Genomic DNA, 57,671 nt, shown 5'->3' with positions numbered 1-57,671 from the left:
ACCGGCAGTGACGTCAGCGGAAAGCATTTCTGAATTCATAAAGCACCGACGCAAGGCCATTTCAGGTTTTTTCACTGCCATCAGATCGATTATCTCGGCTACTGCGTTCTCGAAGAAACGAGAATGCATGCCCGTATTGCCGACACTGCCAATTTCTTCCTTATCTGCCAGAATCACACAAAGGGTGCGCTCCGGTGCCTCTTCCCGGTCAAGAATAGCGCGCAGCGCGGTATAGGCACAGATACGGTCATCCTGACCATATCCGCCAATCAGACTTTCATCAAAACCAACGTTTCGGGCTGCTCCTGCCGGTACCACTTCCAGTTCGGCGGTAGCAAAATCTTCTTCCAGCATCCCGTATTTTGTGTAAAGGTGATTGAGAATATTTAGTTTAACTCCGTCTTTGAGATCTTTTTCGGGATAAGGCTGGCTGCCAACAATAATATTCAGCCCTTCCCCGGTGATCCCTTCTGTCATTTTTTTGGTATTTTGTTCCTGCGATAAATGAGGTAATAGGTCAGTGATACAAAAAACCGGATCCTCTGGCGCTTCCCCGATGGAAATATTAATCGTCTCCCCATCTTTTTTCACCACCGTGCCATGCATAGCCAGGGGTATGGTCACCCAGTGGTATTTTTTTATTCCGCCGTAATAGTGGGTTTTGAAAAAGGCCATATCGTCACTTTCATACAGTGGCGATGGCTTTAAATCAAGCCGGGGCGAGTCAATATGAGCCCCGATAATGGCCATCCCTTTCTCGATCGAGTCTCGGCCGGCCACAAAGAAAACCACAGTTTTATCTTTGTGAACCATGTAAACTTTATCCCCGGGATTTATTTTTCCGACTTTCTGATAGGCTTCCAGTGGTTTGAATCCGGCTTTTTCGGCCAGATCAACACTCAGCGTCACGCATTGTCGTTCGGTTTTTCCAGCGGTCAGAAATTGGATATAGTCTTCACCGATTGCTTTGACCTTTACCATTTCCTCATCGCTGAGGTCTTTCCAAGCCAGTTCCCATTTTTTACCCAGCTGCTCCTGAAGCAGAGCCCCAGGACTCTTTTCATTGTCTTTATTTTTCATCACAATATCCTCCTTAATTTCAAGCTGATTATGATCCATATTTACTTGTCGACGATTTCGATATTATCCAGTTGTGCTCTTAAATTTGTTCTCACAGCCGATAGATACTCAGCGCGCAGTGTCATTTGCTCATCCGATTCATCTTCAGTCAGCCCGCATTCTTTTTTCTTGCGGGCCAATTCGTTGATCCGATCAATTTTTTCTTTAGTTATCATTTTTTCTCCTCTATTTCTTCATCTCAATTTTTATATTTTTACAAGTTGTTTATCCAACAGGCGTTGGAGGCTGAGCAGGACACCCAGCTTACCATGAAAATGAGTCAAGCCGCCCTGAAAATACACATAATAAGGTTCCCGCATCGGGGCATCAGCTGAGAGCTCAATCGAAGAGCCCTGAATAAAAGCACCGGCTGCCATAATAATGGGATCCGAATACCCTGGCATATCCCAGGGTTCTGGAGTGGCCTGACTGTCCACCGGGGCTGCTTCCTGAATCGCCCGACAAAATGTTTTCACCGCTTCGGCGGTTTTTAAACAGACACTCTGAATGATATCACTACGATAGTCGATCACTTCAGGACAAACGGCAAAGCCCAGCTTTTTATAGCAAGCTGCCAAAAGCACCGCCGACTTAATTGCCTGGGCTACCACCGTCGGAGCCAAAAACAGACCTTGTAGCAAGGTTCGGTTAATGCCCAGAGTCGCACCCGTTTCTCTGGCTACGCCGGGAGCAGCCAGACGGCAGGCAGCCAGGTGAACCAGATCCGCTCGGCCAGCTACATAACCGCCGGTCGGAGCTAAGCCGCCGCCGGGGTTTTTGATCAGCGAACCGGCCATCAGATCGGCACCAATAGACACCGGCTCGACCCGGTCCATAAATTCGCCATAGCAATTGTCGACAAAAACAATCACATCTGCTTTAATCGCGCGAATTTTTTTTATCATCGCCGCCATGTCATCAATGCTAAGCGCCGCCCGCCAGCTATAACCGGTGGATCGCTGCAGATAGATCATTTTCGTATTTGCGGTAATGGCGGCAAGAATGGCTGCTTCGTCAAAACTCCCGTCAGACAGCAATTCAATCTGATCATAGCTGACCCCAAATTCTTTAATGGTTCCCTGGCCCATACAGGCCTCTTCCAGTCCAATAACGCTGCGAATGGTATCATAAGGCGAACCGGTAATCGCCAGCAAGTGGTCGCCGGGGCGCAATACCCCATATAGTGCCAACGAAATCGCGTGGGTTCCCGATGAAATATGCGGTCGCACCAAGGCGTCTTCGGCACCAAAAACATCGGCATAGATGGTTTCGACAACTTCCCGTCCGACGTCGTCATAGCCATAGCCGGTAGACACAGTGAAGTGTCGGTCTCCCAGTCCCGCCTTCTGCATCGCTTTGATAACCCGATACTGATGAAGTTCGGAAAGATCATCCCGTTTTTTCAGTTGGGAATGGACTTCATTTTCAGCTTTTTTTACGAAATCGATGACTTTTGCTGAAATTTCAAATTCCTGCTCAAGATAGGTTTTAATGTCTTTTTGTATGTTCAAACAATTACTCACTTTCATTTATTGGTTCGAATTGAGGCAGAATCAGATTAAGGCATTCCTCAACCTGGGTCGCCAAATCTTTGGTTTCATTCATTTTCAGCCATTGAATCCGTTCATCTTTCCGAAACCAGGTCATTTGACGTTTGGCATAGTGCCGCGAATCCCGTTTTAAAATAGTGACCGCTTCGGCCAGAGTAGACGTTCCTTCCAGATAAGGTTTCAACTCCTTATAGCCAATCGCCTTCAATGCCGTCAGGTTCCAGTCATATCCCCTTTCAACCAGCATTTTGGTCTCATCGATAAGACCTTCCTCGACCATCAGGTCAACCCGGCGGTTAATCCGATCATAAAGAGTCTCCCGGTCCCAGTCCAAACCCAGAATCACATAATCATAGGGAACATCATGTTTTTTTGTCTCTTCATCAAAATGAGATTTTGGTTTGCCAGTGAGCTCATAAATTTCCAGCGCCCGGATGATCCGGTTCAGATTATTGGGGTGAACGATTTCTGCCGTAATCGGATCTACTGATTTAAGTCGCTCATACAAGGCTTCCTTCCCCAGAACTTCCGCTTCGGCCGTTAGTCGCCACCGTATTATTTCATCGCTGTCCTTTTTTTGAAAATCCCAGGGCAAGGTGAGACTGTTGATGTATAATCCGGTCCCCCCTATTATAATAGGAAGCTTTCCTTTTACAAGAATGGCTTCAATGGCTGCCAGTGCTGCTGCTTTATACTTTGCCACACTGAAATCTTCATCCGGGGAGACACAGTCAACCAGGTGATGGGGTACCCCCTGCATTTCGTCTAAAGTAACCTTGGCTGTGCCAATGTTCATATATTTATAGATTTGCATGGAGTCAGCAGAAATGATTTCCCCACCCAGTTTTTTAGCAAGCGCCACGCCCAAGGCGGTTTTTCCGCTGGCCGTTGGCCCTACTAATACTAATACTTTGGGTTTTTTTGCTTCCATCTTATATCACCCGTTTGAATAATTTCATTAATTCGTATTCCTTTAATCTCATTATGATCGGGCGGCCATGGGGACAGGTATAGGGATTACTGAGTTTCATCAGATTTTCAAGAAGTTTTCTGATTTCAACTGGAGTCAAAGATTGCCCCCCCTTGATGGCTGCTTTACAAGCCATAGTAATGATTCTATTTTTTGCTTTTTCGGAAAAAACTGAATTGGCATTAATATTATCGTCACTTTCAAAAATATTTTCTTCAATCATCGCTTTTAATAAGTCCGGGCTTTGAGGATCCCCCAACAATACCGGAACACTGCGCACCAGCAGGGTATCTTCGCCAAAAATATCACAGTCATAGCCCAATCTTTTATACTCGGCCAGTCCATTCTCAATCCCCACTAAATCTTTGGGCCGGATTTTTAAAGGTACCGGAGTCATCAGTCCCTGACTGGGAAGGCCCTCCTTGCGATCAAAAATTTCCATCAGTTCCTGAGTTAAGAACGCTTCGTGGGCGGCATGTTGATCGAGAAGATAGATTTCTTTGTCGCCCTCCAGAAGAATATAAACATTAAATAGCTGTCCTACAATTTTCATTTTTGCCAGATCTCTAACATCTTTTTTTTGAACCTGTAAAGGATTCGTTTCCAAAATGCTTTTTTCTGGATTTGCCTTGTCAAACTCAAATATCCCTGAGGCTTCTACAACACGATTGTGAAGATCCGATGCGCCTCTTCCATCTTTCCTGATTTGTGTTGATGGCGGCTCTTTTGATTTAACCTCTGATATCGCTGAAATAACAGGAGTTAGCCGAGAATCTTCGGGCCTTTTGGGGATCGGCTCTTTTGTTTCACTGATACTCTGCTGCTGATCAAAACCGTCTGTCAATCGGTTTATGTTCATCGGTCTTACCAAATTGAGATCCTCCCTTAAAGCCGCTGCAGGGGTTTTCCGCAACATGGTCTCAATGCTAGCTTGATCTTCGATCTGGGTTATTAGCATCGATGACACCGGCGCCTCGGTTTCGCCGTTTTGATTATCTAATTCATCATCCTCTAACTCACAGTTGTCAGCTATCTTGGTATCAAAACTATTTTTTTTCTCATTATTTTTAAGGTAATCATTATCCGCTGTCCCCAGCTCAACAATCAGATTGGTGTTTTTGAGGGTTTCCCGGATCCCCTGCTTAAAGAGCAGACAGACCAGACTTTCATTTAAAATTTTTACTTCGGTTTTAGCCGGATGGATGTTTACGTCCAGCATCCGGCCGGGTAGTTCAATAAAGATAATACCAAGGGGATGCTGATGTTTCATGCTATAGCCCTCATAGGCTTCATCCAGTGCCTGAGCCAGCCGATTGTTTTTGATATAACGTCCATTAATAAAAAACACCTGATCTTCGCGATGGTTTCGCATGGTTTTAAGGTTTCCCACAAATCCTTCCAGCTTCATGGGTTTGTTTTCATAACTCAGAGCAATCAGATTATCTGCCGTATCAACCCCATATAATCCCTTGACCACATCCATCACCTTCCCAGTACCTGGCGTATCAAGAACAATTCGCCCATTTGTGCTAAACTGAAAGCGAATCTCCGGATGGGAAGTGGCAATTTTCTCCAACAGATCCCGGACAATTGTTTCTTCTTTTTTGTCCTTTTCCATATGTTTTCGACGGGCCGGGGTATTGTAGAACAAATCTCTCACCGTGATTTCGGTGCCGCGATTATAGGCGCAAACCCGCTGATTGATCAGCTTTCCCCCTTCAAACAGGGTTAAGCTTCCAACCTCTTCGTGCTCGAACCGGGTGGTGATCTGCACCTTGGACACCGCTGACACACTGGACAAGGCCTCGCCTCTAAATCCCAGTGATTCGATGGATTCCAAGTCATCGATGGTTGATAATTTGCTGGTGGCATGGCGTTTAAAAGCCAACGGAATCTCGTTATAGGCAATCCCACAGCCATTGTCCCGGACTGTAATCCGATTTTTTCCGCCGGCTTCAACGATCACGGTAATCTGGTCAGCACCGGCATCAATGGCATTTTCCACCAATTCTTTCACTACCGATACCGGACGGATAATCACCTCACCGGCCGCTATTTTATTAATTGTCTCATTGTTTAACATCTTAATTATCATGGAAAATATTATATCATAAGAAAATAAGACCGTCGACAAAACCTGGTAGAAAAAAAGGGAGCTGTCATTTGACAGCTCCCTTAATAATGGAGTGGTCTCCAGTTATACTTCACCTTTCAAACTAGGCATCCATGCTCAGTTGTACATTAGAATCACTTTTTGGTCTGTTTAATATCGGTTTGCATTCTGGCAACTCAATTCCCAATGCTTCTCTCAGCACTTCTTCAATAGTTGAAACATGAATGATGGTTAAGGCATTTCGTACTTCCTCAGGAATATCACTAACATCTTTTTCATTGTCTTTTGGCAACAAAATTTTTGTGATGCCACTGCGTTGAGCTGCGATAACCTTTTCCTTGATGCCGCCAACTGGCAACACCTGACCGCTTAAGGTAATTTCCCCAGTCATAGAAAGCTTTGAATCCACTGGCTTGCCCAAAATTAGTGAAGCCAATGCCGTGGTTAGAGTAACTCCCGCCGATGGTCCATCTTTTGGTGTTGAACCAGATGGTACATGAATATGGGTGTCATTTTTAAAATAGTCAAAGCCGTTAGCCAAATCACCCAAACGGGATCTGATCAGGCTCATCGCAATGGTGGCACTTTCTTTCATAACATCACCCAGTTGACCAGTTAAGGTCAGCTTGCCACTACCTGGCATCAGGCTTGCTTCGGTAAAGAGAATTTCTCCGCCGACAGCTGTCCATGCCATACCGGTTACGACACCCGGTTTGTTATTCTCGCCAGCTTTTTCGTGACGTCTGGTTTTGTTCCCCAATACTTCGCTGATGTTTTGGGTTGTCACAACAAATGGAAGTTCAACTTTTTTCGAGACAATTTTTTCCGAAACAACTCGGGCAATCTTTGCCAGTTGTTTAGTCAAGCCACGGACGCCGGCTTCAGCGGTGTAATTTTCAACGATCGCTTCAACAGCTGTTTCTTCAATCTGAAGCATTTCAGTGGTCAACCCATGATCTTTTAATACTATGGGCAGTAAGTGATCGATGGCAATCCGTTTCTTTTCACCGTTGGTATAACTCGACAGCTGAATAATTTCGGCACGATCCAAGAGTGGTGCTGGGATAGTGCTAAGGTCATTGGCTGTTGCAATAAAGAACACCTCGGATAAATCGTAGGGAATTTCCAGATAGTTATCTGAGAAAGTACAGTTTTGCTCAGGATCTAAAACTTCCAGTAACGCTGAACCGGGATCACCCTGAAGAGACACGCCCATTTTGTCAATTTCATCTAAAATGAAAACCGGATTCTTTGCTTCGCCATTGGCAATTCCTTTAATGATACGTCCTGGCATAGCTCCCAGATAAGTTTTACGATGTCCCCGAATTTCGGCTTCATCCCGAACGCCACCCAGGCTAGCTCGCACGTATTTACGATCTAACGCTTCGGCAATACTCTTTCCTAAACTGGTTTTACCGGTACCCGGAGGTCCCACAAGTAAAAGGATTGAGCCTTGTTTATCTTCTTTTAATTTCATCACGGCCAAATGTTCAATGATTCGTTTTTTTACATCATCAATACCAAAGTGGTGAGACTCCAGTACCTGTCTGGCGTGTTCAATATCGATTTCTTTTTTCTCGCTGATCCAGGGTAGTTCCAAAAGCAAATCTAGATAATTCATGATGACATTGCTTTCACCCCCGTTTGGCGGTGAATTTTCGAATTTTCGTACTTCTTTTAATGCGATTTTTTTTACATCCGCAGGCATATCTGAGTCCAGCACTTTTTTCCGGTAATCGGCTTCTTCTTCAAGTTCCTCATCCAGTTCGCCTAGTTCAGCTTTAATATTTTTCAACTGTTCCCGAAGCATGGCTTCACGATAGGTTTTATCTTTACGCTGGGAATATTTTTTGCTGATTTCCAGCTGCAGGTGTACGGAATCCTTTTCCCGGATGATATAGTCAATAAAACTCAAGGTCCGCTCTTTCAGCGAATCAATCTCTAAGAGAACCTGCTTGCTTTTTAACGGAATGCCCATCATTGGGATCGTGTAACCCATAATCTCTTCTAACGAAGGCAATCCTTCCAGGATGCTGACAAAGTATTCAGCCCCTTTAAAATTATGACTTAAATCTTTCATCAAGCCCTTAATGTACATGATCATTTCCTGCTCTTCGTCAGCACTAATATCCGTGACATCTTCCTGAATCGTGTAAGAAGCAGTAATCTGTTTTTCTTCAAAGGTAAAATCCAGAACTTTAACGCGATTAATGGTAGTAATATCAATAATAAACCCATTATCGGATTTTTGGATATTGTCAAATTTCATTAACACACCGATACGATAAAAAGAATCAGCCGTTAATTGAACGAGTCCTTTATAATCCTTTGTTGACAAACCAATGGCCAGGGTATTATTCTTAATGATCAATTCTTTGATATTGTTGCCAATATCCTCGTTCACAAAAATACGATTTGAAATCCCCGGATAAATCACAGTTTCTGTGATCGGGATTAATGGTGCGTTTTTGATTTCTAGGGTACTCATTTTCTTCCTCCTCATCCTCTAATTGATTTGTTTTGTTTATTAAAGGATTTTGTTTAGTAAGGTGATCAATTGATCTAGCTCTTCATCGGTGAGACTGTTTTTAATACGTTCAATAACTTGAATCTGGGTCCTTTCCTCGGATCTGGCAATTGATTGTCCCTTAGGTGTAAGATAGATAAAATACACCCTGCCGTCCTCTGGTGAACGTTCCCGATACACACAGCCCATGGAAATAAATTTACTAATCAATTCGGTAATCGTCGGTTTCGAATTCTGTGTTTCCTGTGCCAATTGGCTGAAGGTTACCCGATAATTGTTGTCGATGACTTTCAGATAATATTTCTGTTTTGAGGTCACATCTTGTGCCTGACATTGGCAGGTTTCATTTTCATGAAAAGCTGCATTTAGTTTCAGCAGTTTATGATAAGCCTCATACAATTCATTTTTCTTACATGTCATATTATCACCCAACTTTTTCATTAGTTAGCATTTACCTAACTATTTAGTATCAGTATAGCTCCCCATTCCGCTATTGTCAACAAAAGGATGTTCTTATTCAGAATCGTTAAGATTTTCTTAATTTTCAATCATCTTTATGTAATGTCAAATTTGACATTACTTGGCTTTTTTCAGAGCTGACTTGAATTAATTTGCTAAAATCTTAAATCCATACCCTTTATCCATCTGCATATTGACAAAAATCCCTTGAAAGGCTATGATTTTAGAATATAAATTAATTTGGACCTAAAGGAGACTATTATGGAAAAAACCCCTTTGGCTTCCGTGGCTGGTAAATCGATTTACACCGCGGATTTAGATGCCTTAATAAAACAATTACCCCAGGAACAAGCGAATCAGTTTACTTCAAAAGAAGGACGACGTCAATTACTGGAAGAACTCATCGCCCAGGAACTTTTTTATTTAGAAGGTAAGGAAGCAAAGGTTGACGAGAGTGAAGAGTTTCAGAAAATGCTCATTGATGCCGAAGAAAAACTTCTAAAAACCCATATGATTGCTAAATTCATGATGGACATCACCGTACCGGATGAAGAAGTGCAGAATTTCTACGATGAAAACCCAAACCAGTTCATTGCCCCAGACAGTATTCGAGCCAGCCATATTCTTTTACCCAATGAGGAACAAGCGGTCACCATTATTGACGAAATCAAAAACGGCAAATCCTTTGAAGCAGCTGCAAAAGAATATTCTATTTGTCCTTCTAATGATAAAGGTGGAGATCTGAGCTATTTTTCCAAAGGCCAGATGGTTCCCGAATTTGAAACCGCGGCCTTTGCCCTGGAAGTGGATGAAATGACGGAACTGCCGGTACAAACCCAGTTTGGCTTCCACATTATCAAGCTGACTGACCGTAAAATTGCTCAAACGATCCCCTTTGATGCCGTTAAGGAAAATGCCCGCAATTACTTATTACGGGAAAAACAGAACAAGGCATTTATCGGCAAGGTCGAAGACCTCAAACAAAAATATCCAGTTAAAATGGAAACCAGTACGCTATAACAAAAAGACCGAAGCATAATAATTGCTTCGGTCTTTTTATGTTGATACTCTTGGTATAACGTTTTTTACTTTCTATTCTTCGTCCTGATCCTTACAACAACACCCTTTTCCAATAAATCGGTGGCCAATGATGAACCCTGCAATCGTAAAGGCAATCGTGAGAGCAACTAAGGCACAAGGAACAATTTTATCCTTATGAGCCATTACACAACATTGGCTGTCTTCATTCTTATTACAACACATTTTATTTCCCCCAGCTTTCTTTATTATATCTGCTTCATACCCTTATTTTTGGTTTTCAACCACGGAGGTTTTCGACACCCCGCAATAGCTTATCTAACTGACTTCGGGATTTACTGTTTTTACTATCTGTTAACCGATGGAAAAATCCAGCCGGTCACTTAGCCGGCTGGATCCTTTTTAAACCGAGATATCCAATAACTGCCCAATATTGGGGTCGGGTGCGGGGCCAGTTACAGCGGCTACCGGTGTACTTGTTTCCGCCATCGCCACCATATCAGTCATTTGCTCGGTCCCAGTCTCCATGGCCATCTTCATCACCGATATACTCGCCTGTTGAGCGACCTGCATTTGACTCATTCCCATCGAAAGTGCTGCAATATCCATGTTCATTCCACCTTTCTTTCGGGTGATTCATATACGTCATGAATCAACTCCATTAAATTCACACTCTGCCGCTTATTCATGTGCAGAACGTTCTTATATCAGTTATCGTATTAATTTGTATTTACTTAAAGATTATATCACAATTTCAGAAATAATCCTTTAATGTCGATCAATTGATAGGATATCTGCAGGTATTAATTATATAAATATCATGGCCAGGATAAAAATCGCTGCCATCGCTGTCACTCCCATAATCAGGGTCAATAGTGTCTGTGTTTTGTAGCCATCCTGGGGTTCCATTCCGCCAAAGTTTGTCACTACCCAAAAGTAACTGTCATTCGCATGGGATACGGTCATCCCGCCGGCGCCAATAGCCAGCACTGCCAGAACGGCGGCCATCGGACTGGTTAGACCTAAGGCTGACATCATCGAGGCCGGATCCGAATAGATTCCCATGATCCCAGCTGTGGTTGTTATTGCAACGGTTGAAGATCCTTGGGCGGTTTTTAAGATCGCCGCAATTAAGAATGGGAAAAAAATCCCTACCCGAGAAATGAAGCCCGCATTCGCCTGAATAAAGTCGACAAAGCCGGCGGCCACAATTACCTTACCTAAAACCCCGCCAGCAGCTGTGACAAAAAGGATCTGTCCCACCACCTTTAAGGTTTCATTGGTCAGTTCATAAAATTCAGCCATTTTTTTTGTTGAAATTAAGAGTCCCAACGCAGCTAGCAAACCTGCCGTCAAAGCAATTATCGGTGTCCCTAAAAAAATCAAAAGCTGTCCCGGCATTCCGGCAATGGCAAGCAGGCTAGTAAGTGACCCCAGTGCCATCAGTAAAATGGGTACTAGAATGGGTGAAAGCGAAGCCACACCGCTGGGAACTTCACCATACTCGGAAACCAGTTCCGTTACACTTTTTTGATAATCCAGATTCCCCATTTCATCGCGTGAGCTGACTTTTCTGCCAATAAATTTGGCAAATATCAGGGCTGCAATCAAAGTTGGTATCGATACCAGGGCGCCCATACCAATGACCAGCAACAAATTATTACCGACGCCCAGGGATCCTGCTGCTGCAATTGGTCCCGGTGTTGGTGGAATAAAAACGTGAGCGGTATAAAGCCCAGCTGATAAAGCTACGGTCATGGCCACTGACGAAGTTCTGGTTTTAGCCCACATTGCCTTACGAATTGGATTCAGGATCACAAACCCGCTGTCGCAAAAAACAGGCACCGCCACAATCCATCCCATAATCATTAAGGCCAGCTCCGGATTTTTAGGGCCAACCGCCTTTATTACCATGTCTGCGAGCTTAATCGCTGCTCCAGTTTTCTCCAGTATCAATCCAATTAAAGCACCTAGTATAATCACAATACCGATGCTTGTGAAAATCCCTGCAAACCCTGATCCCAAAATTCCAGGAATCTCTGCAAGCGGCAGTCCGAAAACCAGAGCAAGTATCAATGAAACGCCCATAATTGCTAAAAAAGGATGAACGCCCCATCTAGAAATGGCAAAAATCATCAAACTTATTGCGATCACAAATGTAATCATCATAACTAAACCCGTCATAAAAACCCCTTTCACTGATTTTTCTTTTAGATGATTGCGAAACTCACCTCGCTTTCAGCTGAATCAGCATTTCTTTTGCTGTTAAAATATGTTATGATTTAAAAATGCAATAACGTATCATAAAAGAATAGCGAAGGAGAATAATTTTGAAAAAGAAACTGTACTTATTAGGTGTTTTTATCCTTTGTGTCGTGACCCTGTCCGGCTGCACTCTTTCATCTGAAAAAAAATCCGAGACCCTGGGTCTGGAATCCACCGACCGTTATGAACTCCTGATTGGGCTGAACGATGTAGGTACTGGCAAACAGATCATGGACACTCAGGAGGCCATTGAAATTATTAAAATGAAACTATTAAATCATGTCAGCGGTGTCACCATTACAGTGTCTAATGGTTACTATTATGTGGGAGCTTTTATTGTTGATGAAACGACATTGAATTGCGTGATTTATGGTGCCGATGACGCATCAATCACCGCCGTAGTTGACGAAATCACCAGTGATATGAACGTCTCCGTGCTGGTATCAAAAACCCCCAGCAAATACCGTTTAATCACACCATAAAAGATTTCGAGGCAATCAAGCAAAATGTCCTTATTTCTTCAGAACACCTGCTGTCATGCTGATCGGATTCAGTATTTATTTTTTGTTCTAACTATATCAATAACTTCCCATATGTTATCAATCATAAAAGTGGGCTTGCACTTTTCAAGTGCAAAAGGCGTATTATATCCCCATTTCACGGCAACCACATCCACCCCAACCTTATGACATGCTTCAATATCACGAACTTCATCCCCAACATATAACATTTCGTCCGGGTTGATATCATGCTTTCGCAAAACTTTTTTAATTTTTTTTGACTTGGACATGAGTGCGGAACACATGATAAATTCAATCTCATGACTGATGTCATAGGTTATTAAAAAATCAGAAACTGTTTTTTTTATATTTGAGGTGAGAATGCCAATATGATTGGTTTCCTTTCGCAGGGCTGTAAAGAAATCGTGAATATCCGATGCAAAAGCATGAATTTCGGTTGATTCCTTTCGCATCATCTTTTGTCCATCCCGGAGCGCCCGGGGAAATTGATAAAAGGGGATATCAACGATTTCTTTAATTTCTTTGACATGAAGATTCTTGATATGCTGTAATTCTTCCATCGTAACGGTGCTGTATTTATACTTTGTTGCCAGTTCATTGTATATATTAAAGGCTTTCTCTTCAGTATCCGCAAGGGTACCGTCAAAATCGAAAACCACACATTTATAGGTCATAGATGACTCCTCTGATTTAGTTGTTGTTTATTTCATATCCATTCACTTTACTTTTTAACTTTTTTCCTAAGGATTCGTGATAAAAGTAGTAATCTAAATTCAATCGCTGGGCTTCATGCATGGCCGCACTGCCAAAACGGATCAAATCTTCTTTTGTGTTTGCATATTCCGGATATTTAGATATGCCGATATGGTTTCTTAATGTAAATGAATTACCTTCAATGACAAAGGGGCTTTTCAGCAAATCGACAACCAATTGACAAATTTCCATAATTATTTTAATGCCCGCATCACAAGGATAAAACAAAACAAACTGATCCGTATACCGACGGACAAAGAGCCCATACTTCCCAATAGCGCCATATAACCGTTCGCTTAAAGACTGCACTAGCTGATCTTCGATATCTTGCCCGAAAGCATCCCCAACTACATGAATCCCCTCAACATGAATAAAAATCAAAGCCAGATTCTTATCAGAGTTGTTCCCATTTTTATTAAAATAGTTTTCCAAAACCTGTTCCAATTTATAACGATTGGGGAGTTTTGTTACCTGGTCCTGGATAAAAGCAGCTTCTAGTGCTTTTCGTTTTTCAATGGTTTCGGTGACGTCGATTCCAAGCAGAATATTCGTGTTTTTTCCATCTCTTCTGGAAAAAGTGGCATGATCCCACTGAATATAATGAATATCACCTCTGTAATCCTTAAATGGCAATGGTCGTCTAAAATCCAGGTTTTCATTAACAAATTTTCGATGGGCACGATTAAGATTTCCAAAAATATCCCGCAGACTTTTATTTTCGATATCGTCATAGGTAATTCCACTTAATTGCTGCACCACATGGTTAAAACTCTCGACTTCAAAACTACTGTTGAATTCAATAAATAATAGCCTGCTATTATTTAGCACCTTATCGGTAAAAATAAGCTGAGCATTCAATTCTTCCCTTAAATCGACCTGCTTTGTAACATCCTGAAGAATCCCGATGGTTCGCAGATGCTCATTGTCTTTTGTAAAATAATGTCGGATTCTTAAGTAGATATCCCGGATTTCTCCCCGGTTATTTTTTATCCGATAATGGGTATCAACCTTTTCCTGTGCTTGAAATGCCCGCAAAAAAGCTTTCCAAACCCGGTTCTGATCATCTTCATAAGCCATCCAGTAGATGATGTCAAGATTGGGTTCAACTTCCCCTTCTTCATAGCCAAGTATACTATAAAGTTCCCTGGACCAGTAGATTTTTTTTGTTAAATAATTCATTTCCCAATAGCCCAGATGGGCAAGATGCTGGATTTCCAGGAGTTCTTCTTTCTGCTGGCTAATATACTCATCCTTTTCGTAGGTTTTTTTTAAATCCGTGCCGGTTACGACCATATAGCTTTTTTCTTGTCCTTTTTTTCTGCCTATTTTCAACGGCTTAAATACCAGATGAATCGGAATCACCTCACCGCTTTTGTGAAAAAATTTAATATCCTTTTCGAATACGCCTTTTTCAGCAATCGCTTTTTTCAGTTCATCGTGTTCGTCTTCAAAAACATAGTCCATGGGAATGCGCTGGATACTTTTGCCAATAATTTTATCTGCCGGTTTCCCCTGGTATTTTAAAAATGTTTCGTTTGCCTTATATATAATTCCTTCTTTATCAACCACAACGATGCTGTCCGTTACCTGATTAAATACACCCTGAAACATTTTTTCAGCCTGTTCCCATTCTTCCCGCCTTCTTTTGAATTTAACGAGATGGTAACCTATTGCCCCAGTCAAACTAAAAAAAACAATGGCTCCAAAAATTACCATCGCTATTATATTCTCTCCAGAAAAAAAATTTATCTCATTCAGCATAGCGAACACCTTACTTTCTGATGTATCATGTTATCGGCATTACACCCAATAATATTTTTTACTAAAGATGACCTTCATGATATTTGCCTTCAATTCACAAATATATTATAATACAACCTGTCAACAAAATCCATTGCTGACTGTTATTATTTTCAGAATTGAAAACTGGGAATTTCAAAATCCAGTAAAAAATTTGACAAATGACACATAAGTGACCGTTTTCTGACTTGGCAAACATTCTTTAATCAATTCATAAGTAATCTGATATTCTAAGAAGCATTCATCAAAATTAAAAAATTATCTTAAATGCTTTGACAAACTGAAAATTAATGTTACAATATGTTTATCACTTCACTAGACTACAGTAATGAAGTATTTGTTTGAACAAGGAGGTTCACATGCTTTTTAATTATACCATCGACGGATTCGAAAACATTCAACACCAGGATTATTTCGCGTTGCAGCAAATCAACCATAAACTTATGTCACTTTATCGCTCTTTTGGATATCATCAAATTTCCACCCCCACCTTTGAAACCTACGATCTGTATGTCAATGAAGATTCCATACCCAGTGATGATCTTTTCAAGCTGGTCAATCATCTAGGTAAGGTTCTCGTCCTGAAGCCGGATGCTACGCTGCCAGTCACCCGGATGGCCGCCATGAACCACCCCAATTCCCAGGATGTCATCAAATTCTCTTACGAGACCAACATCTATCGAAATTTTTCATCACCAGAAATCATCAAAAAAGAAATCACCCAAATCGGGATTGAATACTTCGGCAACAACAGTCCGGAATGCGACGGCGAAGTGATTGCCCTGGCGATCCGTTCACTGTTGGAAAATGGCATTAAGGACGTGCACATTGATCTGGGCCATGTGGGATTCATCAATTTTCTTTTTGACGATCTGGCCTTTTCCGACAAAGAAAAAGCGACCCTATTTAAATACATCGAAAACAAAAACATTGGCGATATCGCTGACTATCTGGAAAAACTGGCATTGCCTGATGATAAAAAAGCCATCATTCTTAAACTGCCGCTGCTCTATGGCGAACCTAAAACCGTATTAAAGCAGATGGAAGCCTTGTGCGTCAATGACAAAATGCGGCAGGTCGTAGCAAAAATTTCTGAAATCTACGCTCATCTGGAAGTCATTGGCCTGGCCGACTATGTAAGTTTTGATCTTGGATTCACCAATCAGATGAACTATTACAGCGACATCAACTTTAAAGGTTATATCAACAGCTGTGGTGAACCGGTGATCAGCGGCGGACGTTACAACCATTTGTCAGAAAAATTCGGTATTCCCCGTCCGGCCTGTGGTTTTGCCATCGATCTGCTCAAGGTGATTGATTACATGGAACAACACCAGCTGCTCCCCCAGGATGATCAGAATATCCATGTGCTTTTTTATGAAAAGTCACAAAAATCCGATGCCCACAAAATAGCTGAGCAACTGCGCTCAAAAGGATCAATAGTTGAAGTTTTCCTGATGAACGATACTAAAGAAATCCATGTGTCGTCATTCCAGGAGAATGCCCTTTATAAGAATGCCGCGCTGTACTTCCTGACTGACGGCAAACTCTTATCTGAAAGCAACGGAAAATTCTTAGAAATCAAAGCAATTGGTTCTGAAAGTGAGGTGGCGTAAATGATAATCCGATTCGCTCTGGCCAAAGGTCGGGTGGCTAAAAAAGCAATTGAGCTGTTAATTGATCTGGGTTACGTTTTTGAAGATTACTCGGAAAAAAGCCGAAAGCTTATTTTCACCGACACCACTGGAACGATTGAGTTTTTTCTGGTAAAATCTCCGGATGTTCCCACCTATGTGGAAAAAGGCGCGGCTGATATCGGCATTGTCGGCAAGGATGTGCTGCTGGAGCACCCAGCCCAGGTTTATGAGATGCTGAACTTAAACATCGGCAAATGCAAAATGTGTGTGGCTGGCTTTGAAAACCACCCGATCCCCTATGGCAAAAAAATGGTGGTGGGCACCAAATATCCGGTCATCGCTAAAGATTATTTTCATACCAAGAACCAACTGGTGGACATCATTAAAATCAATGGCTCGGTGGAGCTGGCTCCGCTGATTGGTCTGGCCGACTGTATCGTTGATATTGTCGAGAGTGGCAGCACTTTGAAAGAAAACGGACTATCGGTACTGGCAGAAATCTGCGAGATCAGCTCCCGACTGATCGTCAATCAGGTCAGCCTGAAGACTAAGCGAGTAATGATCGATCCCATCATCAAAGCATTTGAAAACCAGCTGTAGATTACTAAAGAGAGGAATAAAATGAAAACTATCATCTTTAAACAAGGCATAGACCTTGATACCATATTGAAGCGCAACGAAGATGAGCGGGAGGATATTCGCAACGCCGTTCTGGAAATTATCAAAGGGGTAAAAAAAGAAGGCAACGCCGCTCTTTTATATTATACTCAGGCGCTTGATCACTGTGTCCTCACTCACTTGCAGGTGACCGAAGCAGAGATTGATGAAGCTTTTGACACGGTTCCCGATGAACTTCTGGATATCATCCGGGAGGCCGCCCAGAACATTCGCGATTTTCACGAAAAACAGCTGGAAACAACCTGGACCTACACGCCTAAACCCGGGGTCATCCTAGGCCAACATATCACCCCGATTGAACGGGTGGGACTCTACGTCCCCGGCGGTAAAGCCACCTACCCCTCGACCGTCCTGATGGATGCCATACCGGCACTAGTGGCCGGGGTAAAATCCCTGGTGATGGTGACCCCGCCGGGTCGAGATGGGAAAATTAACCCCACGATCCTGGCGGCGGCCAAAATTGCCGGTGTCCACGAAATTTATAAACTCGGCGGCGCACAAGCGATTGCCGCTCTGGCCTACGGCACTGAAACCATCAAACCAGTTAATAAAATTGTCGGACCCGGTAATATTTATGTGGCCACTGCTAAAAAAGAAGTATTTGGTAAGGTCGATATTGACATGATTGCCGGACCCAGCGAGGTGCTGATCATTGCCGATGAAAATGCCAACCCGGTTTATGCGGCCGCCGACCTGCTGTCTCAGGCCGAGCACGACGAACTGGCGATGCCGATTCTGGTGACCACCTCAGCCGAACTGGGAGAACAAGTCATTGAAGAAGTCTACCGCCAGATCAGTGAAGACCTTAACCGCAAAGAAATCGCCAAAAAATCAGTCGATGATTATGGCTTTGTGTTTATTGTCAAGGATCTCGACGAAGCCTTTGAGCTGTCCAACCAGATTGCTCCCGAACATCTGGAGCTGCTCATCAAAGACCCCATGAATTCGCTGGAAAAGATAAAAAATGCCGGCGCCATCTTTATGGGTGCTTACACCCCAGAACCTCTGGGTGATTATTTTGCCGGACCCAACCACACCCTGCCGACTTCCGGCACAGCCAAATTCTCCTCACCTCTGGGAGTCTATGACTATCTGAAAAAATCCAGCATTCTATCCTATGATCAGGCCGCATTACAGTCAGTCTATCCAAAGATTGCCGCCTTTGCCCGTTCCGAAGGATTGGATGCCCATGCCAAAGCAGTTGAAAGGCGGTTTGAAGACTAATGGAATCACTAATAAGAAAAAATATCCAGCAATTAATTGCCTACAAGGTCGACGCCCCGCAGTTTGAAATCATCGTCAATGCCAATGAAAGTCCCTATGACTTTCCCATGCAGCTCAAACGAAAGTTTAGCGACGACATCTGTAACACTGATTTAAACCGCTACCCGGAGGCCTGTTTTCCGGAACTGATTGAAGCCATCACCGACTACACCGGTGTCCCGGGCGAAGGCATTATCTGCGGCTCCGGCTCTGACGAGCTGATTGCGATGATCAACCAGGCCTTTGTGGATCCTGGTGACGTGGTGGTCTCCCATTCGCCCTCCTTTTCGATGTATGATATCTGGGCCACCATTGCCAATGCCAGACATATTATGGTACCCGATCTGCCGGGACACATTCCTGATGTAGAGGGTATGATTACGGCCGCCTGCGAGAATCAGGCGAAACTGCTTTATATCTGTAACCCCAACAATCCTACCGGTTACATTTTTAGTCGCGCGGATATAATCAAAATGTTGGATTCTGTCCCTTCGCTGGTGATCCTGGACGAAGCCTATATCGAGTTCTTCGGTGAATCTAGTGTTGATCTGCTCGAAAAATACCCCCGCTTGCTGGTGCTGCGAACCTTGTCCAAAGCCTTCGGTCTGGCTGGCATCCGCTGTGGCTATGCTTTGGGTAATAAAGAAATTATTGATATTCTTTACAAGGTTAAAGGGCCCTACAACCTCAATGTTTTAACCCAGAAATTGGCCGTCATCGCCTTAAAAAATCGCGATGCGATCCTGCGCAATCTGGAAATTTTAAGGGCAGAGCGACAAAAAACAATGCGTGTGCTGGAAACTTTTCCCGGCCTGACCCTTTATCCATCCGGCGCCAATTTTATATATTTTGAAACCGACCGGGCTGAGGCCATCTATGAAGCGCTCTTGAAACGGAATATTCTGATCAAACGCTTTGTTGAAACCGACGCCACTCCCGGCAGTATTCGTTTTTCCATGGGCAAACCCCAGGAAAACCAAAAGATTCTGGATATTATCAAGGAGGTCGTGTACAATGAAGCGTAAAAGCACATTAAGCCGGTCCACAACCGAGACCGAAATTTCACTTTCACTCAATATTGATGGATCCGGTCTGGCCAAGATCAACACCGGCGTTGGGTTTTTTGATCATATGCTGACGCTCTTTACTAAACATGGCAAATTTGATCTGACCATCGATGCCCATGGTGACGAAGCTGACAACCACCATGCCATTGAAGACATTGGTATTCTGCTAGGCAAAGCCTTTTATGATGCGTTGGGTGACAAGGCCGGCATCAATCGCTATGCCTTTGCCTTCACCCCCATGGATGAGGCCCTATGCCGCACCTGTGTGGACATCAGCGGCCGCAGTTACCTTGTTTTCGATGTCCCACTGACCCGGGAATTTATTGGCGACTTTGAAACTGAAATGCTGGAGGAATTCTTCCTAGCCTTTACCAGCAACAGCAAAATAACCCTCCATGTGACTTCCCTCTACGGCAAGAACAACCACCATATTGTGGAAGGAATTTTCAAATCGCTGGGGCGAACGTTAAAAGATGCCTGCTCGATCGAAGCTGGCAACACCGAAATTCCATCCACTAAAGGAATAATAGAATAACAGGAGGACAACCATTGATCGCAATTGTCGACTACGATGTCGGAAATTTAAAAAATGTCTATACAGCTCTGGGTGATGTCGGTCTTTCCGGCACCATCACCCGCGATAAAAAGGTACTTGATGCAGCTGACGCCATCATTCTACCAGGGGTTGGAGCTTTCTCTGACGCCATGGACAACCTGAGGAAATTTGATCTCATTGATGCCCTTAATGACAATGTCAAAAAGGGCAAGATCTTGATGGGCATCTGCCTCGGCATGCAGCTGCTTTTTGATAAAAGCTATGAGGACGGTGAATTTTCCGGACTCTCCTATATCCCCGGAGAAATCGTCAAATTCGACGCTCCCGGGATAAAAATTCCCCATATGGGTTGGAACAATCTGGTGATCAACCAAGGCAGCCCGTTGGTCAAAAACATTGGCCCCGAAGACTATGTCTACTTTGTCCATTCCTACTATGCCAATCCGGAGAACTTTGATGATGTCGTGGCTTATGCTGAATACAGTGTCAAGGTACCCGCAATTGTCAAGAAGGACAACGTCATTGGCATGCAGTTTCATCCGGAGAAAAGCTCCAACGTGGGCTTCCAACTACTAACGAACTTTAAGGAGATGATATCATGATTGTATTTCCGGCCATCGATTTAAAAAACGGCAAATGCGTCCGCCTGATGCAAGGGCAGAAAGATGCTGAGACCATTTATTTTGACAACCCGGTGGATGTCGCCCTGAAATGGCAGTCCAAGGGCGCCCAGTATCTGCATCTGGTGGATCTGGATGGTGCCTTTGACGGCCAACCGAAAAATCTGGAACTGGTAAAAGACATTGTTGCCGCTCTGGATATTCCGGTGGAACTTGGCGGTGGTATTAGAACGCTGGAAATTGCTAAGGACTATATCGACAGTGGCGTTGCCCGGATCATCATTGGTACCCAGGCCGTTAAAGATTTCGACTTTATTGTTAAACTCCTGGATCTCTATGATGAAAAAGTCTGCGTTTCCATTGATGCTAAAAACGGTTTAGTCTGCACCGAAGGCTGGGTCGAAAGCAGCAATATTGAAGCTCTTGAACTGGCCAGCAACCTGGAAAAACTGGGTCTGTCGACGCTGGTTTACACCGACATATCAAAAGACGGCATGATGACTGGTCCTAATTTTGAGATGCTCAAGGTGCTCAATGATAATTTGAAAATTGATATCATCGCTTCTGGCGGCATCGCTAAATCAGCAGACCTGATCCGACTTCAGGAAATGGGCCTTTACGGCGCCATTACCGGAAAAGCCCTATATGAAGGAGCCATCGATCTGGAAAAACTGTTGCAAGAGGAGCTCAAATCATGCTGACCAAACGGATCATCCCCTGCCTGGACGTGGATCATGGCCGGGTGGTAAAAGGTAAAAAATTTCAGAATATTCAGGATGTCGCCGATCCGGTCGAACTGGGGCGGTACTACTCCGACCAGGGCGCCGACGAACTGGTTTTCTACGATATCACCGCCAGCTATGAAGATCGCGATATTTTTATTCATATTGTTGAAAAAGTGGCTGAAGCTATCCGCATCCCCTTTACCATTGGTGGCGGTATCAGCAAAGTCGAAGATTTTCGTAAAGTGCTGATGGCTGGCGCCGATAAGGTTTCGGTTAATTCATCAGCCGTTAAAAACCCTCAGCTGATCCGCGAAGCCGCCCTTCGTTTTGGCGCCCAATGTGTGGTTTTATCCATCGATGCCAAACGCAATAATAAGGGTTCCTGGGATGTCTATGTAAAAGGTGGCCGGGAAAACACCGGCATCGATGCGATTGAATGGGCCAAACAGGGTCAGGATCTGGGTGCCGGAGAAATCTGTATCAACTCCATCGATACCGATGGGGTTAAAAAAGGCTATGATCTGGAACTTAACCAGAAACTTTCCAGTCTTCTTACCATTCCTATTATTGCCTCTGGCGGGGCCGGAAAAATGGAAGACTTTGCCGAAGTATTAAAAGTAGGCGCCGATGCCGCTCTGGCAGCATCCGTATTTCACTATAAAGAAATTCCCATTGTTGATTTAAAAAATTTTCTACACGATCAGCAAATACCTGTCAGACGGGTATAGAAAGGCAAAAACATGGATTTAGAAAAAATAAAATATAACGAAGCGGGATTGGTTCCTGCCATCGTTCAGGATTATGAAACCCGTCAGGTACTGATGATGGCCTGGATGAATGAGGAAGCGTTGAAATTAACTCTCGATACTAAAAAAGCCACCTTTTACAGCCGCAGCCGACAGGCTCTGTGGGTAAAGGGCGAAACTTCCGGCAACACTCAGGCAGTGGTTAAAATCAACTACGATTGCGACGGCGATACGCTCCTGCTCCAGGTAAATCCAAACGGACCAGCCTGTCATACCGGAAATACTTCCTGTTTCTACCGCAGCTTAGCCATTGATCAAGATGCCAACCTCGGTAATATGGAAATATTAACGATGCTTTATGACCTCATTGCCGACCGTAAAACAAACCCTCTTGCCGGTTCTTATACCAACTACCTGTTTGAAAAAGGCGTAGATAAAATCTGTAAAAAAATTGGCGAAGAAGCGGCTGAAACAATTATTGCCGCTAAGAACAATGATCCCGCTGAGCTGATCTACGAAGCTTCGGATCTTATCTACCACTTGCTGGTGTTACTCAACAACCAGAATGTGGATCTGGAATCGTTATTCCAGGAACTGACCAAACGCCATAAATAAGCATTCGTAAAGCCGATTAAATGATCATTTAATCGGCTTTTTTAGTAAATTTCAAACAAAAATGGACGTTTGTCACGCCCCCCGATCGCTCAAATTAACAGCAATCACCCCCGCAAAAACTGCGATTGGTCATTTTTGCTTTCATTAGCATCATCACCAGCTCATCTTGGGTCATCCCCGACCAATTCGCTAAATCAAGATTTGATGGATAAGAACCTTTGCGCTTGATTTCGCCATCCACTACTGTAATTGGCAGAGCACTCTTCCCATTTTTTGAGACAATCTCACTGACTTCCTTATTCCTGGCAAATACTTCCGAGTTCTCAATCAAACCATATCGCAGCACTTTTTTACCTTCGCTTGTTAACGCCCGAAGCATCGTTTTAATCCTTAATACTTCGCGATCTGCTCCTGAACCACAGCCATTGCCACTATTGCATATTTCCGGATCGTATATCTCAATTGTTTTCATTTTCTCCACTTCAGTTCATTTTAATTTTGACTAAAATCAAACAGCACTCACATGAACTGCCTTTCATATTAGTATGATTCTAAAATAATCTAATTGCGAAATTCTGTCAAGTTATATTGTTAATCTCTTAAGCTATTATACAGCTACTTTATGACTATCACTTTTCTTATTATTGAATAATAGTATAATGAAAACCTATATTTATATTGCGTTCTCAACTATAATCGTGTATAATATAAACACTCCGAAGTTTAAGTTTTCTAAGGTATTTTACTATGACCTTAAACCCGTAGGGTATGATCGGAAACGATTATGTCTCCCATTGTGGAAAAGGGGCTTGACAAGATTTTTATTTTGTCATTTTGCATTTTTTAAGTGCAGAAAAAAAAGGCCATTCCAACCGGAGTGGTCTTTTTTTCCCTGAACGTCCCTGAATTTTATTTATTTGTAACCGAAATACATAAATCAGGACACTTTCTTTTAGGCAACAAAGCCGGACTAACCAACCGGTTTTGTTGTTATTTTTGGATAATTTTTTTCAACAGTAAAACAGTCCCCGATAATCATTTCTGACTCAGGGATTGTTTTTTTATGAACAGCTTAAAATCAACCCCCTGCAACAGGAGGAAAAATAGCCATGTACCCATCTTCATTGATGGGTACGACAAGCATGGCATCGACCTTCCCGTCAACCCCATCTACAATAAGTGCTGCAATTTCTGGAGCGGTAATACCGAGTTTGTCGATGACATCCTGTCCTGTCATTCCTGGAGTATAATCCATTTCGACAATCTTTCCCCGGCCTTCACGAAAAGTTGCAAATAATTTTATCTTGATTGCCATATTTCCTCCTAAAACGAAAGGGACGATCCAAGATCGTCCCTTAAATTTATTTTATAATAAACCTAATTTTTCAAGACGTTCTTCCGTAGGAATACCATCTTCATCCCATCCACGTTCTTTGTAATAAAGTGGAAGTAATTCGCCCAGTTTATGAACCCAGCCTTTTGTCGGTCCATCAGGCATTTCTTCTTCCAGAAAACGCGGTGGCAAAGTATCTTCTTCTGATGAAATACCAGCTTCTAAATTGAAGAGTTTTTCCAGATTCCAGATTCGTTCTCCAGCTAACAATACATCATCTGCTGTCCAATCGGTTCCTAATGTTTCATTTAACATATCCGCATATTCTTTTGCGCCGAGGGCAAATGAAGTAAATAAACATAAACCAGTGGAGTCGATCACAGCCGTCAAATCCTGGAAGATTTTTGCCCAGGTTGGTTTTCCTGCTAATTCAAAACGATCCAATTTTTCTGGTAAGCCAAGGATTTCTGGCGAAATCAGGTAGCCACGAACATGACATCCGCCACGGTTGGAGGTTGCATATTGAAGACCCATTCCCTGGATTCCACGAGGATCATAGGCTGGTAAATCCTGTTTTTTAACCGACATAGAATATTCTGGCACACCAAAGAAATCAGCCAATCGGTAAGAACCGCGGGCCAGTAAATCTCCAAAACCTTCGCGGTTACCCATTTTTTTGAGCCAGTGAACAACAGATTCAGCATTGCCGAATTTCAAGATCACATCATCATCCAACATTTCGTCAGTGATATAACCACGTTGATATAATTCCATGGCAGCAGCTAAGGTAGCGCCAGCAGAGATAGTATCTAAGCCCAGTTCATTACACCAGTAGTTGGCATTAATAACTACTTCCATATCATCTATTCCCAGATCCCCGGCAAATACCCAAAGCGTTTCATATTCAGGTCCGCCGATTCCATCGGGGCTATGCTCACTTTTGACCCATCGGCCACAGCCAATTGGGCAGTGGTGACAAGGATTACGTTTGATCAGATATTTTTCTGTCATGGTTTCGCCACTAACTGCTTCTGCATCCGGATCTTGGCCCGTCTGGAAGTTTTTCGTTGGGTAAACACCATGTTCATTGATAATATTAACTAATACAGCTGTTCCATAAGTTGGCAAACCACCACCAGTAACACCGTTTTCTTTTAATAAGGTACGACATTCTTTGGTAACTGCCTTTAATCCATCCGGATTAGCAATTTCTGGTCTTAAATTCCCTTTAACGGTAATGGCTTTTAAGTTTTTTGCGCCCATGACCGCACCAACACCAGAACGACCAGCTGCCCGATCTTTTTCATTCATAATGGCAGCCATTTGAGACAGTTTCTCACCTGCTGGTCCAATAGTTAGTACCTTGGCTCCCGCATGTTTTTCTAAAAGCACATCACTTACTTCCGAAGTATATTTTCCCCAAAGATCAAGAGCCGGTAAAATTTCAACCTTTTCTTCATCAATATTGATATAAACAGGAAGACTCGCCTTACCTTCAACAATAATGGCGTCATAGCCAGCATATTTCAAGTAGGCTCCCCAGTCTCCACCAGAGTTTGAAGAAGCAATACAGCCTGTCAGCGGTGATTTGGTAACGACCATATATCGGCCACCAGTAGGAGTCGCCGTACCAGACAGCGGACCATTGATAAAAATAATCTTATTTTCTGCCGCAAAAGGATCAACCTGTGGATCAACCTCATCCATAAACAGCTTTGTTCCTAAACCACGACCACCAATATATTTTTTTGCCAACTCAAAATCCAGATCTTCAGTTGTCACTTCATTGGTCGTCAAATTGACACGTAAAATTTTCCCCATGTAACCAAACATTTCGTACGCCTCCTAAATTTTATTTATTTATAACCACTATCATTATACCCAAATTTTACCTTTTATTCAATCGATTAAAGTAAAGTTAATGACAAGCGCAAAAATTTATAGCTATTTTAGGTTTCCCGGCGCGATTTTTGATCAATTTTTGAGCAGAAATTTTATCAGTCCGCCAGACCGATAGTTTTCAGGATGTTATAACCCAGTCTACGTTCCTGTCCATCAAAAGGATAGGCATGCATAACAATCATCGGATTGAAATTTAGCTCGATAATTCCATAGTTTGATTCGGGACTATTGTAATCTTCTAAGATAATATCAATCCCGCAAAATTTAGCATTAAAAGCCTTAGCGGCCTTTAAAGCAATTTCAGAAAAATAGGGGTGCATTTTTTCAGTGAAGTCAATACTGTCCCCGCCGGTACTGATATTGGAATTTCCCCGGAGAAATATCATTTCCCCTTTCTTGGGGATCGACTGATTAGACAAAGCCTGTTTTTTGAGAAACATCAGAGACTGATCGTCCAGTTCAATTTTTTTAAGCGGACTGGTATGTCCATCGCCCCGATAAGGATGTTTGTTTTTTTCGTCAATGAGTTTTTGGATGGTGGAAATCCCATCGCCAACCACATTGGCCGGGCGACGGTGCAACACTGCCACTACCTCATCTCCCATGGTCAGGAAGCGATACTCCAACCCAGGCAAATATTCTTCGATTAAGATGGTATCGTCATGTTCAAAGGCAATCCGGGCACCTTCTAAAAGTTCATCTAAGGTTCCTCCCTGATCAAAAATAGATATACCCAAACCGAAATTGGTGGACTTGGGCTTGATCACAACTTTTTCACCAACATACTTGTTTATTTTTTGTTTTGCCTCCTGCAAAGAAAAATACTCTATCCCATCAGGAACTGGCAACCCGTTTTCTTGAAGTATTTTTTTTGTAACCACCTTATTCTCCATTAACAAAGGTGTTATATAAGTATCCATACTCGTCTTTGTCGCCTGTTTGACATATTCCCGGCGGCCGTTTTTTTCCAGTCTCACAATATTGTCAGTCGCATCCATGGGTATCACTTTAATCCCCCGGGTCAGAGCTTCTTTGATTAAAACCTGAGTGGACATTTCCCAATTTTCAAAACCTTTGAGACGATAGTGATCCGCATCTGACTGCTTTTTATAAACTTTCGCCATTTCCAGATTGGCATCAAGACAGCCTTTTTCCTGCATTAATAATTTTAATCGATGGGCATAGGTAGTATCCGGATTTCTGACCCGGTTCTGCATTTCTTTGATGCAATGCTCCTGTTTTAAACCCAGGTATTCATTAACTTCAGCAACCTTATCCAAAATATCCTCAGCCCAGGCTGTTTTAAGCGTCCAGTGTCGGTGATCCAGCAATTCCAAATCCGGTTCAAGCCCCTTTTCAGCAACCATTACCTCATTAATGAGCGCTTCCTGCTGCCAGGTATCGAAAAATTCTTCCCCTTCTAATAATAAAAAGAGCATAAAGATATTCATAAACTCCAGATCGATTTTTGCTATTCCGCATTTATCAAAAACGTTGATATCAATCGTACGTATTTCCAGATATTGAACGCCATCCTTTTCCAGAGATTCCAGAACATTACGATAATCGCTTGGTTTTAAGCGAATCTGCGCATACAGTTCTTTGGCTTCAGAAATGTCACCGCGTTCCACAAACTCATTGATGCTCCTGATATAATCCGGGATGGAACGATAATCCGGATACAAATCGATTTTATTTTTATAACCGCTGCAATTACCATTACGTGCCGATATTCCCCCGGAACTCAGATAGGTATCATTGCCACAATCACCCATACATTGGAGACACTCTTCAATATAAGAATTATGCAAACCTGGGGTACAACCCATTAAATAGATTATCAGCCATCTGTAACGCAAAAAATTGCGTAATACCTTCAAATAAATACGATCTTTGAACTCCTGATAAGTCTCCTGTGAGTCCAATGCCTTCCAGATCGTAGTCAGAAGTTCCTCACTAAAAGAAAAATTATAATGAATCCCTGAAATGAGCTGTCGCTTTCCACCATACTTAACCATCAGTATTTCTCGGTATTTCTTTGCTTTTTCACCTTCTTCACCCTGGTAAGACGCAATCGGAATCTGATCATCATCCGGCACATCACAGGGCATGGAGTAAGGCCACAGCAATTCATTATTTTCACCAATCTCACCAATCACAATATCGGTTAACGTTTCGAGAAAGTCATAGGTTTCATCAACTGAACTAAATACCGGGGTAACCAACTCAACCTGACTTTCAGAAAAATCAGTTGTGATATATGGGTTCTCAAGTTTATCGCCAAAAATCAGGGGATGTGGTGTCATTGCCAGTTTTCCCTGCTGAGTAATCCGGAGTGCTTCGCGTTCTAGTCCAAACCCCGCTGTTAGAATATTTTCCGGTGTCATTGTTTTTAATATTTCGATCATGCTCATAGCCTTTCCGTTATCGTACAGATAATTCAGTGTGAACTGTACAAAATTGCTTTAATTATACCATAAAAGAAATTAATTATAACTAACCATTTCCCTTTGATTGCTGGGGAATACTTAATATTTTTTATGATATATCCGCAGAATTTAATCAAAATACCCCCATGATATCAGTTTCGTTTCATTTGAGTGTTATTTCTGTTTTATTAGACTATTGACAAATAAAACAGAAAATGTTAGAATTCATTTATTGAGTTAGTATCTTCTAACTCTTTTTTAAAAAATCAGTTGTTAGATGATTCTAACCAAATAGGAGGGTAATCATGTTATTATCAATGGCGACACCCGGAGAAAAGAATTGCATTAAAAAAATCACCGGTAAAGATACTACTCATCAATTTTTGGCAAGCCTCGGCTTTGTTGAAGGGGCTGATGTTACAATTGTATCAGAACTTGCCGGCAACATTATTTTGAATATCAAAGATACGCGAATTGCCATCGACAAGAGCATGGCAAACCGCATTATAATTTAAGGAGGTCAACATGAAAACACTGAGATCATTAAAATGTGGTGAATCTGCAAGGGTTGTCAAACTTCACGGCAATGGCCCTATCAAACGTCGGATTATGGATATGGGAATTACTAAAGGCATCCGCGTTTCTGTGCGCAAGGTTGCACCATTAGGTGATCCCATTGAAATAACAGTTCTGGGATATGAGCTGAGCATTCGCAAGCTAGACGCGGAATTAATAGAAGTTTTTTAGCCTGGTACAAAAATAACATTCCAATTTTGTGCTGGTAACCTATTATCGGCTAAAGCCGCCTATTTACAAACATGTAAATAATTTACATTCCCGATCGTCACTAGCGACACATTATCTTTACTTAAACTCAAATTATTTCTTAACTCACCGACAGCGTCTGCTGTCAAATTTTTTACTTACCATGTTAGACTAATCTATCAATTAAAAGGAGTACCTGTATGAACTTAAAAATAGCATTAGTTGGAAATCCCAACTGCGGTAAAACAACCATGTTCAATGCGCTCACCGGGAGTTCCCAGTATGTGGGAAACTGGCCCGGTGTAACCGTGGAAAAAAAAGCTGGAAAATTGAAAAATCACAATGATGTGGAAATCATCGATTTACCTGGCATCTACTCCCTGTCCCCTTATACGCTGGAAGAAGTTATTTCCAGAAACTATCTGTTGACAGAAAAGCCTGACGTTATCATCAATATTGTTGACAGTAGCAATATCGAAAGAAATTTATACCTGACCACCCAATTGCTTGAAATGGGTATCCCAATGATTCTTGCCCTAAATATGACCGATATTATCCGAAAAAAGGGTGACATCATCAATATTAAAGCCCTCTCGAAGCGACTGGGATGTGAGGTTCTGGAAACATCGGCTGTCAAAAGTGAAGGATGTACTGAAGTTGCCCAAAAAGCTATTGACCTGGCAAAAACAAAACTAAAGCCAAAACCACTCCAGTTGTTTTCGACCGAAGTTTCAGAAACCCTCAGACAGATTAAATCCATTATTCAAGAATACAAACCCATGGAAAATACCGACTATTATGCAATCAAACTTTTTGAACGGGATGAAAAAGTTCTTGAACAACTCAACCTCAGTGAATCTGCTCTGCAAAAGATCACTGCTCTCACTGAAGCCTGCGAAAAAGCCATGGATGATGACAGCGAAAGTATCGTTACCTATGAACGCTATCAAGCGATCAGCCGAATTGTTTCTGATACGGTCAAGAAAAAAGCAAACACTGGCATGTCAACCTCGGATAAGATTGACCGGGTTGTCACGAATCGATTACTGGCCCTCCCAATTTTTGCCGGGATTATGTTTCTAATGTATTTTGTTTCCGTCTCTACGGTTGGTGCCTGGGTTACCGACTGGACTAATGATGTGCTTTTCGGTGAAATCATTACCCCTGGAGTTGAAGGTTTTCTTTTATCCATTGGCACCGCCGATTGGCTCAACTCTATGATTCTTGATGGGATCATTGGCGGAGTTGGCGCGGTTTTGGGTTTTGTCCCTCAGATGTTTGTGCTCTTCTTTTTTCTTGCCATACTGGAAGACTGCGGTTACATGGCTCGAGTTGCTTTTATCATGGATCGTATTTTTAGAAAATTCGGACTTTCTGGCAAGTCCTTTATTCCGTTATTGATTGGAACCGGCTGCAGTGTTCCTGGTATCATGGCCTCCCGAACCATTGAGAACGAACGTGATCGAAAAATGACAATTATGACCACCTCGTTTATCCCCTGTTCGGCTAAACTGCCGATCATTGCCCTGATTGCCGGTGCCTTATTCCCAGGATCAGTTTGGATTGCTCCTTCGGCCTACTTTATCGGAGTCGCGGCTATTATTGTCTCAGGCATCATTCTCAAAAAAACTCAGGGATTTTCGGGAGATCCAGCCCCCTTTATCATGGAACTTCCCACCTATCATGTGCCCGGTGCCAAAGGGGTTCTGATCCACATGTGGGAACGGGGAAAGTCCTTTATTAAAAAAGCTGGTACTGTTATCTTTGTGGCCAGCATCACTATCTGGTTCTTATCGACCTTTAATTTTGCTCTGGAAATGGTAGAAACCAGCGATTCCATCCTGGCTTCCCTCGGTATGATTGTTGCACCAGTCTTTATTCCCCTGGGTTTTGGCACCTGGGAAGCAACCGTTGCCACCATTACCGGTCTCATTGCCAAAGAAACCGTGGTTAGTACCTTTGGGGTACTCTTTGGTTTTGCCGAAGTGGCCGAAGATGGTGCCGAACTCTGGCCCCAGATCCAAATGGCCTTTACCCAGATGGCGGCTTTCTCGTTTCTGGTCTTTAACCTGCTCTGTGCTCCCTGCTTTGCCGCCATCGGTGCGATTCACAGGGAAATGGGCAGCACTAAATGGACATTGATTGCCGTGGGTTATCAGACTGCTTTTGCCTATACTATCGCTCTAATAATTTATCAACTGGGCATATTCTTTACCGGCGGTGGATTTGGCATCGGCACTGTCGCTGCGATAATGATGATTGTTGTCCTTCTCTATCTGCTTTTTAGAAAACCGGTCATCAAAACAAAAGCCGGCCAAAAACAATTGACACCAATAAAAGAAATTTAACTTTCATAATATCTGAATATCTGAATCCAGACGAAAATAATGGTCATTTTTGTCTGGATTTTGTATTATTTACTGCAACCCCAACTCTTTTTTAAGTTTAGCCAATTCCGCATCGACAGAAGTATTTCCGCTTTCACCATATTTTTCTTCCAGAGCTTCTGCGGGGTCAACCGGCTCAATGTTCAGTTCGGCCATGGCATTGGCTTCATCCAGCATCCGATCGGCCTTTGCTTCCATTCGGGTAAAAGCGTCCATGGCATCCTCAGTTTGATTGGCTGAACTGCTGGCTTCATTGATTATTTCCTGGGTTTTGGCAATCGAAACCTTGGACTTGATCATGGTTCGTCGTGCCTGTAGGGTTTGGATATCCGCTGCCAGCTTATCATGCATCTGCCGCATTTTCATGGCATTTTCATGGGCAGCGGCATACACATTCATCAGTTCAGAGTCGTGATTTTCCAGCTCCTGTCTTTTCTTAATAAAAATTCGGGCATCCCCTTCATTCCCAGCCACCAGGGCTTTTTTGGCCAGGTCGGCATATTTTTCCACCTCAGCCTTGTTGCTGTCTAGCAAGCGTTTAGTTCGGGTTTCTTCGCCCATGATTTCTGCGGTACTGCGCTTCACTTCGGCCAGATCTTCCAACAGATCAATTAAATACTGGTCGATCATTATGGCCGGATCTTCCATCTTATCCAGTAGTTCGTTGATGTTGGCTCGGATTATATCACTGAATCGTTCTAAAATTGCCATCGCTTTCCTCCTTTTTTTACTCATGACTCTTTGTGCTCATCTTGCTGATCGGGCGGATTATCCTGATATTTTTTCGCCAGGTCTTCGATTTCCACATCGTCAAACTTTTCCAACGGGGTATTTAGCATTTCTGCTGTCTGCTTTGCCTCCAGATTTTTCTGATTTTTCGCATGCCGCCACCAAACGAATAATAGAATGGCTATTATCGCCACCCCAAAGACAATGCCAATGGTAGTCATGGCCGAGATCCATGGTGACTTGGTAACGGTCATGATCCGCTCGGCTGCATCCCGGAAGGAATTGCTGAAAAATTCTTCATCAGTGAGATTGCTGTCATAATAATTGCGGTCAATATAATCCAGCAGAATATCAGCGGCTTCCGTATCAATGACCGTTTTTGCCTGAGTCCCAGCCACATAACGATCCATATAGAAATCATTATATTCATAAAAAACAAAGAGCAGATGAGCCTCATCGGAAAACAACTCATCATAAAGGGCATTTGCATAACTGTCCAATTCACTTTCGGAAGGGTTATGAGAACCATTGACGTTATCAATGATCACCACATGCGGTTGCACCCCAGTTTCCTGATAAAAGTATTTTAGCCCTTCCTCCATTTTTGTCTGGTTATTAATCCATCCCAGTTCGTCGCTATAGTATTCGGTTTCGTTGACTGAACCGGCCGGCAATGGCTGCCGAGCCACAGTTGATTTAGTGATTTCAGATGAGCCCGTAAAAACGGATGCCACAAAAACACCAATAATCAACAAGAAAATCAAAACGATCACCAGAATGATCAGGAACGCTCCGCAGCCGCAGCCCATCGGACCACCACTACTTCCATAGTTGCTGCCTCTGGAATTCATTCTGGGACCACTGCCAAAAAAACCACCCCCGGAACTACTGCCAAAGCTGCCAAATCCGCCACTGCCGCCACTTCGGTGGCTGCTTCCAAAGCCGCCGCTGCGACCACCACTGCTACGGCTGCCGCCACTGGAGCCGCCACTGCTGCGCCCCCCTGAACCGCCACTTCTTCCCATGATACCCCCTCCATTTGTTTACGCGTTGTTACAATTGCTATCTACCCCAAACCGCACCAATCATTCATCCTTAACCGCCGTAAAAAAAGAAGCCTAAACGATCTATTTTCTGATAAAATAACCATATTGCAAACCAACATTATCAAAGGAGAAACTACCACCAATGGCTAAACAAAAAGAAGTGAAAACCAATGCCATGCGCATTTTGGATAAATTAAAAATTGACTATATCCACCAAAGTTATGAATGCAACGAATTTGTGGACGGGTTGCAGACCGCCGATCTGCTGAAGCTACCTTATGAACGAGTCTATAAGACCCTGGTGACTGAAGGAAAAAGCAAAAATTATTTTGTTTTTGTGATCCCCATCGATAAGGAGCTGGATATGAAGAAAGCCGCCAAAGCAGTTGGCGAAAAGGCGGTGGCGATGATTCATCTAAGAGATCTGACTGCGATCACCGGCTATGTCCGGGGTGGCTGCACCGCCATTGGCATGAAAAAAAAGTTTAAAACCGTCATCAACGACACCGCCAAAGAACTGGACACAATCTACATCAGCGGCGGGAAAATCGGGCTGCAGATTCAATTACGACCCGATGACTTCTGCACCGCGGCCGCGGCTGTTTATGGGGATGTCATCACTCCCTGAGTCGTGGGAACATTTTGACTGACCAGAAGTTTGCATCTGCTTAGGATTCAATAAACAAATCCTCGATTGTCACTCCCTGATCAAATTTTGCCAACTGGAGCCATATAAACGACAAACTCCTCATCACCATCAACATTTAATAACTGGTCCGCACTTTGCTGATTGTAGGCAGCGATGGCACAGGTTCCCGCGCCGATAGCTTCACAGGCCAGATAAAGGTTTTGACAGACGTGTCCGGCATCCAAGGCAATCACCTTGTACGAGGCCTCGGCATAGCGCCATTCCATCCGATAGGGAATGGTTGTCCAGATAAAAGTGACCGCACCCGATCCGGCAAATTGCTGATTGAGGGCCGCATCAATCATCCGTTCTTTCAGTTGCTCCGGCGTTGCTTCCAGCACCAATTGGTGCTGCGACGGCAGATAGCGATAGATCCCCGGTTCCAGGTCATCGACATTGAACACCACCAGATAGGTTTCCAGCGCATGACGATTTCCTGCCGAAGGAACGGTTCTCAGGGCATTTTTCTGACGCCACTCACGAACCCCCTGGGTGGACCAGAGCAAAAAAGACAACTCTTCTATGGACAAGGCCTGGTGTGTAAATTTCCGACGTGATTCCCGGTGTAAAATGGCAGATTTTAAGGGAACTTCCCCGATCCCAAAAGCTTCTGGTTCAAGCAAGGGAATTTTCTTTGCGTCCGGTGGCGCTGGTTTTTCAATCGGTGGCACCGGCACCCCGATGTTCTGATCGGTTCTGCGAAAATCGGTTTCCTGACGAATATCATCTTTTAAGAAGTACTTTAAGGTTCTCTTGCTTTCAGTTTTCACAAATTTAACCTGCCTTTCATATTCTTGGGGATAATCTTAGTAGGTAACTAGTTACTTACCCTCCCCTTCGCCCTTAAATCACTCACAATGCAGAAACGCTCAGACGTTCTTTGCTTTTATCAAACAAAATAGTATAAAAGCCAATTTTTTGAAGCTTGGCTTGATCATCAAGAAGTTGGAATCGGCTCCTGCAGAATATAAAATCATCATAGATTACAAAGCCTAATCGGCTATCGGGTACTCCAGTTCTGCAGTTCAACGATGTTTCCTTCGGGATCGGTGGCGTATACGATGGTTGCTACCACATTATTGGGATAGTCGGCGACAATCTGCTCGCCAACCTGACCACCACCGGCAGCCCGTAATTTTTCGAGCACCGCCGCCACGTCGTCCACCTCAAAAGCGATATGCCCAAAACCGGTCCGGTTAATCTGTGGTAATCCGCCCTCAACCCAATCATTATAGGAAAAAATTTCCAGGGTTGGCAGTTTGTCTTCATAGCCTGGTAAACAGAGATGTTCACCCCGTATATGGGCGCCCCTGATCCCCGTCATCCGATCGATCCAGTCCCCTTGCATATCCCGCTCCGGAGGTACCGGGACACATCCAAAAACTTCCTGATAAAACAGGGACAATTTCTTCCAGTCTTTGGCAATAATGTTGGTGTGGGTAAATTTAATTTTCATGGTTCTCCTTCTTTGTTTAGAATTAATCAAGCAGCAGTTATTAACGGGAGTATGAGGGGACGGGTTTACGTGCGATAACTTCACGATCAAACCGTGGTGGTCAATTTAGATACCTATGCCGATATGGTTTTCGTGCGATAACTTCACGATCAAACTTCTCAGGTTTCAATCCACACGCCCCGCGGGGGGCGCGACTAAAAAACACTGACTGAACCGCCTATAAGTTAAGTATGCATGGCTACTGGAGCTGTAATAGACCAACTAATAAAAGTCAATAGTAAATTTGATTTTTTTGAAAAAATATAGATGAAAAAAAATGGCATGGCAAACAAGCCATCAAAAAATCCGAACAATGGCCCAAAATCAGCTAATCAAAATTTACAGGGTTATGCGACCAAAGTGAGACCGGAACGATTGCTGTTTCGCAAGATCTGATGATCTTCGGGGCACCTGAATTCGTATGGTTTTTGATCACGGAGAACCGCAAAGATGTAATGAAGCAGCTTATTCACAACAGCAACAAGAGCCACCTTTTTCTTCTTGTTCTGGCACTTCTTCTGATAGTAATCCCGCAAAACGGGATTGATCGGATCGCCTTTTATGGCGAGACTCATATTCAGAAACGGACAGCGTTTATATTGCCTCGAATGAATTTAAATTCCAATATGGCGAGACTCATATTTTTAAGTTATCCCGGCATGAAATCCGCAAAACCCGATTTAAATTCCAATATGGCGAGACTCATATCTGTGCAGTGTCTGATTTATAAGCGGCTAATCCCCACATTTAAATTCCAATATGGCGAGACTCATATGTGGGTTTTTCGGTCTATCGTTGGCCTTAAAAGCAATTTAAATTCCAATATGGCGAGACTCATATGGTAAAACAATTAATACTTGTCCGCCGATCTTACCCATTTAAATTCCAATATGGCGAGACTCATATATTACCAAAAGGATTCTCAGTGCCTCGGTAAATTAATTTAAATTCCAATATGGCGAGACTCATATATTTATTCGTGGCGGAGGTGGACGGGAAAAAAGCAAATTTAAATTCCAATATGGCGAGACTCATATAGATATGGCGACCGCTATGGGGACTGATGCGAAAAGATTTAAATTCCAATATGGCGAGACTCATATGCAACAGTGGTGGCCATTTCAATTACTTTCCCGAATTTAAATTCCAATATGGCGAGACTCATATCTAAATTGATCGTGATGTTTCCATCAATGGTGGCTCATTTAAATTCCAATATGGCGAGACTCATATTCCACCCAGGTTGGGGCCTTGTCTGAGTAATCCGAATTTAAATTCCAATATGGCGAGACTCATATCAAAGCAATGAGCGGATTGACCGATTAATAAGAATCATTTAAATTCCAATATAGCGAGACTCATATCATAGCTCTCTAGTGCTAACATAGGCGCTCCACCATTTAAATTCCAATATGGCGAGACTCATATTTTGCACCCGCTGTTTTGCCAACTGCCCCGGATAATATTTAAATTCCAATATGGCGAGACTCATATTTGATGGCGACGGCTTGAAAGTTACCGATTTGACACATTTAAATTCCAATATGGCGAGACTCATATGTTTCCTATTTCATATCCTTTTTTCTTCGGATAAGAATTTAAATTCCAATATGGCGAGACTCATATTGTCGGTGTTCCGGTTTAGTCGGATCTGAATGACCAATTTAAATTCCAATATGGCGAGACTCATATATAGTGTTGACCACCATAATTCACAATATATGATTCATTTAAATTCCAATATGGCGAGACTCATATAAAACTAGGTTCAAAACAAACAAATACATTCATCCAATTTAAATTCCAATATGGCGAGACTCATATGATGGCCAGCGGCGCGATGATCCACCAGATAACCATTTAAATTCCAATATGGCGAGACTCATATTTAGCAGCTGAACAAGCCGCAACCGAAGCGGACTAATTTAAATTCCAATATGGCGAGACTCATATCACCGGAACCAGAAAACCTGGACTGGATCAACCAAAATTTAAATTCCAATATGGCGAGACTCATATCACGTAAGCTGCGATTATGGAACCCAAAACCCAAATTTAAATTCCAATATGGCGAGACTCATATTGCTGCTGACAACCGTTGAATCGACGCCAATGATCCATTTAAATTCCAATATGGCGAGACTCATATTTTCACCTCGATCAACGGGCAAACATGACATTTTTCATTTAAATTCCAATATGGCGAGACTCATATTATTTACAAAGCTAATAATCAGGTAACAGATATGACAATTTAAATTCCAATATGGCGAGACTCATATTTAGGTTTTGTTTTTAAAGATAGAATTCAAGATAATTTAAATTCCAATATGGCGAGACTCATATTATATCCCATTGCTTCCACCTCCTAACTTTTAAGAATTTAAATTCCAATATGGCGAGACTCATATAGCTACTATCATATGTTTTTAATTCAGCGCAGACTAATTTAAATTCCAATATGGCGAGACTCATATCGTTTTTAGCGGCCAACGTGGCCACGGCTATAACCAATTTAAATTCCAATATGGCGAGACTCATATGTGCCACCCAGATCGTGAATTCGCGATATTTCTTAAATTTAAATTCCAATATGGCGAGACTCATATGATTATGCTAAATATCCATGATACGATCAAATGTTCATTTAAATTCCAATATGGCGAGACTCATATCAAAGGCCGCCTCTGTATCTTGCGCCGAAGCAAACAATTTAAATTCCAATATGGCGAGACTCATATTCAGTTTCTAAGATCCAGTACATAAAATCAATCAATATTTAAATTCCAATATGGCGAGACTCATATCTCCTTGTAATCAAAGCCCGTGGCCATTAGGCCGCATTTAAATTCCAATATGGCGAGACTCATATTCTGATTGCAACCGCTGACGATCTAGAACTACCACATTTAAATTCCAATATGGCGAGACTCATATGTACCAGGCACTTACAACAAGCGGATCATTAAGGAATTTAAATTCCAATATGGCGAGACTCATATAACTGGAATCAGCGGACATAACGGGTTTTTATCATCATTTAAATTCCAATATGGCGAGACTCATATGGAATAGTTTAAACTCATCGTATTTGACCGAATGCATTTAAATTCCAATATGGCGAGACTCATATAAACAATTTTTGGCATCATCTGAACAACTAAAAAAAATTTAAATTCCAATATGGCGAGACTCATATTTGTATAACTGCCAACTTGACAGCATTTTTTTATCAATTTAAATTCCAATATGGCGAGACTCATATGGGATTTGTTCCGGAGAATGAAGTTTGTGGAACCGTATTTAAATTCCAATATGGCGAGACTCATATTAACGTCTTTTTCGTCTATATCACGTTCAATCATCATTTAAATTCCAATATGGCGAGACTCATATGAAAACAACATCGCACTTTCAATTGATGAAAATCTCAATTTAAATTCCAATATGGCGAGACTCATATTTCCCCGGTCATTTTATTTTGAGTTGCCTTTATATATTTAAATTCCAATATGGCGAGACTCATATAACATTAAAGCGAAACTTACCAGCCACATTGACTGCATTTAAATTCCAATATGGCGAGACTCATATAATTTGTTCATTAGTATAGAAGGTTGGCTCATACTCATTTAAATTCCAATATGGCGAGACTCATATTGAATAAGAAGTTGAACAACAAAGCAGAATTTACCGATTTAAATTCCAATATGGCGAGACTCATATCTGATGTTGCGGCCCTCAAAGAAGAAGAAAAGCGACATTTAAATTCCAATATGGCGAGACTCATATCGTTTTATTAGTTTTATGCCTTATTATATATAATAAATTTAAATTCCAATATGGCGAGACTCATATGGTATTGCAGCTGAATTATATCGAGTGTATCACCCATTTAAATTCCAATATGGCGAGACTCATATGTTTGTTATGAAAGGGCGACAGCTCTTCTTAAGAACATTTAAATTCCAATATGGCGAGACTCATATAATGTACAGCGGTGTTTTTTATGAACGGTTTATACATTTAAATTCCAATATGGCGAGACTCATATAAAGTATTTCGCAATTTCTTCATTACCTTTATTCGATTTAAATTCCAATATGGCGAGACTCATATGATTTTCATCAATTGAAAGTGCGATGTTGTTTTCGAATTTAAATTCCAATATGGCGAGACTCATATTTTCGGGTTCTGCTTACTTTAATTAGGTAAAATTAATTTAAATTCCAATATGGCGAGACTCATATTGGCACTGTTGGCGAGGGGTTGCGCCTGGAAGCAATCATTTAAATTCCAATATGGCGAGACTCATATGAGTAATGAAAACCTTAATGATACCACGATCCTTAATTTAAATTCCAATATGGCGAGACTCATATATGTTTCCCCAATAGCTTGCCTACCGCTTCGACCTCATTTAAATTCCAATATGGCGAGACTCATATGGCGTTTTTCCGGATCGCATATGTCAACCGAACCGGAATTTAAATTCCAATATGGCGAGACTCATATATACTTCTATTGCTACTGCAGTGCTTGCATCCAGAATTTAAATTCCAATATGGCGAGACTCATATCAGCACTTGCCATTGATAAAGGAAAGCCGGTAAAATATTTAAATTCCAATATGGCGAGACTCATATCAACGGCAAGAAATTATATTCATATGATATTTTAGATTTAAATTCCAATATGGCGAGACTCATATAGAAATAATCATGGGGGTGTGATATGGCGGTATTTAATTTAAATTCCAATATGGCGAGACTCATATTAATGGCACTGTTGTGCGGGGGGTATAATTTTGAATATTTAAATTCCAATATGGCGAGACTCATATATATTTGCAGTCACTCAAATACGCATAGCAATGCAATTTAAATTCCAATATGGCGAGACTCATATATACAAGTGTTGGCTCTAACGGCCTGTCTGGTTCTTCATTTAAATTCCAATATGGCGAGACTCATATCCTCTCTAGCAATCTTGCCAGCTCGTTTACTTGCCCATTTAAATTCCAATATGGCGAGACTCATATGAAAAACAATGAGCTATAAAGGCGTGAGTTGGATCAAATTTAAATTCCAATATGGCGAGACTCATATTACCATTCTCGGTTGAGCATGATGCGATGGAACCTGATTTAAATTCCAATATGGCGAGACTCATATTCTGTAACTTTGTAAGTGGATTCAGCCCTGGTCAATTTAAATTCCAATATGGCGAGACTCATATGGCCGGTGCTATTGCCGGTCGAACCAACAAGACCAAATTTAAATTCCAATATGGCGAGACTCATATCAGTGACCTCTGCCCCCCACCCGTAATTTTCTATAATTTAAATTCCAATATGGCGAGACTCATATGACAGCCTATAAGAAAATCAAACCCTCACAAAAGCATTTAAATTCCAATATGGCGAGACTCATATTGATTGTGATAACAAGACAGAAAATAACCAACCAAAAATTTAAATTCCAATATGGCGAGACTCATATTTTGCGAAACGGTTTATGTGAACGATGATAACTATCATTTAAATTCCAATATGGCGAGACTCATATTAATTTTGTATTTACGTCTGAAACGGCATTCGTTCATTTAAATTCCAATATGGCGAGACTCATATTTAATGACCAGGGCTTCAAGCCGAAGCCCCTTTCCTGATTTAAATTCCAATATGGCGAGACTCATATTCCTACAATCCTTTCAGCATTGCGATTACTTTTCTTATTTAAATTCCAATATGGCGAGACTCATATATTATTAAGCATTGAGGTTGAGATCGATCTCCACAATTTAAATTCCAATATGGCGAGACTCATATAATCAAAGTGAATATTGGAACGTGGTTTTATATGAATTTAAATTCCAATATGGCGAGACTCATATATGGTTAATTTATTTCCGTCAATTTCTTTTCCATAATTTAAATTCCAATATGGCGAGACTCATATACAACTAATAGTAATGCTGCGTTTGGTATCGACACCATTTAAATTCCAATATGGCGAGACTCATATGCTCATAGTGTTCAGAGCTTGCGAATTCGTCCAATACATTTAAATTCCAATATGGCGAGACTCATATGTGCATTTTCCGCAATTTGCTATAATTTGCATGCGTATTTAAATTCCAATATGGCGAGACTCATATCAATAGGAGTTGAGGAAGAAATCACAGTTAACGCATTTAAATTCCAATATGGCGAGACTCATATGGTGTTCTCGGAGTTTAAAGACAAAGGATTCAAGCATTTAAATTCCAATATGGCGAGACTCATATTAGCGGCGGCCGGATCGGTGGGAGTGGCTACAACTAATTTAAATTCCAATATGGCGAGACTCATATATAATCACAATCGATTCAGCCCTCAGTGATTGCCCCGATTTAAATTCCAATATGGCGAGACTCATATGATTATCGGGGAGAATTTTATACACTAACGAAGGAGATTTAAATTCCAATATGGCGAGACTCATATGAACAATTCATGACGGATAGCGGTGAGCTATCATCATTTAAATTCCAATATGGCGAGACTCATATTTTTTTCACCTTCCCGAGTATATGGACCTCATCGGCATTTAAATTCCAATATGGCGAGACTCATATCTAAATCGCCGAATCCCTTGATCATATCCGTTAAATTTATTTAAATTCCAATATGGCGAGACTCATATAAAATAAGACCCTAACAGAACTCCTTAGAATGATCTGATTTAAATTCCAATATGGCGAGACTCATATAGAAATTGAAATCACACAAAGCAAGTATAAAAGCGATTTAAATTCCAATATGGCGAGACTCATATAGATTTGCTCTCGGTCAATGTAGTTCTTTAATGTCATTTAAATTCCAATATGGCGAGACTCATATTAGATAACATCCTTTTCCACGCCATTGACAATAAACGATTTAAATTCCAATATGGCGAGACTCATATCTATCGTCGTTTTTACGAAAGACTCAAAGAGCTTTCCTATTTAAATTCCAATATGGCGAGACTCATATTAACTCCTTGCGTCCCTTGCAATCCTTGAATACCTATTTAAATTCCAATATGGCGAGACTCATATTTCCTCATCGATTTTGTCAGCGATTGACATTTGAATTATTTAAATTCCAATATGGCGAGACTCATATTGAACAGCAACGGCAACTTGGCTTGCTTCATCTAGATTTAAATTCCAATATGGCGAGACTCATATTCCGATATTGTGAACTTGCCCGTAATCGTCTGTTATATTTAAATTCCAATATGGCGAGACTCATATGCTACGTCCTCGGCTGCTCCAATGTATGCAAACTTATTTAAATTCCAATATGGCGAGACTCATATTATTTCAAAACCACAATCAGGGCAAATGTAAACTATTTAAATTCCAATATGGCGAGACTCATATATGTGACTGACACATCTGTTACCCCAGCTACACTAATTTAAATTCCAATATGGCGAGACTCATATTTTCTTATTGCCGCGCCAAGTGCAAAGGCAAGGTTTCCATTTAAATTCCAATATGGCGAGACTCATATATCATCAAGCCCCCGAAATAAGATCTTTTGTCCGGTATTTAAATTCCAATATGGCGAGACTCATATGAAAGTGTCCCATTTCTTGAAGCACTCATTTGAAATTTAAATTCCAATATGGCGAGACTCATATACCGAGTATGTCCCTGTCTGTCCCTCTTTATTTTCATTTAAATTCCAATATGGCGAGACTCATATCAAAAGGACCCAAACAAATCGAGATCATTAACAAATTTAAATTCCAATATGGCGAGACTCATATGGCCACGCCTGGACTAAAACGCTCTCGATGAAATCATTTAAATTCCAATATGGCGAGACTCATATGTCCAATGATTCAAGTCGTTCTTTTTTTCGATCTTCATTTAAATTCCAATATGGCGAGACTCATATCGGGAAACGGATCGAGGGAATCCAGATTCAATTAACATTTAAATTCCAATATGGCGAGACTCATATATAGTCCGATTAATCACATACGGATTAAATAACTCATTTAAATTCCAATATGGCGAGACTCATATGATATCAAGCGTGATCTCGGCAAACCTGATTTCTCTATTTAAATTCCAATATGGCGAGACTCATATGAAACCGAACGGGATGCGCTGTCAATGGCACTATTATTTAAATTCCAATATGGCGAGACTCATATCGTCTTCATTGAATTTTGACTGAATGATTTTTTCATATTTAAATTCCAATATGGCGAGACTCATATCAATATAACCGATTTGAGGTTAAATTCGTCTTATTGATTTAAATTCCAATATGGCGAGACTCATATATACTTGCCGCCAGGGTATAAGATAAATGTTACTGTATTTAAATTCCAATATGGCGAGACTCATATACTTACAGTATGCAAGTATGGCCACAAAACTAAATCATTTAAATTCCAATATGGCGAGACTCATATGGCGAGACTCCTGATTTTGCGTTTTACCAGAATAAATTTAAATTCCAATATGGCGAGACTCATATAGATATCGAAGTGGTTCTTGAAAGGGGGATTAAACAATTTAAATTCCAATATGGCGAGACTCATATTCAGAATGCAGTTGATTTTCTGGTTAATGTATTCCATTTAAATTCCAATATGGCGAGACTCATATTTATTATTCAGGTCTTCAATGCCTTGTCAACAGAATTTAAATTCCAATATGGCGAGACTCATATCTTTTGGACCTCATAGGCCGTATGGTAATAACCAGATTTAAATTCCAATATGGCGAGACTCATATCGGTTCACCGCAGATCGGACACGATGGCATTTCATCATTTAAATTCCAATATGGCGAGACTCATATTGCGATTCAGCAGTTTAACGGGTTCGATGTTACCCATTTAAATTCCAATATGGCGAGACTCATATCGCAAAGCCTTTGAAAAAGAAGAGGATGCGAAATTGATTTAAATTCCAATATGGCGAGACTCATATGATTTTCGTTGATACCAGTGAAGCCAATAATGAAAATTTAAATTCCAATATGGCGAGACTCATATGAGAATTCTGAGGGAACCTTAGACGGAACCTATGAATTTAAATTCCAATATGGCGAGACTCATATGGGGACACTGAACGGCCACAGTGCGTACATTGGCAAATTTAAATTCCAATATGGCGAGACTCATATCCGCTTCTGATTATGGCGCTTATTAAGTCCGTTTCAAAGGCCCCTTTTGTCGACCTCTGTAATTCAGCGAATGCAAATTCAATTTTTTTAACTAATTTCTCATTAAGCATTGTTCTTTTCCCATACTATCAGTAATTGTCAACCCCACCATATTTTTGCACGATCGTAGGTCGACAATTATAGAAAGTTATCTGTTTTATCATCTTCTCTTGCCCATAGTTCTTTTTTCAGCCATCGTTCATTTCGACTTTTAAACAGGATAACCGAATCGATGTCCTTACGAAGATATTCATTTAATTCATATCTCAAATTCAATATCTGAGGTTCCGATAATTCCCCTTCAAACACAGAATTTTGGATGTGGTTTAAATATTTCTTGCATATTTTAAAGGTCTTATTAAGTACCCGTTGTCCACCATTATCGCCGCAGATATCATATACAAGGATAACATACATTTCACTGCACCTCTACCACCAAATTTTAAATGGTTCGTATTCTTTTTCTCCCAACAGATGTTTAATCATCTTATAGCATTCCAACCGGATTAAATACTGATAAGACACCGATTTTTCCAGATCCCGATGTTTGATCGTCGTCTGCAATTTAGCATCCAATTCGGCTACAATTGTTTTAGAGGCTTCTTTGGTTAAATGCAAATAGTTCAAATTCTTTGTAAAACTCTTTTCTGTAATCTGATTGCGATTCAGCAAAGAAAAGATCAGACGATCTGCCAACAATGGTTTAAAAATCTCTGCGATATCCAAACATAATGAAAATCGCCTTGTTCCTGGTTCATGTAAAAAACTGATCGTCGGGTTTAATTGAGTCTGATAGATTTCTCCCAACACTTTAGTATAAACAAGGGTATTGACAAATGAAATCAGCGTATTGATCATATTGTCCGGCGGGTTTTTAACCCGTTTTGTAAAATCAACATCCTGGTCTATGATTTTATTCCAAACTGAATAATAGGTTTTGCGAATATTGCCTTCATATCCCATAAGTTCATTTATTTCTGTCGTTTTGGGTATGTTTTTTCGCAAATCTTCGATTGTCTCCATTTCAGTTTTGACATCTTTTCCCCGGCCATTATAATAACGTAAATTTCTGAATATATTATAGGAGGCGCCATCGATCAGGGCTCTTGCTATCTGCATTCTTTTTTCATTGTCCTGATAAAATTCAACCTGTTTAACAATGATATTCCCAGAAACCAACTGTTCTCTGGGATAGAAACTGCCTGTATAAAAGCTGTAATAATTAAAGAAATGTATGCTAACACCATATTTTGATAACAAATTGATCAAACTGGTGTTCAAACTCATTTCTGACATTACATAGAGATTCCCCATATTTTCAATGGGTAAATCCCTATTTCCATTCTCTTCACTCATAAACGTTATGGTATTATCTTTTCTCCGGATGATACCATCATTATAAAAATAATAATCTCGTTTCATCGTCACCCTAGCTTTCAAATAAAACACAAATCATGGTAGGCACATGCTTTGCAGATCGCCATTTTTTTAAATGGCGGCGGTATTTCTTCTTTTACGATCTTTGTAATATCGGCTAAAACTTTTTCAATTTCGACAACATCTTCTTCTGACAGCGATACTTCAACACTTTGTTTCAATAACGGATAATCAATTTTTGCGGTAATCCCGGCGGCACCTTTTTTCAGTAAATAATAGAGATAATATTTTACTTGGAGAATACTGGCTGTTTCAATTTTTCTGCTCTTTTTTACTTCGTGAAGAACTTTTTTTGTGCGGATATAGTCAATATTAATTACATTGTCGATATTGATATGCTTATCATCTCTGTTATAAGCGTTCTCATCAAGGAGTTTTCCTATTTTGACTTGATCACTATTTTGTTCCATTTGAATTTCATGATAAAAATACCAAAGTTTCCGATGGCAAACCTGGAAGTAATAAACCATCACACCGGTAATCTCTTTTTCCAAAACTAACACCTCCTTCACTATCACTTTTCATTTTCAAAAGAACTCAGCTTTTCTGGTGGTTTGAAAATCCATCTTGCGAAACCCCAGCAAGTCATCGTATTGACATTCCAAAACCTTTATCGATTCAAATTTTCCAATTTGAATCGGGGTATAAACCATGGCCTCTCCATGAGCTTTTGCCTTTTCGTAATTTTTTGCGTGATATGATTCTACTGAAAGGGTGTAGGCATATAGCTTTTCCTTTAAAGCCATTTTTTCTTTAGTATCAGTTTGGGAATGATTGATCTTTTCTGCCAATTCAAGTATTTCTTTCCTGTGAGCATCAAAAACCGTGCTGGGAATGATCTCCGCAGTTAGAATATTACGGAGTTTAATATCGTTTTGTTTTAATTGATAGGGTTTTATGGATGCAATCCAACCACATTTATCGATATAGGCCTGGTAATAATTAGAATTTTTTATTTTTTCGGTTGTGAGGTTGTTATTGATTAAAGCGAGTTTTTCTGCTTCGGTAATCGGTCCGTTCCAGTTCCCCAGGGCTTCCTTCGAAATGTTAAAAATATCCCAATCAATAAACCCGCGATTATTAATAATGAATAGATTCTCATTGATAACGCTATATACAAAGCAATTTGTCACACCAGTCGGTTTTACACCCTTGCGATTGCAACGTCCCAGTCTTTGCAGCAGGGAATTGAGATCCTGCAACTCTGTGAACAAATAGTCAAAATCAATGTCCAGACTCGCTTCCACCAGAGAGGTTGACACCCAGATCCCATTCTGAATATCAATGGTTTGGTCATCGGCGGCATAGGTTTTGCCAAAATCTTTAATCGCGGTTTCTTTAGCAGAGCGATCCCCCCGTGTGAATTTACTGTGCAGCAAAAATAATTCATCTTTCATCACCGTGTCTGTTTCACTGAGTTTTTCAAATATCTCCTGCGCTTTTTTTACGGTATTGCAAATGACCAGTATTTTATTGCCTTGTTCCAATTCCTTGTTGGTTTCATATTGGTTTAAAATATCGGTAACACTTAATTCCTCCGCCTTGACCTGAATATTATGCCGCAGGGTATTATCAAAAAAGCTCTGTTTGATCAACCCAGGAATTGCTTTATTCAGCTCATCTTCCACAAAAGGCGCTAGTGTGGCAGTTAAAATAGCAATCTTACCGCCAAGTTCGCAAATCCTCTTTAAACCCATCACCAGATAGGCCAACAAATCACTGTCATACATTTGTATTTCATCAATAACAATTTTTGAGTAGGACAAGGTTGTCAATTTAAGCTCATACCCCTGATATTTAAAAACGAAATCAAAAAGCTGATCCATGGTGGCGATATTTAATGGTATTGAATGTTTTAGCCCGCGATTACGATATTCTTCGACATCAAAATCCTCCCGATCAATTCCAGTCATTTCTGTTTTACTGTTATCCATCATTCCCAGATAGTAAGACAGTGAAGAAGAGTGGAGCAGTGCCACCCGTTCATCCAGTTTTTCGGTGACAATCTTTTTCTTTTGATCCGCTACAATGCGATGATAAATAGCATTAATGGCGGTTCTTAGTGGCAGCACAAAATAGCCTTTATGATTACCGATCCATAAAAGACCGGCTTCGGTTTTACCCATGCCGGTTTGTGCCACAGCAATGATATTTTCATTTATGTTTTTGATGCAGAAATTCTGTAAATCATTCCATTGGTACCCCAGGCGGTCGAGACCACTTTCTAAAAAATCATTGGGATATTCCGATACATAACCGCCACTGGCACTATAATCGCATTTGTGGAGCAGGCCTTTGATTATCACAACCTGATCATCTTCAGTCCACATATTTAATTTATATTGAAGACTATGCTTGACCGGATAACAAGTAAAATTCTTCAAGAGTGATTTACACAAATCTTTTTTATCTTTTAACACTTCATAAGGATCAGCATAATCGTGATGAAATAAAACGGCTTGGGCCACTTTATAGTAGTCTTCCTGGGTATCGAATGCCTTGGGATCAATCAGAAAAATCGATAAGATATTGTGATAAACTTCCCGCTCTAATGACATCCGGATTTTTTTGTCACTCATTACTCTATTTTGGAATTCGGCATTCGCCTTTCCAAAATCATGAAACCAACAGGCTTTTTTTGTTAGTTCATATACTTTTTTATTGTCAATATAGCCCAAGTTTTTGATCCGCTCCAATTCTCTTAACAGTTCAAGGCTATGCTCCTTTATGGTCTTATCAGGTTTAGCCTGGTAATCTTCTGGCTTCTTCATACTTCCCCCCACTCAAAAACTCAATTTAGATAAGATTAACAATAAACTCCTGATTATCGTACCGATCCAGCCAGATGGTATCACTCGTTTCTTCAATGCAATATTCAGACAAATATAACACTGATTTTTTGTTGAAAATGCGCTTCTCATCGATTATTTGATAGTTTTTGTTCAAGCCATATCGTGTGCCGCCTTCGCCTTTTGTCTCTTCGCCGATATTCAATGGTATAAGCAATCCTTTTTTAATGTCACGATAATCCAGGTACGCTGAATATGAACTCTTTACATCACAATCGTCATCCTGGACCAGTTCAACAATTTTTGCCTCGATTACTTCGACAAAATCTTCACTGCGTCCAATGGCTTTTAAATTGTAGATATTGTTCAGAATGTTTTCTAAAATACTGTCTTCGGCTGCCACGTGAATAATCAGTTCGATATTATTGAGTATTTCATAAAACTTCAGTGATGTTGTCAAGGAACGGAACTTTGAAATGGGTTTGGTGTAATGATTTTCTTTATACTTTTCAAACTCGTCTTTTATGTGTTTTTCGGTCGCTTTAATTTGTGATTCCCGTCGGCTGAGTTTAAGATATTCTTCCGATTTTTTATCTAGTCCGGCTTTTTTTCTTTTTAACGTTGCTTTACGTCGTTTGATCACTTCCAAAACCGATTTGATACGAACATTCCTGAATCCTTCAATTTGTTCATTAACATCTTTTAGATCAACAAACTCCTGATACAATGCTTCATCAAAAACCTTGATGGTTATTCGTTTTCGAAAACTGTTGCCCTGGGATTTTTGGGCGGCCGCAACCTTCTCAAAAGCTGTGGATAGCAGCTCCGGATTTCTCATTTTAACCAGAATCCCGCGGTCATCCATTGTTGAATTTAAAAAGCAATGATCGGTATAGGGTTCACGGTGCATTGATTCATATTTCCCCTGGATACTCAAATCCATGGGGTGATATTCTTTGTAGCCACAGGCATCATGGAGTGCGCCGATAACCGTTGAAAACGGTGGAAGTGGATAGGTCATTTTATTTGTGTCGCTTTCTTCCTTGCGATAATTGGCACTGCTCTGCTGCAACCGGATTCTTAATGCCTTCATAAAGATAACCTTCTTTCTAACTGTTTGTTATCACACACCATACCAGGCATCGATTTCTTTGTATAAATCGCCAAAGAATGCCGTCATCGATTTCGGCTTTAATTGTTCAACAATTTCATCCTCATTCAAAAACTCTTTGCCTTTAAGCAAACCACAGGTGAATCCTTTTTCCAGCTTTCCGATTAAGTCTTCACTTAATTCCAGATTTTCACCTTGAACCCGAACCACATTTTCAAAGTAATGGGTTTTACGGGGCGACATGCCGCCCACTATAAAAACCGGTTCAGCATTGTCCAGGTTTCCTTTGACAACCAGACTCAAATTTTCAACGGTTTCGATAATGGCTTTCACCCGGGCTGCCTTTTCTTCAGAGCTGGCTTCAGTGTTAAAATTATCATCTTTGCCAACCATTTCCAGATCAATGGTTAAGCTATATACTTTTAATGATTTATCATACTCATATTGGTACGGCATTAGTCCAGATTCCTTTGATTTTTCCTGTAAATTGATTCCCTTTTGCCGCGCTTCGGTACTGGCTAAATAAAGGTTATTGTGGAATCGGGTCTCATTGACAAAGTTATCGGTTGAAATTGCATCGGTAAGGTAGAAGGAGCTTTTGCGGATATAGGTCGTTCCTTTGGTGCTCATATAACCACCCTCTAATGCCTTGCAATTGGCGACGTTTAAATCTTCGGTTACCAATTTTTGCGTTGCACCGTCGACTTCCGTCTGGAGATCATCATATAAACCACTTTGTACCATCATCGCATTTTTTAGACTTTCACGACTCCGGATTGAATAGACTTTTCTATTCTTGAATACTTTCTGGACACTGGAAATATTACCCAAACCTTCTGAGTAGTTGGCTGTCATATTTGCCACAACAGTTAGTGTTAATGCTTTTTTCATGCCTGTGTTCCCCCTTCATTTTTTGTCTTATAATCAGTTCCGTTTCGCAATGCATTGATAAATGTATAGGCAATATCTTTATTATTTTCAAAATCTTCAAATAAATCATAGGCAAAATTAAACGAAACATCCGAATAATTGGATAATTGTAAAAGGATCTGACAGACCCGATCATAATCTTTAAAAACAATTGCACTGGTTAATTTTTGACGATATGTTTCAATTTTATTAGCCGGAATTTTTTTTACCACTTCTTTGGCACAGGCATAAGCGCCACTCATTTTCTTTTTCATCATTTCTCCCCCCTTACGGATTAACCAATTAATCTCAATAAACTGATTTGCTAAATAACCATTGCCATTTTTTTGTTTTAAGAATAATTCAATGAGTTCATCTGTTAATATTAAATTTAAAATACAATTGGTGACTTTTTCCTGCACATCGATGTAGTAATTATCATTTATTTTCAATGAAAAACAAAACGCTTTATAATCGATTTTTTCCATCGATTTAAAAATTTTCATGCTTTCTTTACGGATATAGAGGGTTTCAAAAAAATCACGTTCGCGATTTTTGTAAATCACTTCCACATCTTCATCGATAAAACCTGCCGAATGAATAATACTGTTGAACAAGGAATAACGAACATTCTGATTATTGTTTTTGTTTTCATCCTTATCTTTATGGACCTGACTGCTTAAAAAGGTATGTGTCTGTTTTAACTGCTTTAATGAGCGATTGGTATTGATAAAAAACGCCTCCCGATCGCCAATAAAAGCGAAAGGTATCCAGTCAAAGAGAAGGGAATCTACCCCAGTTTTTGTTTTTGCATTAAAATTATAGGCACTTGAACGACCTTTCTTCCCCACATCTACTGAATATCCTGTTAAGCGGCAGCAGTCGCAACTTTCATTGCACAATTGATAGGTATTATTGAAATTGGCATAGAGATTTTTCTTATACCGAAAACTCTCTTTGGTTAAACGCTCCCTGTTTTCTTCGATAGCTGTTAGAATCTCCTGTTTATTCTGGCCATCAAACTTCATTTTGCTAAAAACACTTTTCATAACCGTATTTCCCGCTAACCATGAATTGATTTCTTTCAATTCATCGTCAGTAAACTGCGATTTCTTCAGCTGTTCCTGGATCAGCAATGGGTATAAGTCTTTCGAATAAACTTTTCTGACAAAATCAAAATAGCTTGCTTCAGTCAAAAGCGCTTTTGCAAAACACAGATATTCAAAGCCTGTTTCACTTTCGTACACAATTAGCGACTGATCCTGTAAATCCGTTATAATCTCCACTTCATTGAGCAATTCAACTTCTTTTTCAACGCTGGGGATTGCCAGAAAGTCAAAATATTTCATCAATCCCAAAGCCGCTGCCGAATAACGCCACTCGGTAGCTGACAATTTAATGTAGGTTTTTTCGTCAATTATAAATTCTTCAATCACATTGAACCTCCTTTCAGAACAAATCCTGGGCAATTAATTCAAGCAATCCAAAACCGGCACTGTGACGGGAACCCATTCCGGCATCATAAAAATACTGAAGTAAATCAGACTCTGCTTCAAATTGAAACAACCCTGTCGAAACTGGTATAAATCGATTATAATGTTTTACTGGAACAGTTTTGCAATTTAAAGGTTTACATTTTAAGCTTTCGGCTTTGTTTTTTCCCAATCCTGCTCGGACAGCCTGGTTAACCAGTACCATTTTTAACTTTTCAAGAAACAAATCATCAGTATAAACATAATAATTGTCGGCATTTTGTTCGCGGTCATGGTCTCTGATACAAAGTCCAGAACCCAATGCGGTCTGAAAAATAACTTTATTGGTGACTATCTTTTCAGTCTTTTTTTCATGAATGGCAACTAGTTTCATTTCATTGCTGTAAGGTAATGGGAAGCTCTTGTTTTTTTGAGCAATAAAAGCTGAATACATAATCAAGGCAACCTTATCCTGATCAACAGCTGAAAATAAAACTTTCATCTGGGGTTTCCCCAATATAATTTTTTCTTTTTGAAAATCAGGTCTACTAAATACGATCGAGAAAGAAAACGACTTTGCAATGGTATCTTTATAAAAGCGATCAAAATACTCTCCGCCTTTTGCTTCAGTCAGTGATTTTTTTATAAAAGATATCATGATCTTCCGATAATCCAATGGTAATTCCAAATTTCTTAAACTAAAATTTAATTCGAGTTTCACTAGATTTCACCTCCTTTAATCCTGAAGAGCGCTGTAAATCACAATAAACGGCTGTTAAAAATAGAATCTTTTGACAAACTCTTACATAACAAATCCCTCCTGACAAATGCAAATAATGTCATACTTCTAATTTATAACCTTAATGCAGGATTTTTTTCAGCACAATGTAAATGATAATTAAGCATCTGGATTTAATTCCTTTTAACTTTATCTTAACATATCTTTTTATTATGACAAATTATTTTTCAACTTTTTTGTTTGATTTTCATTTTTTTATTATTATATATTTATTGTTGAGACAAATTTGGGATAGGTGAATTTTTTACTTAAAAAAATACACTACTTTTTGATATCTTGATCTTCTTCCTAAGCGCACAACCACCTGCTTAACCGTTTGGATGACTGTTCCCAATCCAGATTCTATTTATAATGACAGCTGTCTCCTCACACATGTTACATTATCCGGTTCATCAATTCATAAAGTTGACCATTGGTTTAATCTCATTTTTAAGTTTACCTGCAAAGCCCGGATCACTTATTCTCCCAGTAACACCAAATGATACTGGTTATTTTATTCATGGCGTTAAAAAATCAATTATTAGCACTCCAAATTCCTGGTTGGTTTTGAAAGCGCTGTTAGGATTAGCTTTGGTATTAACGAATTTTCAAGGTACTACAAAACATCATACGCATAAGTATTACTTATGCAATATCCTTCTGTTATTTCCTTCTAAAATTTTCCGCAAAAAAAGACAGCTATCACTAGCTGTCTTAACTATTTTTAATGGTCGGAGTGAGAGGATTTGAACCTCCGGCCTCATGGTCCCGAACCATGCGCTCTACCAAGCTGAGCCACACCCCGTAATATGTTGCATTTCCAACTTATCTATTGTAAACTATAATAGACAAAAATACAATCTCAAATTTAAATTTTTTCTATGTTAAGGAGGAACCCACCATGCACAAAAAGAATCCACTTTATCGTGTTGGCGCATTGGTTTTAGTCGCTGCGCTTATTCTGAGTATTCTTGTAGTCTATGCTTTATAAGCTAAATGAATATTCGTATTATTGCTGTTGGAAAAATAAAAGAAAAATACTTAACCCAGGCCATCCAGGAATACACCAAACGATTGAGCGCCTATTGCCGTCTGGAGATCATTGAAGTTAAAGATGAGAAAATCCCCGAGAATGCCAGCGAAGCTCAGCGACGAAAAGCCGTGGAAATTGAAGGCGGTCGAATTCTTTCCTATTTAAAAGACGAAGAAATTCTGGCTACCCTGGAGATACCAGGCGAGCAACTGGATTCACCGGCTTTTGCCAGAAAAATCGAAAACTATGGGATCCAGGGAAAAAGCCAGATCACTTTTGTCATTGGCGGATCCATCGGGCTTTCCCCTGAGATTACCAATCGCTCAAAATGGAAATGTTCCTTTTCTAAAATGACATTTCCCCACCAGTTGTTTCGGGTTATGCTGCTGGAGCAAATCTACCGTTCTTTTAAAATAATCCGTGGCGAAACGTATCATAAATAACAAATACAAATTATAAAATGGAGAGGTAAAACATGCCGGACTATGTACTAAAGGCCACCGCCGGAAACGGACAGATTCGGGTCTTTGCGGCGACAACACAAGGGCTCGCCGAAACTGCCCGGAGACTTCATCAAACCAGCCCAGCGGTTACCCAGGCTCTAGGCCGATTACTCACAGCAGGTTCGCTGATGGGTTCAATGATGAAAAATGCCGATGAACTAATCACTTTGAAAATCGCTGGAGACGGACCTTTGAGCGGCTTATTGGTAACGGCAGATGCTAAGGGCAATGTCAAAGGTTATCCTTATGTCAATGATCTGCACGATACGATGGAATCCCCTCTTCCCGTGTCCGAAGCGATTGGCGGCGGCGCCTTGAATATCATGAAGGATATTGGCCTGAAAGAACCCTACGTTGGCTATTCACCACTTATCAGCGGTGAAATTGCCGAAGATTTAACTTATTATTATGCCCAATCTGAACAGATTCCCACCTCGGTATCGCTAGGTGTTTTATTAAACGACGATGGCACCGTCCGACAGGCTGGCGGGTTTATTATTCAATTAATGCCCGACACCGATGATGCGGTAATCGATGCCCTTGAGACTGCTCTGTCCGATACCCCTTCTTTAACCAAGTTGCTGGATGAAGGCAAAACCCTGGAATCAATTATGGATGATTTGTTTAAAAACCTGGACTTAAAGGTTAACAAAACAGAAATCACCCGGTTTAGCTGCGATTGTTCCCGGCGACGCATCACCAAAGCGCTGACATCTATCGGTAAAGAAGATCTCATCGACATGATCTCGGATCAGGAAGATATTGAAATCAATTGTGACTTCTGCAAAGAAAAATATCTCTTTTCGACCTCCGATCTCCAATCAATCCTGACCCGGATTGAAGAAAACGAGGGCTGATATGTCTTTAAAAACCCGTTCCAGTGGTGTTCTAATGTCCGTTTCCTCCTTGCCGGGGGACTACGGCATTGGAACCTTAGGTACAGAGGCACGACATTTTGTCGATCTTCTCCAGTCGATGGGCTGCAATTATTGGCAAATTCTGCCAGTAGGACCAGTGGATGACTATTTCTCTCCTTATAATAGCACCTCGGCTTTTGCCGGGAATCCGCTTTTTATTGACCTGCAACTGCTATTTAAATGGGGCTTATTAACTGCGGATGAATTGTCTGCCAGCAAATCGGCGGATCCGCCCTATTCCATCAACTATCCTAATCTCATCGACAATCGCAACGCTATCTTCAAAATCGCCTATTCCCGATTATCGACCTCATTAAAAAACGACATCGACCAATACTGCCTCGCCAACCATGAATGGCTACCCGATTTTTCTTTATATACGGTGCTGTCTCAGCACTTTTCCGAAAAAAACTGGACCAAATGGAATAACCCGGATCTGGTCAAACGCCAGCCGGCTGCGCTGCTTTCCGTTACCAGCGCCTATCAAGATGAAATTGATTATCAGAATTTTCTGCAGTATCTTTATGATAAACAGTGGACGGCTCTGAAGACCTACGCCAATGGGAAAGGCATCAAAATAATTGGCGATATGCCCATTTATTTGGCTCACACCAGTGCCGATGTATGGTGTCATCCCGATCTTTTTCAATTGGATGCCAATGGTAGTTGCGTTGAAGTCGCCGGCGTGCCGCCGGATTATTTTGCTAAAGATGGTCAACTCTGGGGCAATCCGCTGTACCACTGGGATGTCATGAAAGCTGACAATTATGGCTGGTGGATGCGGCGCATCAAACACGCTCTGGAAAGTTTTGACATTGTTCGGATTGATCATTTTCGAGCCTTTTCGGCTTATTGTTCAATTCCGGCAACCGAGGAAACGGCTCGGAATGGCCGCTGGATTCCCGGCCCGGCGATGGATTTCTTTACGCAATTGCATAAAACCTTTCCCGAACCCAATATCATTGCCGAAGATCTGGGTCTGCAGGATGAAGACCTGGTCAAACTGTTAAAGGACACCGGCTTCCCCGGCATGCGGATCATGGAATTTGCCTTCATCGACGACCAGAACAATCTTCATCTGCCCCATAACTATAGCGCCAATACCGTGGCCTATTCAGGCACCCATGATAATAATACGCTACTGGGGACTTTTTTTGACTACACCCCGGAACATCGTCGTTATGCTTTTGACTACTGCGGCTATACTGATGCCTGGGAAAACCAATGGCAAATCGGCGGCCACCAGAGCCCTTCCTGTCGAGCCTTTATTCGCACTCTTTTTCAAAGTGCCGCCAATTTGGTGATCCTGCCGATTCAGGATGTTTGTGGATACGGCAGCGATACCCGGATGAATGAACCCGGTACGATGAAAAACAACTGGGTTTTCCGAATGACCCGGGAAGGCTTATCGCAAATTGATGTGGATTGGTATAATCACATCAATCAGCTCTATCAAAGAAAAGAGCCATCTGTCATCTGATTACGGACGATCGGGCTTAGAATTTTATGCTGCAATTTAACACTTTAGTGTACTAATGCGTTCTTTTCAGGATTTGCGAATCAGCGTTTTTAAAACAAGTGTCCGTAACCTTCAAACATTTCTTAATATAAACTTGCAATAAAAGCTTAACCTTTGGTATAATAAGCCCAGGTAAAAATTAGGAAAAAAAGAAAAAGGAGGACTTTACCTTGAAAAAAACTCTAGCATTA

46 protein-coding genes, 1 tRNA gene, 1 pseudogene, 1 CRISPR repeat array and 1 riboswitch (1 of these 50 running past the window's edge) are annotated in these 57,671 nt (G+C 41.1%); of the genes and pseudogenes, 18 read left to right on the top strand and 30 right to left on the bottom strand.

What is annotated here, in order from left to right; genetic code table 11:
• The 7 genes from ACEW8F_RS15170 to ACEW8F_RS15140 form a co-directional block, all read right to left on the bottom strand.
• A protein-coding gene (locus tag ACEW8F_RS15170) for an aminopeptidase (RefSeq protein WP_373484305.1) crosses the window boundary here: on the bottom strand, positions 1 to 1,080 show its 5' portion. It extends 357 nt beyond the left edge of the window; only the first 1,080 of its 1,437 coding nucleotides appear in the window; it begins with the start codon at positions 1,078 to 1,080; its stop codon lies beyond the left edge, outside the window.
• A gap of 41 nt (positions 1,081 to 1,121) precedes the next feature.
• On the bottom strand, positions 1,122 to 1,295 hold the full coding sequence (locus ACEW8F_RS15165; RefSeq protein WP_084633607.1) for a DUF896 domain-containing protein: 174 nt from the start codon (positions 1,293 to 1,295) through the stop codon (positions 1,122 to 1,124).
• A 30-nt stretch (positions 1,296 to 1,325) separates the two neighbouring features.
• Entirely contained in the window at positions 1,326 to 2,648 is a 1,323-nt protein-coding gene (locus tag ACEW8F_RS15160) for an aminotransferase class I/II-fold pyridoxal phosphate-dependent enzyme (protein WP_373484304.1), read from the bottom strand.
• The gene (gene miaA / locus ACEW8F_RS15155) at positions 2,635 to 3,600 is read right to left on the bottom strand and encodes a tRNA (adenosine(37)-N6)-dimethylallyltransferase MiaA (RefSeq protein ID WP_373484303.1); all 966 of its coding nucleotides are present in this window, start codon (positions 3,598 to 3,600) and stop codon (positions 2,635 to 2,637) included. Before miaA ends, ACEW8F_RS15160 begins: the two co-directional genes overlap by 14 nt.
• 1 nt (position 3,601) lies before the next feature.
• Positions 3,602 to 5,722 carry a DNA mismatch repair endonuclease MutL gene (gene mutL / locus ACEW8F_RS15150; protein ID WP_373484302.1) on the bottom strand — a complete coding sequence of 707 codons (2,121 nt, stop codon included), beginning with the start codon at positions 5,720 to 5,722 and terminating at the stop codon, positions 3,602 to 3,604.
• A 133-nt stretch (positions 5,723 to 5,855) separates the two neighbouring features.
• On the bottom strand, positions 5,856 to 8,240 hold the full coding sequence (gene lon / locus ACEW8F_RS15145) for an endopeptidase La (protein WP_373484301.1): 2,385 nt from the start codon (positions 8,238 to 8,240) through the stop codon (positions 5,856 to 5,858).
• 39 nt (positions 8,241 to 8,279) lie between these two features.
• A complete protein-coding gene (locus ACEW8F_RS15140) occupies positions 8,280 to 8,699 on the bottom strand; it encodes a MarR family winged helix-turn-helix transcriptional regulator (RefSeq protein ID WP_373484300.1) in 420 nt (139 codons plus the stop codon).
• A gap of 300 nt (positions 8,700 to 8,999) precedes the next feature.
• Here ACEW8F_RS15140 and ACEW8F_RS15135 point away from each other — a divergent pair, with 300 nt between their 5' ends.
• Positions 9,000 to 9,758, top strand: a complete 759-nt coding sequence (locus ACEW8F_RS15135) for a peptidylprolyl isomerase (RefSeq protein ID WP_373484299.1) — start codon at positions 9,000 to 9,002, stop codon at positions 9,756 to 9,758.
• Between the two features lie 72 nt (positions 9,759 to 9,830).
• Here the strand turns inward: ACEW8F_RS15135 and ACEW8F_RS15130 are convergent, their stop codons facing one another.
• The 3 genes from ACEW8F_RS15130 to ACEW8F_RS15120 all read right to left on the bottom strand — a co-directional run bounded on the left by ACEW8F_RS15130 (position 9,831) and on the right by ACEW8F_RS15120 (position 11,960).
• On the bottom strand, positions 9,831 to 10,001 hold the full coding sequence (locus tag ACEW8F_RS15130; protein ID WP_373484298.1) for a hypothetical protein: 171 nt from the start codon (positions 9,999 to 10,001) through the stop codon (positions 9,831 to 9,833).
• A 177-nt stretch (positions 10,002 to 10,178) separates the two neighbouring features.
• Positions 10,179 to 10,385: a YjfB family protein gene (locus ACEW8F_RS15125; RefSeq protein WP_373484297.1), complete on the bottom strand. Its 207-nt coding sequence runs from the start codon at positions 10,383 to 10,385 to the stop codon at positions 10,179 to 10,181.
• Between the two features lie 198 nt (positions 10,386 to 10,583).
• Positions 10,584 to 11,960, bottom strand: a complete 1,377-nt coding sequence (locus ACEW8F_RS15120; protein ID WP_373484296.1) for a GntP family permease — start codon at positions 11,958 to 11,960, stop codon at positions 10,584 to 10,586.
• Between the two features lie 146 nt (positions 11,961 to 12,106).
• Here ACEW8F_RS15120 and ACEW8F_RS15115 point away from each other — a divergent pair, with 146 nt between their 5' ends.
• Entirely contained in the window at positions 12,107 to 12,523 is a 417-nt protein-coding gene (locus ACEW8F_RS15115; protein WP_373484295.1) for a hypothetical protein, read from the top strand.
• Between the two features lie 68 nt (positions 12,524 to 12,591).
• On the opposite strand, the gene ACEW8F_RS15110 is transcribed toward ACEW8F_RS15115, so the two are convergent.
• Together ACEW8F_RS15110 and ACEW8F_RS15105 are read right to left on the bottom strand one after the other, a co-directional pair.
• Positions 12,592 to 13,236, bottom strand: coding sequence for an HAD hydrolase-like protein (locus ACEW8F_RS15110; protein WP_373484294.1), 645 nt, complete (start codon positions 13,234 to 13,236; stop codon positions 12,592 to 12,594).
• A gap of 16 nt (positions 13,237 to 13,252) precedes the next feature.
• Complete coding sequence (locus tag ACEW8F_RS15105) at positions 13,253 to 15,031, bottom strand: PAS domain S-box protein (RefSeq protein ID WP_373484293.1); 1,779 nt, start codon at positions 15,029 to 15,031, stop codon at positions 13,253 to 13,255.
• Between the two features lie 443 nt (positions 15,032 to 15,474).
• Here ACEW8F_RS15105 and ACEW8F_RS15100 point away from each other — a divergent pair, with 443 nt between their 5' ends.
• From ACEW8F_RS15100 to hisIE, 9 genes are read left to right on the top strand one after another with little or no spacing between them, the layout of a single operon-like run.
• Positions 15,475 to 16,731, top strand: coding sequence for an ATP phosphoribosyltransferase regulatory subunit (locus ACEW8F_RS15100; protein ID WP_373484292.1), 1,257 nt, complete (start codon positions 15,475 to 15,477; stop codon positions 16,729 to 16,731).
• Complete coding sequence (hisG, locus tag ACEW8F_RS15095) at positions 16,732 to 17,352, top strand: ATP phosphoribosyltransferase (RefSeq protein ID WP_373484291.1); 621 nt, start codon at positions 16,732 to 16,734, stop codon at positions 17,350 to 17,352.
• Between the two features lie 21 nt (positions 17,353 to 17,373).
• Entirely contained in the window at positions 17,374 to 18,654 is a 1,281-nt protein-coding gene (gene hisD, locus ACEW8F_RS15090; protein WP_373484290.1) for a histidinol dehydrogenase, read from the top strand.
• A complete protein-coding gene (gene hisC, locus ACEW8F_RS15085) occupies positions 18,654 to 19,718 on the top strand; it encodes a histidinol-phosphate transaminase (RefSeq protein WP_373484289.1) in 1,065 nt (354 codons plus the stop codon). Before hisD ends, hisC begins: the two co-directional genes overlap by 1 nt.
• Positions 19,708 to 20,295, top strand: a complete 588-nt coding sequence (hisB, locus tag ACEW8F_RS15080) for an imidazoleglycerol-phosphate dehydratase HisB (protein ID WP_373484288.1) — start codon at positions 19,708 to 19,710, stop codon at positions 20,293 to 20,295. The genes hisC and hisB overlap by 11 nt, the downstream gene beginning before the upstream one ends.
• 14 nt (positions 20,296 to 20,309) lie before the next feature.
• The gene (gene hisH / locus ACEW8F_RS15075; protein WP_373484287.1) at positions 20,310 to 20,918 is read left to right on the top strand and encodes an imidazole glycerol phosphate synthase subunit HisH; all 609 of its coding nucleotides are present in this window, start codon (positions 20,310 to 20,312) and stop codon (positions 20,916 to 20,918) included.
• The gene (gene hisA, locus ACEW8F_RS15070; RefSeq protein WP_373484286.1) at positions 20,915 to 21,637 is read left to right on the top strand and encodes a 1-(5-phosphoribosyl)-5-[(5-phosphoribosylamino)methylideneamino]imidazole-4-carboxamide isomerase; all 723 of its coding nucleotides are present in this window, start codon (positions 20,915 to 20,917) and stop codon (positions 21,635 to 21,637) included. The genes hisH and hisA overlap by 4 nt, the downstream gene beginning before the upstream one ends.
• Positions 21,631 to 22,389, top strand: a complete 759-nt coding sequence (gene hisF / locus ACEW8F_RS15065) for an imidazole glycerol phosphate synthase subunit HisF (RefSeq protein WP_373484285.1) — start codon at positions 21,631 to 21,633, stop codon at positions 22,387 to 22,389. Before hisA ends, hisF begins: the two co-directional genes overlap by 7 nt.
• A 12-nt stretch (positions 22,390 to 22,401) precedes the next feature.
• A complete protein-coding gene (gene hisIE, locus ACEW8F_RS15060) occupies positions 22,402 to 23,022 on the top strand; it encodes a bifunctional phosphoribosyl-AMP cyclohydrolase/phosphoribosyl-ATP diphosphatase HisIE (protein ID WP_373484284.1) in 621 nt (206 codons plus the stop codon).
• Positions 23,023 to 23,116: 94 nt separating this feature from the next.
• Here hisIE and ACEW8F_RS15055 read toward each other — a convergent pair whose 3' ends face one another.
• The 4 genes from ACEW8F_RS15055 to gshAB form a co-directional block, all read right to left on the bottom strand.
• The gene (locus ACEW8F_RS15055; protein ID WP_373484283.1) at positions 23,117 to 23,494 is read right to left on the bottom strand and encodes an arsenic metallochaperone ArsD family protein; all 378 of its coding nucleotides are present in this window, start codon (positions 23,492 to 23,494) and stop codon (positions 23,117 to 23,119) included.
• A gap of 231 nt (positions 23,495 to 23,725) precedes the next feature.
• Positions 23,726 to 23,845, top strand: a riboswitch (molybdenum cofactor riboswitch).
• A 255-nt stretch (positions 23,846 to 24,100) separates the two neighbouring features.
• Complete coding sequence (locus tag ACEW8F_RS15050) at positions 24,101 to 24,337, bottom strand: MoaD/ThiS family protein (RefSeq protein WP_373484282.1); 237 nt, start codon at positions 24,335 to 24,337, stop codon at positions 24,101 to 24,103.
• A gap of 51 nt (positions 24,338 to 24,388) precedes the next feature.
• Positions 24,389 to 26,188, bottom strand: a complete 1,800-nt coding sequence (locus ACEW8F_RS15045; protein WP_373484281.1) for an aldehyde ferredoxin oxidoreductase family protein — start codon at positions 26,186 to 26,188, stop codon at positions 24,389 to 24,391.
• 164 nt (positions 26,189 to 26,352) lie between these two features.
• Positions 26,353 to 28,665, bottom strand: coding sequence for a bifunctional glutamate--cysteine ligase GshA/glutathione synthetase GshB (gene gshAB, locus ACEW8F_RS15040; RefSeq protein WP_373484280.1), 2,313 nt, complete (start codon positions 28,663 to 28,665; stop codon positions 26,353 to 26,355).
• 326 nt (positions 28,666 to 28,991) lie between these two features.
• Between gshAB and ACEW8F_RS15035 the strand changes: the two genes are divergently transcribed.
• The 3 genes from ACEW8F_RS15035 (at position 28,992) to feoB (ending at position 31,799) form a co-directional block, all read left to right on the top strand.
• Positions 28,992 to 29,201 carry a ferrous iron transport protein A gene (locus ACEW8F_RS15035; RefSeq protein ID WP_373484279.1) on the top strand — a complete coding sequence of 70 codons (210 nt, stop codon included), beginning with the start codon at positions 28,992 to 28,994 and terminating at the stop codon, positions 29,199 to 29,201.
• A gap of 10 nt (positions 29,202 to 29,211) precedes the next feature.
• Positions 29,212 to 29,433, top strand: coding sequence for a ferrous iron transport protein A (locus ACEW8F_RS15030; RefSeq protein ID WP_373484278.1), 222 nt, complete (start codon positions 29,212 to 29,214; stop codon positions 29,431 to 29,433).
• A 218-nt stretch (positions 29,434 to 29,651) separates the two neighbouring features.
• Positions 29,652 to 31,799, top strand: a complete 2,148-nt coding sequence (feoB, locus tag ACEW8F_RS15025; RefSeq protein WP_373484277.1) for a ferrous iron transport protein B — start codon at positions 29,652 to 29,654, stop codon at positions 31,797 to 31,799.
• Between the two features lie 69 nt (positions 31,800 to 31,868).
• On the opposite strand, the gene ACEW8F_RS15020 is transcribed toward feoB, so the two are convergent.
• Together ACEW8F_RS15020 and ACEW8F_RS15015 are read right to left on the bottom strand one after the other, a co-directional pair.
• Complete coding sequence (locus ACEW8F_RS15020; protein ID WP_373484276.1) at positions 31,869 to 32,549, bottom strand: PspA/IM30 family protein; 681 nt, start codon at positions 32,547 to 32,549, stop codon at positions 31,869 to 31,871.
• 20 nt (positions 32,550 to 32,569) lie between these two features.
• Positions 32,570 to 33,592, bottom strand: coding sequence for a hypothetical protein (locus ACEW8F_RS15015; protein WP_373484275.1), 1,023 nt, complete (start codon positions 33,590 to 33,592; stop codon positions 32,570 to 32,572).
• Positions 33,593 to 33,755: 163 nt separating this feature from the next.
• Between ACEW8F_RS15015 and ybaK the strand changes: the two genes are divergently transcribed.
• The gene (gene ybaK / locus ACEW8F_RS15010; RefSeq protein WP_373484274.1) at positions 33,756 to 34,241 is read left to right on the top strand and encodes a Cys-tRNA(Pro) deacylase; all 486 of its coding nucleotides are present in this window, start codon (positions 33,756 to 33,758) and stop codon (positions 34,239 to 34,241) included.
• 80 nt (positions 34,242 to 34,321) lie between these two features.
• Here ybaK and ACEW8F_RS15005 read toward each other — a convergent pair whose 3' ends face one another.
• The 12 genes and pseudogenes from ACEW8F_RS15005 to ACEW8F_RS14950 form a co-directional block, all read right to left on the bottom strand.
• Complete coding sequence (locus ACEW8F_RS15005) at positions 34,322 to 35,071, bottom strand: SagB/ThcOx family dehydrogenase (RefSeq protein WP_373484273.1); 750 nt, start codon at positions 35,069 to 35,071, stop codon at positions 34,322 to 34,324.
• A gap of 230 nt (positions 35,072 to 35,301) precedes the next feature.
• A complete protein-coding gene (locus tag ACEW8F_RS15000) occupies positions 35,302 to 35,757 on the bottom strand; it encodes a VOC family protein (protein WP_373484272.1) in 456 nt (151 codons plus the stop codon).
• A gap of 386 nt (positions 35,758 to 36,143) precedes the next feature.
• Positions 36,144 to 36,341: pseudogene (locus ACEW8F_RS14995) on the bottom strand (IS110 family transposase); the annotation flags it as partial.
• A 2-nt stretch (positions 36,342 to 36,343) separates the two neighbouring features.
• Positions 36,344 to 44,973: direct repeats of the CRISPR family, unit length 30 nt; unit sequence ATTTAAATTCCAATATGGCGAGACTCATAT.
• Between the two features lie 177 nt (positions 44,974 to 45,150).
• Complete coding sequence (gene cas2, locus ACEW8F_RS14990) at positions 45,151 to 45,429, bottom strand: CRISPR-associated endonuclease Cas2 (protein WP_373484271.1); 279 nt, start codon at positions 45,427 to 45,429, stop codon at positions 45,151 to 45,153.
• Between the two features lie 12 nt (positions 45,430 to 45,441).
• Positions 45,442 to 46,434 carry a type I-B CRISPR-associated endonuclease Cas1b gene (gene cas1b, locus ACEW8F_RS14985; RefSeq protein WP_373484270.1) on the bottom strand — a complete coding sequence of 331 codons (993 nt, stop codon included), beginning with the start codon at positions 46,432 to 46,434 and terminating at the stop codon, positions 45,442 to 45,444.
• 14 nt (positions 46,435 to 46,448) lie between these two features.
• Positions 46,449 to 46,952 (bottom strand): CRISPR-associated protein Cas4, encoded by a 504-nt coding sequence (gene cas4 / locus ACEW8F_RS14980; protein WP_373484306.1) that lies wholly within the window; start codon positions 46,950 to 46,952, stop codon positions 46,449 to 46,451.
• Between the two features lie 24 nt (positions 46,953 to 46,976).
• On the bottom strand, positions 46,977 to 49,220 hold the full coding sequence (cas3, locus tag ACEW8F_RS14975) for a CRISPR-associated helicase Cas3' (RefSeq protein ID WP_373484269.1): 2,244 nt from the start codon (positions 49,218 to 49,220) through the stop codon (positions 46,977 to 46,979).
• Between the two features lie 25 nt (positions 49,221 to 49,245).
• The gene (gene cas5 / locus ACEW8F_RS14970; protein ID WP_373484268.1) at positions 49,246 to 50,331 is read right to left on the bottom strand and encodes a CRISPR-associated protein Cas5; all 1,086 of its coding nucleotides are present in this window, start codon (positions 50,329 to 50,331) and stop codon (positions 49,246 to 49,248) included.
• A 30-nt stretch (positions 50,332 to 50,361) separates the two neighbouring features.
• A complete protein-coding gene (cas7i, locus tag ACEW8F_RS14965) occupies positions 50,362 to 51,240 on the bottom strand; it encodes a type I-B CRISPR-associated protein Cas7/Cst2/DevR (RefSeq protein ID WP_373484267.1) in 879 nt (292 codons plus the stop codon).
• The gene (cas8a1, locus tag ACEW8F_RS14960; protein ID WP_373484266.1) at positions 51,237 to 52,694 is read right to left on the bottom strand and encodes a type I CRISPR-associated protein Cas8a1/Csx8; all 1,458 of its coding nucleotides are present in this window, start codon (positions 52,692 to 52,694) and stop codon (positions 51,237 to 51,239) included. Before cas8a1 ends, cas7i begins: the two co-directional genes overlap by 4 nt.
• Positions 52,695 to 52,707: 13 nt before the next feature.
• A complete protein-coding gene (cas6, locus tag ACEW8F_RS14955; RefSeq protein ID WP_373484265.1) occupies positions 52,708 to 53,451 on the bottom strand; it encodes a CRISPR-associated endoribonuclease Cas6 in 744 nt (247 codons plus the stop codon).
• A 785-nt stretch (positions 53,452 to 54,236) separates the two neighbouring features.
• Positions 54,237 to 54,313: transfer RNA gene (locus ACEW8F_RS14950), tRNA-Pro, on the bottom strand.
• Positions 54,314 to 54,504: 191 nt separating this feature from the next.
• Here ACEW8F_RS14950 and rlmH point away from each other — a divergent pair.
• From rlmH to malQ, 3 genes are read left to right on the top strand one after another with little or no spacing between them, the layout of a single operon-like run.
• Entirely contained in the window at positions 54,505 to 54,984 is a 480-nt protein-coding gene (gene rlmH / locus ACEW8F_RS14945; protein ID WP_373484264.1) for a 23S rRNA (pseudouridine(1915)-N(3))-methyltransferase RlmH, read from the top strand.
• A gap of 32 nt (positions 54,985 to 55,016) precedes the next feature.
• Positions 55,017 to 55,901, top strand: coding sequence for an Hsp33 family molecular chaperone HslO (gene hslO / locus ACEW8F_RS14940; RefSeq protein WP_373484263.1), 885 nt, complete (start codon positions 55,017 to 55,019; stop codon positions 55,899 to 55,901).
• A gap of 1 nt (position 55,902) precedes the next feature.
• Positions 55,903 to 57,441, top strand: a complete 1,539-nt coding sequence (gene malQ / locus ACEW8F_RS14935; RefSeq protein ID WP_373484262.1) for a 4-alpha-glucanotransferase — start codon at positions 55,903 to 55,905, stop codon at positions 57,439 to 57,441.
• The last annotated feature ends 230 nt before the right edge of the window (positions 57,442 to 57,671 follow it).

Origin of the sequence: Acetobacterium sp., from assembly GCF_041752335.1 — a bacterium.
Lineage (GTDB): Bacteria > Bacillota > Clostridia > Eubacteriales > Eubacteriaceae > Acetobacterium.
This window is presented reverse-complemented; position numbering and strand designations above follow the sequence as displayed.

What these genes read in the sequence shown, in the direction of transcription:
- ACEW8F_RS15165 (WP_084633607.1), bottom strand. Translation starts at nt 1,295, where the DNA reads ATGATAACTAAAGAAAAAATTGATCGGATCAACGAATTGGCCCGCAAG.
- ACEW8F_RS15160 (WP_373484304.1), bottom strand. Translation starts at nt 2,648, where the DNA reads ATGAAAGTGAGTAATTGTTTGAACATACAAAAAGACATTAAAACCTAT.
- miaA (WP_373484303.1), bottom strand. Translation starts at nt 3,600, where the DNA reads ATGGAAGCAAAAAAACCCAAAGTATTAGTATTAGTAGGGCCAACGGCC.
- mutL (WP_373484302.1), bottom strand. Translation starts at nt 5,722, where the DNA reads ATGTTAAACAATGAGACAATTAATAAAATAGCGGCCGGTGAGGTGATT.
- lon (WP_373484301.1), bottom strand. Translation starts at nt 8,240, where the DNA reads ATGAGTACCCTAGAAATCAAAAACGCACCATTAATCCCGATCACAGAA.
- ACEW8F_RS15140 (WP_373484300.1), bottom strand. Translation starts at nt 8,699, where the DNA reads ATGACATGTAAGAAAAATGAATTGTATGAGGCTTATCATAAACTGCTG.
- ACEW8F_RS15135 (WP_373484299.1), top strand. Translation starts at nt 9,000, where the DNA reads ATGGAAAAAACCCCTTTGGCTTCCGTGGCTGGTAAATCGATTTACACC.
- ACEW8F_RS15130 (WP_373484298.1), bottom strand. Translation starts at nt 10,001, where the DNA reads ATGTGTTGTAATAAGAATGAAGACAGCCAATGTTGTGTAATGGCTCAT.
- ACEW8F_RS15125 (WP_373484297.1), bottom strand. Translation starts at nt 10,385, where the DNA reads ATGGATATTGCAGCACTTTCGATGGGAATGAGTCAAATGCAGGTCGCT.
- ACEW8F_RS15120 (WP_373484296.1), bottom strand. Translation starts at nt 11,960, where the DNA reads ATGACGGGTTTAGTTATGATGATTACATTTGTGATCGCAATAAGTTTG.
- ACEW8F_RS15110 (WP_373484294.1), bottom strand. Translation starts at nt 13,236, where the DNA reads ATGACCTATAAATGTGTGGTTTTCGATTTTGACGGTACCCTTGCGGAT.
- ACEW8F_RS15105 (WP_373484293.1), bottom strand. Translation starts at nt 15,031, where the DNA reads ATGGTAATTTTTGGAGCCATTGTTTTTTTTAGTTTGACTGGGGCAATA.
- ACEW8F_RS15100 (WP_373484292.1), top strand. Translation starts at nt 15,475, where the DNA reads ATGCTTTTTAATTATACCATCGACGGATTCGAAAACATTCAACACCAG.
- hisG (WP_373484291.1), top strand. Translation starts at nt 16,732, where the DNA reads ATGATAATCCGATTCGCTCTGGCCAAAGGTCGGGTGGCTAAAAAAGCA.
- hisD (WP_373484290.1), top strand. Translation starts at nt 17,374, where the DNA reads ATGAAAACTATCATCTTTAAACAAGGCATAGACCTTGATACCATATTG.
- hisC (WP_373484289.1), top strand. Translation starts at nt 18,654, where the DNA reads ATGGAATCACTAATAAGAAAAAATATCCAGCAATTAATTGCCTACAAG.
- hisB (WP_373484288.1), top strand. Translation starts at nt 19,708, where the DNA reads ATGAAGCGTAAAAGCACATTAAGCCGGTCCACAACCGAGACCGAAATT.
- hisA (WP_373484286.1), top strand. Translation starts at nt 20,915, where the DNA reads ATGATTGTATTTCCGGCCATCGATTTAAAAAACGGCAAATGCGTCCGC.
- hisF (WP_373484285.1), top strand. Translation starts at nt 21,631, where the DNA reads ATGCTGACCAAACGGATCATCCCCTGCCTGGACGTGGATCATGGCCGG.
- hisIE (WP_373484284.1), top strand. Translation starts at nt 22,402, where the DNA reads ATGGATTTAGAAAAAATAAAATATAACGAAGCGGGATTGGTTCCTGCC.
- ACEW8F_RS15055 (WP_373484283.1), bottom strand. Translation starts at nt 23,494, where the DNA reads ATGAAAACAATTGAGATATACGATCCGGAAATATGCAATAGTGGCAAT.
- ACEW8F_RS15050 (WP_373484282.1), bottom strand. Translation starts at nt 24,337, where the DNA reads ATGGCAATCAAGATAAAATTATTTGCAACTTTTCGTGAAGGCCGGGGA.
- ACEW8F_RS15045 (WP_373484281.1), bottom strand. Translation starts at nt 26,188, where the DNA reads ATGTTTGGTTACATGGGGAAAATTTTACGTGTCAATTTGACGACCAAT.
- gshAB (WP_373484280.1), bottom strand. Translation starts at nt 28,665, where the DNA reads ATGATCGAAATATTAAAAACAATGACACCGGAAAATATTCTAACAGCG.
- ACEW8F_RS15035 (WP_373484279.1), top strand. Translation starts at nt 28,992, where the DNA reads ATGTTATTATCAATGGCGACACCCGGAGAAAAGAATTGCATTAAAAAA.
- ACEW8F_RS15030 (WP_373484278.1), top strand. Translation starts at nt 29,212, where the DNA reads ATGAAAACACTGAGATCATTAAAATGTGGTGAATCTGCAAGGGTTGTC.
- feoB (WP_373484277.1), top strand. Translation starts at nt 29,652, where the DNA reads ATGAACTTAAAAATAGCATTAGTTGGAAATCCCAACTGCGGTAAAACA.
- ACEW8F_RS15020 (WP_373484276.1), bottom strand. Translation starts at nt 32,549, where the DNA reads ATGGCAATTTTAGAACGATTCAGTGATATAATCCGAGCCAACATCAAC.
- ACEW8F_RS15015 (WP_373484275.1), bottom strand. Translation starts at nt 33,592, where the DNA reads ATGGGAAGAAGTGGCGGTTCAGGGGGGCGCAGCAGTGGCGGCTCCAGT.
- ybaK (WP_373484274.1), top strand. Translation starts at nt 33,756, where the DNA reads ATGGCTAAACAAAAAGAAGTGAAAACCAATGCCATGCGCATTTTGGAT.
- ACEW8F_RS15000 (WP_373484272.1), bottom strand. Translation starts at nt 35,757, where the DNA reads ATGAAAATTAAATTTACCCACACCAACATTATTGCCAAAGACTGGAAG.
- cas2 (WP_373484271.1), bottom strand. Translation starts at nt 45,429, where the DNA reads ATGTATGTTATCCTTGTATATGATATCTGCGGCGATAATGGTGGACAA.
- cas1b (WP_373484270.1), bottom strand. Translation starts at nt 46,434, where the DNA reads ATGAAACGAGATTATTATTTTTATAATGATGGTATCATCCGGAGAAAA.
- cas3 (WP_373484269.1), bottom strand. Translation starts at nt 49,220, where the DNA reads ATGAAGAAGCCAGAAGATTACCAGGCTAAACCTGATAAGACCATAAAG.
- cas5 (WP_373484268.1), bottom strand. Translation starts at nt 50,331, where the DNA reads ATGAAGGCATTAAGAATCCGGTTGCAGCAGAGCAGTGCCAATTATCGC.
- cas7i (WP_373484267.1), bottom strand. Translation starts at nt 51,240, where the DNA reads ATGAAAAAAGCATTAACACTAACTGTTGTGGCAAATATGACAGCCAAC.
- rlmH (WP_373484264.1), top strand. Translation starts at nt 54,505, where the DNA reads ATGAATATTCGTATTATTGCTGTTGGAAAAATAAAAGAAAAATACTTA.
- hslO (WP_373484263.1), top strand. Translation starts at nt 55,017, where the DNA reads ATGCCGGACTATGTACTAAAGGCCACCGCCGGAAACGGACAGATTCGG.
- malQ (WP_373484262.1), top strand. Translation starts at nt 55,903, where the DNA reads ATGTCTTTAAAAACCCGTTCCAGTGGTGTTCTAATGTCCGTTTCCTCC.